Origin of the sequence: Curtobacterium sp. MCBA15_007, assembly GCF_001864905.1 — a bacterium.
In the GTDB taxonomy this organism is placed as follows: Bacteria; Actinomycetota; Actinomycetes; order Actinomycetales; family Microbacteriaceae; genus Curtobacterium; species Curtobacterium poinsettiae.
This window is the reverse complement of the sequence record NZ_MJGM01000045.1, coordinates 1-43701: the sequence shown is the minus strand read 5'-3', so window position 1 is coordinate 43701 and position 43701 is coordinate 1. Positions and strand designations below refer to the sequence as shown.

The following is a 43701-nucleotide window of genomic DNA, read 5'->3' as shown; positions in this document are numbered from 1 at the left end:
GATTCGTGACCACTCGGCGGAACTGAGCGGGGTGTCGTGGCCACCCGACGCAGCGGGCCGGGGCGAGTCGCACCCGGACCGGGCAAGGCCGGGCCAGACCGGGCAAGGCCGGCCCCCAGATCGAGACCGGGACCGGGACACAGACCGGCACCTTCCGTCCGGACGTGACCGCGCCCCGCCCGGAAGAACCGGACGGGGCACGAGGCAGGGCACGAGGCACGGGGCACGAATCACTCGGCGACGATCACCACAGGGTGTCGGCGCCCGACCGGATCAGGCGAACGCCTCGATCGGCGGGCAGGCGCACACCAGGTTGCGGTCGCCGTACGCCTGGTCGATGCGGCGCACCGGCGGCCAGTACTTCCGGCCGCTGATGCCCGGCAGCGGGTAGACGGCCTGCTCGCGGGTGTAGGCGTGCGCCCACTCCCCCGAGATCACCGACGAGGCGGTGTGCGGCGCGTGCACGAGCGGGTTGTCGTCCGCCGGCCACTCTCCGCGCTCGACCGCTGCGGCCTCGGCCCGGATCGCGAGCATGGCGTCGACGAAGCGGTCGAGCTCGGCGAGGTCCTCGCTCTCGGTCGGTTCGACCATGAGCGTGCCCGCGACCGGGAACGACATCGTCGGCGCGTGGAACCCGTAGTCGACCAGGCGCTTCGCGACGTCGTCGACCGTGATCCCCGTGGTGTCCCGCAGCGGCCGGAGGTCGAGGATGCACTCGTGTGCGACGAGCCCGTCGTCGCCCGTGTACAGCACCGGGAACGCCTCGCGCAGGCGGGACGCGATGTAGTTCGCCCCGAGCACGGCGGCCTCGGTCGCACGGGTGAGGCCCTCGAGCCCCATCATCCGGACGTAGGTCCACGTGATGGGCAGGATGCTCGGGCTGCCGTACGGCGCCGCGCTGACCGGCCCACCGGCGTGCGCCAGGCGGTCGTCGGCGTCGGCCGTCGTCGCACCGGAGCGCCGGTCGGCCTGCTGCGCGAACGGGTGCCCGGGCAGGAACGGCGCCAGGTGTGCCTTCGCGGCGACGGGACCCACGCCGGGGCCGCCACCGCCGTGCGGGATGCAGAAGGTCTTGTGCAGGTTGAGGTGCGACACGTCGCCGCCGAAGTCGCCGAAGCGGGCGTGCCCGAGCAGCGCGTTGAGGTTCGCGCCGTCGACGTAGACCTGGCCGCCGGCGTCGTGCACGGCGTCGCAGATCTCGCGGATGTCGTGCTCGTAGACGCCGTGGGTGGACGGGTACGTGATCATCAGCGCTGCGAGGGTGTCGGCGTTGGCGGCGACGCGGGCCCGGAGGTCCTCGAGGTCGACGTTGCCGTTCTCGTCGCAGGCCACCACGACGACCTTCATCCCGGCGAGCACCGCGGATGCGGCGTTCGTGCCGTGCGCGCTCGACGGGATCAGGCAGACCGTCCGGTCCTCGTCGCCACGAGCCTGGTGGTACCCGCGGATGGCCAGCAGCCCGGCGAGTTCGCCCTGGCTGCCGGCGTTCGGCTGCAGGGACACGGTGTCGTACCCGGTGACCTCGGCGAGCCACGACTCGAGGTCGCCGATCATGTCGAGGTACCCCTCGACGTCCGCACGCGGTGCGAACGGGTGCATGTTCGCGAACTCTGGCCAGGTCACGGCGGCCATCTCGGTCGCCGCGTTGAGCTTCATCGTGCAGCTGCCGAGCGGGATCATGCCGCGGTCGAGCGCGTAGTCCTTGTCGGACAGGTGCTTGAGGTACCGCATCATGCGGGTCTCGCTGCGGTGTGCGCTGAACACGGGGTGCGTCAGGTAGTCGCTCTCGCGCTGCAGGGCGGACGGGAGGCCCGTGGCCGCGTCGCGCACGGCTGCTTCGGTCGCGGGCACCGTCACGTCCACCGCGCCGAGCACGCCCGCCAGCGCCACGACGTCGTCGGGCGTGGTCGTCTCGTCGACGGAGAGCTGGAAGGTGTCGGCGTCCACCGTGTGCAGCAGGTAGCCGGCGTCCTGCGCTGCCGCGACGATCGTCTCGGCGCGACCGACGGCCCGCAGGGTGAGCGTGTCGAAGTACGCGTCGTGCACGATCTCGACCCCGGCGTCGCGTGCCACGGCGGCGAGCGCACCGGTGGTCCGTGCGACCCGACCGGCGATGAACCGCAGGCCTTCGGGCCCGTGGTAGACCGCGTACATCGACGCCATCACGGCGAGCAGGACCTGCGCGGTGCAGATGTTGCTCGTCGCCTTCTCGCGGCGGATGTGCTGCTCGCGGGTCTGCAGGCTGAGGCGGTAGGCCATCTGGCCGTCGGCGTCGAAGGACACCCCGACCAGGCGACCGGGCAGCTGGCGCTCCAGGCCGGCGCGCACGGCGAGGTAGCCGGCGTGCGGGCCGCCGAAGCCGAGCGGGACGCCGAAACGCTGGCTGGTGCCGACGGCGACGTCGGCCCCCAGGTCGCCGGGGCTGGCGAGCAGGGTCATCGCGAGCAGGTCGGCGGCGACGACGGCGATGCCACCGCCGGCGTGGACGCGCTCGATGACGGACGACGGGTCGACGATGCGGCCCGAGGCGCCCGGGTACTGCAGGATGACGCCGAACGCCCCGTCGAGCTGCTCGTCGCTGGGGCCGTCGACGGCGTCGAACGCGCGCAGCGTGATGCCCACGGCGTCGGCACGGTGGTCGAGCAACGCACGGGTCTGCGGCAGCAGGTCGGCGTCGACGAGGAACGCGTCGCCCTTGACCTTCGAGGCGCGGCGGGCGAGGAGCATGCCCTCGACCACGGCGGTGCCCTCGTCGAGCATCGAGGCACCGGCGGTGGCCATGCCGGTCAGGTCGGACACCATCGTCTGGAAGTTGATGAGCGCTTCGAGGCGGCCCTGCGAGATCTCGGGCTGGTAGGGCGTGTACGCCGTGTACCAGCTCGGGTTCTCGAGCACGTTCCGCTGGATCACCGCGGGGGTGTGGGTGCCGTGGTAGCCGAGACCGATCATGGCGCGTCGGACGGTGTTGCGACCGGCCTTCGCGCGGAGTTCGGCGAGCGCCTCGGTCTCGCCGACGGCGGCCGGGATCACCGAGTCGGCGACGGGCCCGACGTGGATGGACTCCGGGATCGCGGCACGGACCAGGGCGTCGAGCGACGGCTGCCCGACGACGTCGAGCATCTCCTGCTGGTCGGCTGGGGTGGTGCCGATGTGGCGGTCGGCGAAGGACGTCTGGAGGTTCTCGAACGCGGTCATGCGATGGAGGCCCGGTAGGCGTCGTGGTCCATCAGGTCCTCGGGGAACGAGGTGCCGTCGACCTTGATCTTCACGAGCCAGCCGGCACCGAAGGGGTCCTGGTTGACGGTGTCTGGGGTGTCGACGACGGCGTCGTTGACCTCGACGACCTCGCCCTCGATCGGGGCGAAGAGCTCGCCGACGCTCTTGGTCGACTCGATCTCGCCGATCTGGTCGCCGGCGGTGGTGGCGGTGCCGACGGCGGGGAGTTCGACGTAGACGACGTCACCGAGCTGCTCGGCGGCGTGGTCGGTGATGCCGACGGTGACGGTGTCGCCCTCGACGAGCAGCCACTCGTGGTCGGCCGTGTACTGGAGTGCGGTCTGGTCGGTCATGGGGTCAGCCTTTCGAGGCGCGGCGGTAGAAGGGGAACGCGGAGACCGTGCTGGGGACGGCAGTCCCGCGGACGTCGATGTGGAGGACCTGTGCCCCGTCCGACGCGGCGGCGAGCGCAGCCGGGTCGACGAAGGCCATCGCGACGGGGTGACCGAGCGTCGGCGAGAGCGCGCCCGAGGTCACGGTGCCGACGACCGCACCGTCGAGCACGACGTCGTAGCCGGCCCGGGGAGCACGACGGCCCTCGGTCACCAGGCCGACGAGCACGCGGGCGTCCGCGGACGGGGTGACGCCGGCAGCACCGACGAACTCGCCGTCCTTCGCGACGACGCGGCCCAGGCCTGCCTGGGCCGGACGGACGTCGGTGCCGAGCTCGTGCCCGTACAGGGGCATGCCCGCCTCGAGCCGCAGGGTGTCGCGTGCGGCGAGCCCGGCGGGGACGACCCCGCGGTCGGCACCGGCCTCGAGCAGCGTGTCCCAGAGCACCGGGGCGGTGTCCGGGTCGGTGTAGACCTCGAAGCCGTCCTCGCCGGTGTAGCCGGTGCGCGCGACGAGCACGTCGGCGCCGTCGAACAGCGCGTGCAGCACCCGGTAGTAGCCGAGCTCGTCGAGCGGGGTCTCGGGCTGCAGGCGGTCGGCGACGACGAGGGCGTCGAGCGTGCCGGCCGCCGCGGGGCCCTGGATGGCGACGAGGGCCGTGGTGTCGGAGTCGTCGGAGACCTCGACGTCGAAGCCGTCGGCCCGGGCGGTCAGCGCGGCGACGGCGACGTCACGGTTGGAGGCGTTCGCGACGACGAGGAAGACGTCGTCGTCGGTCCGGTACACGACCAGGTCGTCGAGGATCCCGCCGTTCTCGGCGAGCAGCAGCGAGTACTTGGCGCGACCGACCGGCATCTTCCCGAAGGACCCGGCGAGCGCGTGGTCGAGGAAGGCGACGGCGTCGGTGCCGGTCACCCCGATCTCGGCCATGTGGGACAGGTCGAAGACCCCGGCGGCCTGGCGCACGGCGTGGTGCTCGGCGAGGTCCGACGAGTAGCGCACGGGCATGCGGTACCCGGCGAAGTCGGTGAAGGTCGCACCGGCGGCCTCGTGCACGGCTTCGAGCGGCGACGAACGCTGCCCCGGAGTGGGCTGTGGGGACGGACTCATGGCGGAGTTCTCCTGGCATCGGCAGGGCCCGGCGACGATCGCCGGGTGGAACTCCCCCTCTGTCATGGGCCTGAGAGTTTCACCGCGGCCCGTGAGGTCCGGCGGCTTTCACCGTGGGCGAGACGACCGAGCGTCTGCTTTTCAGAGTGGCCTGTCCGCTGCGGTGTGGGACCTGAGAGATTGACGGGGGGATTGCTCCTTCGGTGCCGTGCGCGCGCCCGAGGGCACGATGTACCCAGAGGTACTGCACGGCGTCTCCCGCGACGGATGAACGGCCGGTGTGTTCAGTTGTCCGCGTCGAGCATATCGAGGCCGCGTTTCGGGCGTGTGTCGCGAGCGAACCTTCGACATCTCGTAGAATGCGGGGATGGCCGGACAACGATCGCGCCCCCGCGGGCAGCTGGAGCAGGCGGTGCTCGACGCGCTCCGCTCCGCCGACGCCGGGCTCACCGCACGCCAGGTCCTCGACGCGTTCCCCGAGCCCCGCCCCGCGCTGACGACCGTGCTCACCGTGCTCGACCGACTCGGCCGCAAGGGCCAGGTGGAACGGGAGCAGCACGACGACGCTCCCCTGACCTTCCGCGCCGTGCACAGTCGCGACGAGCAGACCGCCTCACTGATGTCGAGTGCGCTGGCCGCCTCGACCGACCGCGAGGCCGCACTGCTGCAGTTCACCGGGTCGCTCGCCTCGGACGACCTCGAGGCCCTGCGCCGCGCCCTCGACGCCCGCGCCCGCTCCTGACCGGCCGCACACCGTGGTCGTCGCCGGCATCGCGCTCATCGTCCTCGCACTCGCGGTGGTGGTGTTCGCGCCCCGGGTCCTGACCCGTTCCGCCTGGACGATCGACCTGCCCCGCACCGCGCTGGTCTGCTGGTCGATCGCGGTCCTGCTCGGCGTCGTCGGCTTCGTGGCCGGCATCGCCCTGGTCGTGCTCGCCGACCGTCCGGTCACCGAGCTCTTCGGCGGGGACGGCTCCCCCACGCACGGCTTCAACGTGGGCGTCGCGGTGCTCGCGGTCGTCGCGTTCGTCGTCGCGGTCCGGGTCCGCCCCGGCCCCGAACACGAGGCCGTCCGGCAGGCGATGCGTTCCGGGGTCGCCCCGCACCGCGAGATCGACGGCACCCCCGTCGCCGTCGTCGAGGCCGACCACGCACTGGCGTGCGCCGTGCCGGGTCGGAGCGGTGGGGTCCTGGTCAGCACCGGCCTGGCAGACCGGTTGCGCACCGACGAACTGGAGGCCGTGGTCGCCCACGAACGCGCCCACCTGACCCAGCACCACGCGGCTGCGGTCGCGGTCGCGGAATCGATCGAGCGTGCGGTCCCGTGGGTGCCCGGTGCGCGCGCCATGGCGCGGTCGACGCGCGTGCTCGTGGAGTTCGCCGCGGACGACGCGGCGGCCCGTCGCGTCGGACGCGACGCCCTGCGCCGGGCGGTGCTGGTGGCGGACGGGAGCAGCGCGCTCGGCGCGATCCGAGCCTCCAGGCTGTCGTAGCGCCCCTGTCGGAGGCGAGGAATAGGGTGTCAGCACCGTGAAGCCACTGACCGAAGCCGACATCCGATCGTCGTTCGTGAACGCCACAGCCGACGAACTCGCACAGCTGCCCATCCCCGGCCTGCACGAGACCCTCTGGGACGAGCGCGAGTTCCTGGGGTGGCGCGACCCACAGGCCGCCCGCCGCGGGTACATCGTGTCCTGGATCGACGAGCGCCCCGTGGGCATCGTCGTCCGGTCCGCCGGTGGATCGCTGCGCCCCGGCATCGCCGCGATGTGCTCGTTCTGCCACTCCCCGCAGCCCGCGACCCAGGTCCGGCTGTTCTCCGCCGCACGTGCTGGCGAGTCCGGCCGCAACGGCAACACCATCGGCACGTACATCTGCGAAGACCTCGGCTGCCCGATGCTCATCCGCACCGCACCGCCGCACCTGAACCCGCCGGCGACCATCGCGATGCGGGGTGCGTCCCTGCTCCAGCGCGTGCAGAACTTCACCGCGGACATCATGAAGACGGCGTGAGCCGGTTCGGCACCGCCCGCTGGGCCGTGGTCGAGGAACTCGGCGACGGACGGTGGCGACTCACCCTGCGGGACGAAGCCGACGATGAACTCGGCGCCTTCGGCCTGGGGGTCGAGGGCCCGTGGGACCCCGATGTCGAACCGCACGTCGGGTTCGTGCTCGTGCAGCTCGGCCTGACGCTGCGCGGGGCCCGGCCGTGGCGCATCGACGAGCTCGGTGACCACCGGGCGCCCGTCCTGTCGCTCGGCTGAACGAGGACGCCCGACCGGCTCACGTCCGTGCACCGAGGCCGCTCGGTCAGTCCGCGGCGACGAAGTTGCGCAGGATCTCGCGGTCGTCGTCAGCGCGCATCGCCCACGCGAGCTCGCTGCGGTGGTCGCTGTCCTCGAGCGGCAGGAGCGTCACCGTGTCGGGTGCGGCGAGCGCGGCGCTCTCCGGCACCACCGTCACGCCGAGGCCCACCCCGACCAGGTGCAGCACGGTCGCCCAGGTGGTGGCCTCCTGCACGACGACGGGTCGGCGCCCACCGGCGGTGACCGGTGCCAGGTTGCGCTCGGTCGCCAGCGCTCCGGCGACCGCCGGGAAGAACACGAACGGTTCGTCGACCAGCTCGGTGCCGCGGATGCGCTCGCGGCCTGCCAGTCGGTGCCCGCGCGGGACGGCGGCGACGAACGCCTCGGACCGGAACGGCAGCAGGCGTACGGCGGGGTCCGGGTCGGCATCGCGGACGACGGCGAGGTCGAGCTCGCCGCGGACGATCCGCGCCAGCAGCGTCGACGAGTACCCCTCGGTCAGTTCCACCCGGACCAGGGGGTAGCGCTCCCGGAACGCCTGCACCCGTTCGATCGGCCCGAGGGGCAGCGCGGAGACCACGAACCCGACGTCGAGCCGACCGACCTCGCCCCGACCGACCCGGACCGTCTCGTCGAGGTCGCGCCGCACCTGCCCGATCAACGACCGCGCACGGCCCTGCAGCACCCGGCCGGCGGCGGTCAGGGCGACGCTGCGGCTGGTCCGGACGAACAGGTCGACCCCGAGCGCGCGCTCGGTCCGCCGGATCTGCTGGGACAGTGCGGGCTGGGCCATCCGCAGCTGTCCGGCCGCTCGGCCGAAGTGCAACTCGTCGGCGACGGCCAGGAAGGCCCGCAGGTGACGGAGGTCGACGTCGGGTTCTCGATCCATGCACACAGCGTATCGATCAGCGCGAACGAGTATTGGACGCGACTGCATCGTCGATCGAGGATGGAGGCATGCCCGAAGCGACCTCGACCGTCACCATCGCCGACCTCGCCACCCCCGCCGACGCCGAGGCGTTCCGCACGCTCAACGAGGCCTGGATCACCCGGTACTTCACCCTCGAGGACGAGGACCGGGTGTTCCTCTCCGACCCCGTCGGCCGCGTCGTCGAGCAGGGCGGTGCCGTCCTGGTCGCCCGGCTCGACGACCAGGTCGTCGGGTGCATCGGGGTCGTGCCCACCACCCCCGGCGTGTTCGAACTCGTGAAGATGGCCGTCTCCCCCGACCACCAGGGGCACGGCACCGGGCGGAAGCTCATCACCGCGGCACTCGACCGGGCCCGCGAGCTCGGAGCACACCGCATCGACCTGGAGAGCAACGCGCAGCTCACCAGCGCCGTGCACCTGTACGAGGCGTTCGGGTTCCGGCACCTGCGCGAGGACGAGGTCGCCCCGAGCCCGTACGTGCGGGCCGACGTGCACATGACCCTCGACCTGCACTGACGTTCGACCTGCGCCGACGGCGGCCCCGTCCCGGTACGCTCACGGCATGGCGATGTACGAGGTGCAGGCGGTCCGCGAGGCCGGCACGTGGCAGGTGTTCATCGACGGCTTCATGGTGACCGAGGTCTCCCGGTGGCCGTCCGTCGGGTTCGTCGCCCGCGAGCTCCTCGCGATGGACCGCGACGACGACCTGCGCATCCGCGTCGTCGGCCGCAACCAGTACGTGGCCTGACCCCGGCGGGCTCGAGTGAGCAGAAGACATCGAGTGCGTGGCGCCGACCCGACGTCTCGTGTTCACTCGGTGCTGTGTAGCCGGCAACGACGCCGTTCCACCGCTCACGCGACGTGCCAGACCAGCCCCTCCTGTGCGCTCGACGGGTACGCCGACGCGATCCGGAACACGGCCTCGCGCAGGGTCTCCGGAGAACAGGCCAGGTTGAGCCGGACGAACCCCCGCCCTTCGGACCCGAACCCCAGCCCGGAGTTCAGCGCGACGTACGCGTTCTCGCGCAGCGGCACCGCGGGGTCGTCGCCGAGGCCGATGCCCCGGAAGTCGAGCCACGCCAGGTACCCGGCGCGCGGCCGCGTGTAGACCACACCGGGCAGGTGTTCGGCGAGGAGCTTGGCGAGCAGTCGGTCGTTCGCCACGATGCGCGCCACGACGTCGTCGAGCCAGTCCGTCGCCAGGGTGAACGCCGCCAGGTTCGCGTGCAGCCCGAGGATGCTTGTACGGCAGGCGACCTCCTCCCACAGGGTGTCGAGGAGCGCGGCGGTCCGGGGATCGCCGGCGACGATGACCGAACACTTCACGCCGGCGAGGTTCCAGCCCTTGCTCGCCGAGGTCACGCACACGCTCCGGGCTCCGACGGGCTCGGCGACGGCGGCGAACGGGGTGAACTGCACGCCGGGGTGGGTCAGGGGTGCGTGGATCTCGTCGCTGATGACGAGGACGTCGTACTTCGCGGCCAGTTCGGCGATCGCGACGAGGTCGGCCCGGTCGTGCACGAGCCCGACGGGGTTGTGCGGGTTGCAGAGCAGGAACACGCCGACCCCGTCGGCGAACGTCCGCTCGAGGCCCTCGAGGTCGAGCCGGTACTGCCCCCACTGCTCGAGCAGCGGGACCTCCTCGACCTGACATCGAGCTTCTTCGACGAGCTCGAAGAACGGCGGGTACACCGGCGGAGTGATCGCGACGCGGCCGCCGTCGGGCAGCGCGAGCCGGAGCGACTCGACGATCCCGACACTGACGTCGGTGGCCAGGTGGATCCGCGACGGGTCGATCTGCCAGCCCCAGCGGTCCAGCGCGAACTGCGCGAAGGCCGGTGCGAGCGGGCCGGGGCCGTCGAGGTACCCGAGGTCGGACTGCGAGACCCGTTCGATCAGGGCCTGGCGGATCGCCGGCGCGACGTCGTGGTCCATCTCGGCGACGAACAGGGGCAGCACGTCGGGCGCGTACCGCGTCCACTTGATGCTCGTCCGGACCCCACGGAGCGTGCCGACCGGGTCCTGCTCGTCGCTCGCCATGCGTCCCAGCATGCCCCTGCCGGGAGGCCCGGCGCGACTCCCGACGTCATCCCACGTCGTCTTCGGGTGGGGTCACGGCCGGGGGCCGCCCCGTCGGCCTACGCTCGGCGACATGAGCACGAGCACCGCCGACAAGGCCGTCACCCTCAAGCAGCTGCACGAAGCCCCCGATATCCTGCGCGTCGTGAACGTGTGGGACGCGATCACCGCGAAGGTCGTCAGCGACCTGCCCGGCACGAAGGCCATCGCGACCGCCGGGCACTCGATCGCCGCGTCGTACGGGTACGAGGACGGCGGCATGCCGCTCGACCTCGCCCTGTCGGGCGCCGCGATCGTGGCCGCCGCGACGGACCTGCCGGTCACCGCCGACCTGGACGACGGGTACCAGGACCCCGCCGAGACGATCCGCCGCGCCATCGGCTCGGGCATCGTGGGTGCCAACGTCGAGGACCGGCTGCGTCCCTTCGACGAGGCGGTCGCCCGCGTCGCCGCGATCACCGCAGCGGCGCAGGCCGAGGGTGTCGACTTCCAGCTGAACGCCCGCACCGACGCGATCGCCCGCGGCGGCGAGCGCCCGATCGACGAGAGCATCGAGGACGCGATCGCCCGAGGCAAGGCGTTCCTGGACAACGGTGCCGCCCTGGTCTTCGTGCCCGGCGCGATCGATCGTTCCGTGGTCGAGCGCCTCGTCGCCGGTCTCGGTCGCGGCAAGCTCTCGGTCATCGGCCTGCCCGGCGCCCTGCCCGCCGCCGAGTACGAGGCGCTCGGCGTCGCCCGCATCTCCTACGGCCCGCTCACGCAGCGGGTCGCGCTGCGCGCGCTCCGCGACCTGGCGACCGACCTGTACGCCGACGGCGTCGTGCCGGAGGACACCCCGACCCTGAACTGACGGAGCAGACGGACGGGAGGCCCGTGGCGGTGTCGCCACGGGCCTCCCGTCCGTCCCGTGGTCGCGTCACGCCCCCCCCCCCGCACCCATGCGCACGTCGTTGCGATCCGGGGCACGTGTGCCGATCCAGGGCATGCGAACCCGGGCTGGCGGGGCATTCTCCTGCCGCTACTGTCGTGCCATGCCGGTCGACGTCGAAGCTCTGCTCACCCCGCCCTCCCCCGTCGCTGCGCGCGCACTGGACGTCGTGCGGGCATGGTCCGAACCGGCTCTCGTCAACCACTGCCTGCGGTCGTGGGCATGGGCGGTCCTGCTCGCCCCGACGGTCGACCTCGAACCGGACCCCGAGCTGCTCTTCGTCGCGACGATGCTCCACGACCTCGGCATGACTCCGTTGTTCGACGCCCACCGGGTGCCCTTCGAGGACGCCGGCGGCGCGGTCGGATCGGTCTTCGCGCTCGGCGCCGGGTGGGACGCCGTGCGAGCCCGTCGGGTCAGGGAGATCATCGAGCGGCACATGTGGCGGTCCGTCGACCCGGAGCTCGACGCCGAGGGGCACCTGCTCGAGGTCGCGACCTCGCTCGACGTCTCCGGCGTGGGCTTCGACAGGTGGTCGTCGAACGACCTGCGGGACGTCACGGGCGCGCTGCCCCGTCTGGACTTCTCGGCGACGTTCGACGGGCTGATCCACGAGCAGGCTGCGCGCAAGCCCTCTTCGGCCGCAGCCCGCCTCGACGGGTCGGGCAACGTGGCCGCCGGCGGAGACCGCTGGACGGTGTTCCTGGCCTCCTGACGCTCGGTCCGGTCGCTTGCTGGACTTCTCGGCGGGGCGGGCGTATAGTCTCTGGTTGGTGCACTGCAGCGAACCCATCTGACTCGCGCACACCAACCTCTCGACACCGACTCACCCGAGTCGCATTCCACTCGAGACACCGCTCGATCCGAACGGACGAGCTGCACGTTGAAACGCGACGTGCGCGCCCCGCACTCGATGCGTCGCGCTGGACTGAGACGTCCGCCGACACCGAGTCGCCCTGGCGCCGAATGACCAGGAAGTACAGCACCATGACCAGTAACGAACGAATCACCGTGTTCGGGACCGCACTCGCGGCCCCGACGATCACCCCCGACCGCATCGCCGAGTTCCCGGTGCGCGACGACCGCTCGCAGCGCGAGTACCTCGTCCGCATCGCAGCCGACGACCTGGGGACCTTCGTCACCCGGGGCACCCGGCTCGACGCCGTCGGCGAGGCCGGCTGGACCGTCCCCGGCCGCTCCTGGGCGGGCGAGGCCAGCCGCACCCTGCTGCAGGCACAGTCCGTGCAGGCGGGCGAGATGGCCCTCGCGGCCTAGGTCCCACCAGCACCACCACGAAGCGCCGCCGAGTCTGCTCGGCGGCGCTTCGTCGTTCCCGGTGCTCGTCTAGAGCCGAGAGCTATGGGGGAGGTCGCCATGCGGATCGAACGGGCTGCGCAGTTGATCCGCGCTGCCCGCGAAGACCTCGGCCTCTCGCAGACCGGTCTCGCTGCCGCCGCCGGCATGCAGCAGCCCACCATCTCGGCGTACGAGAGCGGAAGGAAGCGGCCACGCGAGGACTCGCTCCGGCGGATCCTCGAAGCGGCGCACACCCGCCCGAGCATCCCGCTGGCCGTCTACGCCGACGCGATCCTCGACGAGGCGAAGCGCTTCCACCTCGACGACGTCCGCGTCTTCGGCTCCGCGGTGCGCGGGCAGGACACCGAACACAGTGACATCGACCTGCTGGTCCACCTGACCCCCGCGGCATCGCTGTTCGATCTCGGTGGGTTCGCGCACGAGGTCGAGCGCATCACCGGTTTCGAGGTCGACGTCCTCACCGACGACCTACCCGGTCGGATGCCGGGGCCGTCCGTCGGCTTCACTCGTACCCGTCGAAGCGGTAGCTGATCTGCGGGTCGTACAGCGGCAAGCCCAGGTCGACCACCGCAGAGATGACGACGTTCCACTGCTCCGAGTCCATGCCGTAACAGGTCGTGGTCACCATCTGCGGGCTGTAGCTCACATCGATCGCACCGCGGTTCCCCGGCCCGGCGAGCATCGTCTGGTCGGCACCGTCCGCGCGGGTCTTCTCGACGGCCCAGTGCGGAAAGGCGGCGATGAGGGCGGCCTCGACAGCCTCGTGGTCGAGGGCCTCGAGTCCGGAGACGTGCTCACCGTCCACCAGGCGCTCGTACACCTGCGCGGAATCGAGTCGCTCGCTCGTGCGCCAGAAGGCGAACTGTTGGCTCATGTGCCCCTCGGTCTAGTTGTTGAAGCGGAACTCCACCACGTCGCCGTCCTGCATGACGTAGTCCTTGCCCTCGATGCGGGCCTTGCCGGCAGCGCGGGCCTCGGCGATCGAGCCGGTCGCGACCAGGTCATCGAACGAGATGACCTCGGCCTTGATGAAGCCCTTCTCGAAGTCGGTGTGGATGACGCCGGCAGCCTGGGGAGCCTTCCACCCCTTGCCGATCGTCCACGCACGGGCTTCCTTCGGACCGGCCGTCAGGTAGGTCTGCAGCCCGAGGGTGTCGAACCCGATGCGGGCGAGCTGGTCGAGGCCCGACTCGGTCTGACCGGTCGACTCGAGCAGTTCGGCGGCGTCGGCAGGGTCGAGGTCGATGAGCTCCGACTCGACCTGGGCGTCGAGGAAGACAGCCTGGGCGGGGGCCACCAGCGCGGCCAGCGCGGCCTTGCGGGACTCGTCGGTCAGGATCGCCTCGTCGACGTTGAAGACGAAGATGAAGGGCTTGGCGCTGAGCAGCCCGAGCTCGGAGATCGTGGACAGGTCGATCTTCGTGGCGGAGAGCAGGGTGCCCTGCTCGAGCGCGGCACGGGCCTCGCGAGCGGTCTCGAGCACGACCGGCTCGGCCTGCTTGAGCTTGAGCATCTTCTCGTACCGCGGGAGCGCCTTGTCGATGGTCTCCATGTCGGCGAGGATCAGCTCGGTGTTGATGACCTCGAGGTCGTCCTTCGGGGAGACCTTGTTCGCGACGTGCACGACGTCGTCGTCGGTGAAGCCACGGACGACCTGCGCGATGGCGTCGGCCTCGCGGATGTTGGCGAGGAACTTGTTGCCCAGGCCTTCGCCCTCGCTCGCGCCCTTGACGATGCCCGCGATGTCGACGAACGACACCGGCGCCGGCACGGTCTTCTCCGAGTGGAAGAGCTCGGCGAGCTGGTCGAGCCGCGAGTCGGGCAGGTTCACCACCCCGACGTTCGGCTCGATCGTCGCGAACGGGTAGTTCGCGGCGAGGACCTGGTTCTTGGTCAGGGCGTTGAACAGGGTCGACTTGCCGACGTTCGGGAGACCGACGATTCCGATGGTGAGAGCCACGGGAGAACAGCCTACCGGCGGCGGCCTGTCGGAGCCGACCCGGGCCTCCAGTCCGTTCGTCAGGCCAGCAGACGTGACCCAGCCATACGGGGCCGCAGGGCCGTGATGCGGCGCTCGACGAGGTCGAAGACGTCGGCCTGCAGCCGCTGCGAGAGCCGCCAGTCGCCAGGCACCTGCAGCGAGTGGTCGGCACGGTCGACGGTCTGGAGGCGCGCAGCCGTCCCCGAGACACGGTCGGGCCGCCACATGGTGTCGGCTCCACCCCCGATCGCGTCGTGCGCGTCAGTCGCGGCGGCGAGCGCCGTGGCCACATCGTCGTGCGTGAGCACCGGGGTGAGCCAGACCCCGGGCACGTCGTTGCGGATCGCCCAGGGCAGGGCGAAGCAGCCGAACGACTTCGCGACGACGAGGTCGGGCAGCCGGTCCCCCAGCGCCGCGGCGACAGCGGCCTCGACGAAGCCGACCGGATCGGCTCCGGCGGCGTCGTCGACCTGCCATCGTGGCGCGATGACCTCGCACCCCGCAGCGAGCGCGATCTCGCTCGTCCACCAGAGCAGCGGCGCCTGCTGCCCGTAGCCGGTCCCGGCGAGCACCAGGACGAGCGGACGTCGGTCGGCGTCGTTCCCCATGCGCTGAGAGTAGCCACACGCAACGCCGAGGGGAACGGACGGCGATGTCGGAACCCCGTGCGACGATCGGGACCGTGCCGTTGAACTTCACCGCGATCGACTTCGAGACCGCCAACAGCTCGCCCGCCAGCGCCTGCTCCGTCGGGCTGGTGAAGGTCCGCGCCGGCCGGGTCGTCGATCGGGCGTCGTGGTTCATCCGCCCGCCGTTCGGGCACGACGCGTTCCTCGAGTGGAACACCCGCATCCACGGCATCGTCGCCGAGGACGTCGCGCGCGCCAAGACGTGGGAGCAGCAGTACCCCGACCTGGTGGCCTTCGCCGAGGGCGACGTCCTGGTGGCGCACAACGCCCGCTTCGACATGGGCGTCATCGCCGGTGGGTGCTCCGCGACGGGGATCGACCTGGCCGAGCACCACTCGCTGTGCTCCCTGGCGGTCGCCCGCAAGACCTACACGCTCGACTCCTACCGCCTGCCGGTCGCCGCGATGGCCGCCGGGTTCGAGGGGTTCCAGCACCACGACGCCGCTGCCGACGCCGAGGCCTGCGCTGCGATCGTGGTGCACGCCGCCGGGCACCACGGTGTCGAGACGGTCGAGGCACTCGGCGCGGTCACCCGGGTGACGATCGCCCCGGTCCGTGCTCGTGCCGAGAAGCCGAAGGCCGCGAACCAGCCGCGGCTGTCGAACCGACCGATGGTCTTCGCCGACTGACGGGGTTCGCCGACTGGCGCAACGCCCGTTGCGCTCGGCCGGGGTGCCACATCCCCGGTGGTATTGTCACGACAATGCCGTCGGCACCGTCGCCGGCATCTCCGCACGTGTGAAGGACCGCGATGACCAACGAAGGCCAGCTGCCGTCCGACCTGTTCATGGACCTGGACCGGTCGGGTCCCATGCCCCTCTACTTCCAGGTTGCCTCGCGCATCGAGGAGTCGATCCGCTCCGGCGCGATGCCGCCAGGGGCCCGGCTCGAGAACGAGATCGCCCTCGGTGAGCGTCTGGGCCTGTCGCGGCCGACGATCCGTCGTGCGATCCAGGACCTCGTCGACAAGGGTCTGCTGGTGCGCCGCCGCGGCATCGGGACCCAGGTCGTGCACGGCCCGGTCACGCGCAAGGTCGAGCTGACCAGCCTGTACGACGACCTGGCCCAGGGTGCGCAGGCTCCGGCGACGAAGCTGCTGCAGCGCGACGACGTCCCCGCTCCCGACGACGTGGCCGCAGCGCTGAGCGTCGAGCCGGGCACGATCGTCGCGCACATCCGACGGGTGCGGTTCGCCGAGGACGTCCCGATGGCGATCCTCGAGAACTACCTGCCGCCGGAGTTCCTCGACCTGACGGACGATGACCTGCAGGCGCACGGGCTGTACCAGCTGCTCCGCGGCCGGGGCGTCACGATGCGGGTGGCCAAGCAGCGGATCGGCGCCCGGGCGGTCACCGACGAAGAGGCCGGTCTGCTCGAGATCGAGGACGGCGACCCAGTGCTCACGATGAGCCGTACCGCGTACGACGCCTCGGGCCGGGCGGTCGAGTACGGCGTGCACTGCTACCGCCCCGACCGGTACTCGTTCGAGGTCACGCTCGTCGACAAGTAGGTCGCTCGTCGAGCGGTCACGACTCGCTGTCGGCAGTGCGCCGAGTGGTCACGAACTGTCGCCCGGACGCCCGGCAACCGACACTTCTTGACCACTCGACGGAACTGAGCGGGGTGTCGTGACCGCGCCGCCCCCGCCCCGCCCCCGCACGGCCTCAACCGAGCGCGGGCACCCCGAGCTCGCCCGTCACGTACTGGGCCCGTCCGAATCCGAACGACCAGTCCTGCGGCCCGTTCTCGACGTAGCCGATGAAGACGTCCTCGGACGCGACGCCGATCGCCGCGAGGGCGTCGTGGATCGCCCGGTACAGTGACGCCTTCGCCTCGTCGGTCCGTCCGTGCTGCGTGAACACCTGGATCATCACGACACCCTCGGTGCGCTCGAACCCCAGACCGGCGTCCTCGGCGATGATCTGCTGCGCCGGGTGCTCGGTGATCACCTGGAACCGGTCTCGCACCGGGATCCCGTACACGTCGACGATGGCCTGGTGGATGGCGTCGGCGATGCCACGGACGGCCTCGGGCGTGCGGCCGGTGGTGAGGTCGATTCGGACGAGCGGCATGGTGCCTCCTGGTTGCTCGGACTTTGTCCTTACATACTAACAAGGGAGCGGCACCGCGTGTCTAGATCCTGGGTGTCGGCGCCCCGTACGTCAGCGGCCCGTCGACCAGGGCGACATCGTGCCACGCACCGTCGACCAGCGAGGCCTCCGCCGCCTCGACGATCGACGCGGCAGCGAGCCCGTCCGCGACCGACGGCGCCAGCTGCTCCCCGCGCCGGACACTCGCGATGAACTGCGCCGCCTCGATCGCCTTCAGGTCGTCGTAGCCCATCGCGGTGCCGGCGCCGGGCTGGAAGCGACCGAATTCGCCGTCCCCGGGTGCGACGTAGTGGGTGGCGTACCCGTCGACCTCTTGTCCGTCGAGGTACACCTCGAGCTCGTTGAGGCGCTGGAAGTCCCACCGGACCGAACCGCGGGTGCCGTAGATCTCGAGCGTGTACTCGGCGTGCGGCCCACGCATGACCCGACTCGAGTCCATCGTGCCGACCGCACCGTCCTCGAACCGGAACAGCAGCGCGGCGTAGTCCTCGTTCTCGACGGCGCCCAGTTCACCGGTCGCCGCCGCACTGCGGTCGACGATGCCGGCAGCAGGCCGGGGCCGCGACTCGATGAACGTCTCCGCGAGCGCACTGACCGAAGCGATCCGACCGACCACGTACTGCGCCAGGTCGAGCCCGTGCGACAGCAGGTCGCCGAGCACGCCCGATCCTGCGCGCTCACGCTCGAAGCGCCAGGTCAGCGGGGCCGCCGGGTCGGACGAGTAGTCGGCGAGCAACGATCCGCGCACGTTCGTGATCCGGCCGAGCCGCCCGCTGCGGACGAGTTCACGGGCACGCTCGATCGCCGGGGCGTGCCGGTAGTTGAACCCGACGCTCGTGATGACGCCCGACTGTTGCACCGCCTGGTGGATGGCGCGGGAGTCGCTGGCGTACCGCCCCATCGGCTTCTCGATCCAGAACGGCTTGCCCGCCTCGGCCGCGGCGACGGCCATCTCGCGGTGCAAGAAGTTCGGCGAACAGATCGACACGACGTCGACGACCGGGTCGGCGAGGACCTCCTGGTAGTCGGCGACGGCACGTTCGTACCCGAGCCGCGTCACCGCCTGGTCGCGCGCCGCCTCGACCGGGTCGGCCGCGACGACGAGCCGCGGCTGGACGCCGAGCTCCGGGAAGTGGTCCGGCAACGCCCGGTAGGCGCGCGAGTGCAACCGCCCCATCCAGCCGACCGAGATCAGCCCGACGCCGATGCTGTCCATGGAGAACTCCTTCGTTCAGGTGACGCGCGTTGGAGCGCGACAATGACCCTAGCCGATGCTGCGGACTTTGTCAGCACATGCCGCAACCGCCTGGAGGCCCGGTGCCGGTCTCAGGGACCGGCACCGGGCCTCCAGGCTGGTACGGCAGCGCCCGGGGCGCGACCCCGCGGTTCCGACCGGGGATCGCGCTGCGCAGCTGGTCACGTCTCAGTTCGCGGGGACGATGATGTCGCGGACCAGGGCATCGAGCTTCGCATCGGCGTCCAGGAACTGCCGGAGCGTCGTCACGGTCGCACCGAAGCGGTCGAACTCGTCGATGGTCATGCCGTCCACGTCGTAGCCGCGGGCGAACTCCGGCGTCGCCGCCCGGAGCGCCTCGATGACGTGCACGGGGACCTCGTCGTCGATGGCGTGCGGGCGGAACGGGAACGCGTTGTCGTTGATGTCCTTCGTCCACTGGAACGGCGGCGAGACGACGAGGTCACCGCCCTGGAACTCGGACCACTGCAGCGCGTTGCGGAACGCGGCGACCAGCACGCGCGAGCGGAACCCCCGCTCCTGGAAGACGCGGTAGGCGTTCTTCACCGCCGCGACACCGGCCCACTCGAGGATGCCCGGGTCCACCATCACGTGGTCACGCTTGACGACGGTCTTCAGCCAGTCGTCGAAGCGGCCGGCCATCAGGGTGACGACGTGGCCGAACTCCTGCTCCGGCTTGCCCTCGGCAGCACGACGGTCGAGGGCACGCTCGATGGCCTCGCCCACGGCGACGACCTGCGGCACGGTGAAGGACACCGTGGCGTTGATCGAGACCCCGCGGTAGGCGGCTTCCTCGATCGCGGCGATGCCGACCTTCGTGGCGGGGATCTTCACGATGATGTTCGGCGCGAGCTGCGAGAACCGCACGGCCTGCTCGACGAGCGCGTCCTGGTCGCGGTGGAACCGGGGATCAGTCTGCATCGACAGTCGACCGTTGCGGCCGCCGGACGCCTCGAACGCGGGCAGCAGCTGCGCCGCGGCGGCGATGGAGAGCTCCTCGACGGCCTTCCAGCCGATCCAGGACTCCCCCGCCGTCGGGTGCTCGGCAGCGATCGCACGGATGCGGGGGACCCAGGTCTCCGGGTCCTGCTGGATGCAGGTGTACGCGATCACCGGGTTGCATGTCGCCCCGACGGCACCGTACTGGTGGATCGCGGTCGACAGCTCCCGCGGGTCGGCGGAGTCGTTCCACAGGGCGGTCGGGGTCTGTTCCGCGGCCTGCAGGGTGACGGGACGGGAGTCGGCGTCGGTGGACGCCTGCGTCTCGAGGGTGGTGGTCATCGGTGGAGTCCCTTCGTGATCGTGTCGAGCTGGAACCGCGACACCGCGTCGGCGTCCTCGTCCTCGGCGAAGACGCTCGAGACCGCGACGGTGTCCTCGCGCGCCGAGAAACCGACCCGGTCGAGCGCCGCCCAGAAGGCGTCGAAGTCGACGTCCGCCTGCCCGGCCGGCAGGTGCTGGTGCACGCGGACCGGGTTGCCGGGCGGGTTCGTGATGTAGCGCAGGCCGTGCGAACGACGGTGGTCGTACGCGTCGGCGACGTGGACCAGCTGCAGCGAGTCACCGGCGGCGTCGATGATCTCGTCCATGTTGCCGCCGTAGTGGAACGTGTGGCAGGCGACGTACACGAAGCCGACGTGCTTCGAGTTCAGGCCGCGGATCACCCGGAGCGCCTCGAGCCCGTCCTCGACGAAGTCGTCGGGGTGCGGGTCGATGAGCACCCGGATGCCGGCGTCCTCGATGATCGGCAGCAGTTCCTCCATCGACCGGTAGAACTGGTCCTCGGACTCCTCGGCGCGCTCGGGGCGGCCGGAGAACTCCGTGTTGATGGTGTCCACGCCGAGGCGCTTCGTGATCTCGATGACCCGCTTCCACTTCTGCACCGCAGCCTGTCGGGCGTCCTCGTCCGGGCCCGACCAGCGCAGCACCGGCAGCACGCTCGCCACCTGGACCCCGGCGTCACGGCAGGCCGCGGCGAACGCGTCGACCAGGTCGTCGTCGGCCTTGGGGTGTCGGTAGAAGGGGATGAAGTCCTTGTGCGGGGTGAGCTGCAGGTACTCGTACCCGAGCTCCGCGACCTTGCGCGGGAACTCGAGCAGCGACAGGTCGTGGTGGAACGGGGTGGGGTCGAGCGCGATCTTCGGCATCGATCAGGCCCCGGCGAGCGCGGCGGTGTCGCTCGTCGCGTCGCTGGTCTCGTCGTAGAACGCCGGCTTCGTGACCGCGTACTCCACCACTTCGTGCGCGCCGGACTGCTGGGCGCGGACGGCGACCTCGGCGACGACGGAGGCGGTGTAGCCGTCCCAGGCGCTCGGCCCGTCGATGCCGCCGGTCCGGGCCGCGTCGACCCAGCGCTGGACCTCTTCGTCGTAGGCGGCACCGAAGCGCTCCTTGAAGGACGGCGTGACGCCCTGCGAGGTCGCTCCGGCTGCGACGAGCGAGAGCGACGTGTCGCGGCCGATGTACGCGACACCGGACTCGAACACGGCGTCGGTGGTGACCTGGTAGCCGAACTGGGCGTTGACGTTGATCTCGACGATCGCCATCGTGCCGGACTCGGTGGTGAACAGGACGAACTGCGGCTCGGGCAGGTCGGCCGGCGCGAGGGAGTTCTTGCGCGGCTTCTTCACCTCGACGCTCGTGATGGCTTCGCCGGTCAGGAACGGGATGATGTCGATCTCGTGGATCACCGAGTCGTGGATGAGCATCGACTCGCTGAAGTTCGGCGGCGTCGTCGGGTTGCGGTGCGCGTGGTGCAGGGCGAGCAGGGCACCGTTCGCCCCCGACTCGCGCAGGGCCTTGAGCTCCTGGTACCCGGCGTCGAACCGGCGCATGAAGCCGACCTGGATGACGGGCCGGGCGGCGTGCTGCTGCTCGAGCTCGACGATGCGCAGCGAGTCCTCGGCGCTGGTCGTCAGCGGCTTCTCGCACAGGACGGTGAGGCCGCGCTCGAGCGCGGTCACCAGGATCGGCTCGTGCAGGAAACCCGGCGTCGCGATGATGACGGCGTCGATCTCGGTCTGCTCGAGCGCCTCGTCGAAGGACGCGGCGGTGATCGCACCGGGCGCCAGGGCGGCTGCCGCAGCGGCACGGGCCTGGTCGGGCTCGACGACGGCGACGACGTCGGCGTTCGAGATCTTGGCGGTGATGCGGCGGACGTGGTCGGCGCCCATCATGCCGGCGCCGACGACGGCGACGCGGAGGTTCTGCGTGGTGGTCATGGTGGTGTTCTCCTGGTGGTTGTTGACGCTGCGTGGACGGCGCGTCAGGAGGCGCGGGCGGCCGAGGTCGAGCCGAAGATGTGCTGGAAGGTGCGTTCGGCGATCGGGCCGGGGGCGTCGACGGAGCAGCCGTACATGTCCTGCTCGACGATGCCGAAGACGTCCGGGTTGATCGCGGCGACGGCCTCGATGATCGGGGCGAGCTCGGGGGTGCCGTGCGGCGGCTCGGTCATGATGCCCTGCGACACCGCGGTCGCGAACGGCACGTCGTTCTTGAGCACGTCGAACAGCAGGTCGGTGTCGACCTGCTTCAGGTGCAGGTAGCCGATGCGCTCCGGGTGGGCGGCGATGAGCTTGAGGTTGTCGCCGCCGTAGTAGGCGAAGTGGCCGGTGTCGAGGCAGAGGTTCGTGTACTCGGGGTTCGTGACCTCGAGGAACCGGACGGTCTCCTTGTAGGTGCCGACGTGGCTGTCCGCGTGGGTGTGGAACTGCTGGTGGACGCCGTACTCCTCGAGCAGCGCCTTGCCGAGCTGGTCGTGGCCCTTGCCGAGACGCTCCCACTGCTCGTCGGTGAGCGTGCGCGCCTCGAGCACCTCTTCGGTGGCGTCCGAGCGCCACAGGTCGGGGATCGTCACGAGGTGCTCGGCACCGAGCTTCGCGGCCAGGCCGGCGACGGCGACGGCCTGGTCCCACGCACGCTGGAACTGGTCCTCGCCCTTGTGGAACCCGGTGAAGACCGTGCCCGCCGACAGCTTGAGCCCGCGGGACTCGAGCTCGTCGGACAGCTGGGACGGGTCGGTCGGCAGGTACCCGTACGGGCCGAGCTCGATCCACTCGTACCCGGCAGCGGAGGCCTCGTCGAGGAAGCGCTGCCACGGCACCTGCTTCGGGTCGTCCGGGAACCAGACGCCCCACGAGTCAGGTGCGGTGCCGATGCGGATCGAGGCGGGCGCCGCGTCGGTCGCGGGGCTGCCGATGGGGGTGACGGTGTCGGTCATGACGTCGCTGTCGCTTTCTGTCTCGTGAACGGTTCAGCCGAGCAGCGGACGCTGCGTGGCGACCTGCTGCTCGTACTCGGCGCGGGCGGCCTGGGTGCTGGGGAGGGTGGAGGTCTGCGCGACCGGCACGTCCCACCAGCCGTCGCCCTCGGGGGCGTAGACCAGCGGGTCGGAGTTGATGTGCACCAGGGTGGTGTGGTCGTTCGCCTTCGCCTGACGCAGCGCGGCCTTCAGGTCCTCGATGCTGTCCGGACCGGGCTGCACCTCGATGACGTCGACGCCGTACGAGCGGGCGTTGGCGGCGAGGTCGACGGGCAGGGGCTCGCCGTTCTCGAACGACTCGGTCTCGTCGAGGTAGCGGTACTTCGTGCCGAAGCGCTCGGAGCCGACGGTCTCGGACAGGTGCCCGATCGACGCGTACCCGTGGTTCTGGATGAGCACGACGATGATCTTGATGCCCTCGGCCACGGCGGTGACGAGCTCGGTGTGCAGCATCAGGTAGCTGCCGTCGCCGACCATCACGATCGCATCGCGGTCCGGCGCCCCGCGCCGGACCCCGATGCCGCCGGCGATCTCGTAGCCCATGCACGAGAACGCGTACTCGACGTGGTACCCGAGTTCGTCGCGCACCCGCCAGAGCTTGTGCAGGTCGCCGGGCAGCGAGCCCGCGGCCTGGATCACGACGTCGCGCGGGTCGGAGACCGACTGCACGGCTCCGATGATCTCCGGCTGGCCGGGCAGGTCCGCGCCGGACGGCGCGAACGCGCCGTCGACGGCAGCGTCCCACGCCGCCTTCAGCGAGGCGATCTCGGACGCGTAGCCGGGCTCGACGACGTACGCCGTGTCCGACGTGAGCGACTCGGTCAGGGCGACCAGGGCCTCCCGGGCGTCCGCGATCAGCGGCAGCTGCGATCCGTGCTTGTAGGCGTCGAACGCGGCCACGTTGACGTTGACGAACGTGACGTCGGGGTTCTGGAACGCCGTGCGCGACGCCGTGGTGAAGTCGCTGTAGCGGGTGCCGATCCCGATGACGACGTCGGCCTGGGCGGCGATCGCGTTGGCGGCGGCGGTGCCGGTCGCGCCGATCCCGCCGAGGTACTGCGGGTGGTCCCAGACCAGGGATCCGCCGCCGGCCTGCGACGTGCCGACCGGGATCCCCGTGGCCTCGACGAAGGCACGGAGCTCGTCGGCGGCGTCGGAGTACAGGACCCCGCCGCCGGCCACGATGACCGGACGCCGGCCGGCACGGATCGCGGCCACGGCACGCTCGAGCGGGCCACGCTCGGGCAGCGGACGGCGGATGTGCCACTCACGCGGCTGCAGGAACGCGACGGGCACGTCGAACTCCTCGGCCTGGACGTCCTCGGGCAGGGCGATCGTCACCGCACCGGTCTCGGCCGGGTCGGTCAGGACCCGCATCGCGGCGAGCGCGATCGAGAACAGCTGCTCCGGACGCTCCACGCGGTCGAAGTAGCGCGACAGCGGACGGAAGGCGTCGGTGACCTGCAACGACGTGTCGTGCGGCAACTCGATCTGCTGGAGCACCGGGTCGGTGGTGCGCGTGGCGAAGGTGTCCGACGGCAGGAGCAGTGCCGGCAACCGGTTCGTCGTGGCGAGTGCTGCGGCGGTCAGCATGTTGGCGGCGCCCGGACCGACCGACGCGGTCGACGCGAACGTCGCACGGCGTCGGTGCATGCGGGCGAAGCCGACGGCCTCGTGCACCATCGCCTGCTCGTTGCGGGCCTGGTGGTAGGGCAACAGGCCGGGCTGCTCGACGTGGAGCTGCTTGATCGCCTGACCGACACCGGCGACGTTGCCGTGCCCGAAGATGCCGAAGATCCCCGGGATGGTGCGTTCGCGGACGTCACCGTCGACGGTCCACTGGTTGGCCAGGAACTCGACGAGTGCCTGTCCGACGGTCATCCGACGCGTCGCGCCGGCCTGGCGCGTGGTGGTGGTCACGCGTCCTCCTTCTGGTAGGGCAGGCGCGGGTCGAGCTGCTCGCTCTCCCACGCCCGGCGGACCCAGCCGTGGGCCGGGTCGTCGGTGATGTTCCAGACGCGCTCCGGGTCGGGCCCGGCCATCACGTTCAGGTAGTACATGTCGTAGCCGGGAGCGGCGACAGCGGGACCGTGCCAGCCGTGCGGCACCAGGGCGACGTCACCGGTGCGGACCTGCCGGAACTCGTCGATGGCGCGGTCGTCCGAGGCGTAGGTGCGGTGCAGGGCGAACGGGTCGGCGGCCTCGGGCGCGATCGACTCGAGCCCGCGGGACACCGCTGCCTCGTAGTAGTAGATCTCTTCCAGGTTGGACTCCGACCCGGGCACGTTCGTGTCGTGCTTGTGCGGCGGGTACGACGACCAGTTGCCGGCCGGCGTGATCACTTCACACACGATGAACTTGACGGCGTCGAGCGCGGCCGGGGTGCCGAAGTTGTGCACCTGGCGGCTCGACTGCCCGGCGCCGCGGAGCTCCACCGGCACGTCCGGCCGGGCCACGTACGTGGTCGGCTTGACGATGTCGGTGGGGGCTTCCGCGACGGCGAACCGACCGTCGCCGGTGATGGTGGCCGCGGAACCGGAGCCCAGGTACAGGACGTCGGTGGGACCGTCGAAGACGCTCCCCCGCCCCTGCAGGTCCTGCTCGCCGTCATCGGCGGCGCCCGAGTGGGTCACGTGGAACGACCCGGCGAGCGGCACGATGATGCGCTCCACGGCGTCGGCCGGGAGGCGCAGCTCGCCCCCGTCGGCCACCGCGCCGGTCCGGAGCCCGGTGTGCGCCCACCCCTCGATGCGTCCGTCGACGACGTCGGTCCAGCCCGCTTCGGGCCGGGAGCCCGCCGGGATGAACCACTGGTCGTGCTGGTGCTGTTCGTTCGCCATGCTGCGGCTCAGTCGTTCGACGGGAAGCCGAGGTTGATGCCGCCGTGCGACGGGTCGAGCCACCGGCTCGTGATCGCCTTCTGGCGGGTGAAGAAGCTCACGCCGTCGGCCCCGTACGCCTTGTGGTCACCGAACAGCGAGTTCTTCCAGCCACCGAACGAGTAGTAGGCGACGGGCACCGGGATCGGGACGTTGATGCCGATCATGCCGACCTGCACGTCGCGCTGGAACCGTCGGGCTGCTCCGCCGTCGTTCGTGAAGATGGCGGTGCCGTTGCCGTACGCGCCGGAGTTGATGAGCTCGAGGCCCTCTTCGTAGGTGGCGACGCGCACGACGCTCAGCACCGGACCGAAGATCTCCTCGGTGTAGACGCGGCTGGTGGTGGGCACCTGGTCGATCAGCGTCGGGCCCAGCCAGAAGCCGTTCTCGTCGCCGTCGGGTCGGACGGTGCGGCCGTCCACCACAACCACCGCACCGTCCTGCTCTGCGACCTCGATGAACGAGGCGACCTTGTCACGGTGCTGCTTCGTGACGAGCGGGCCCATGTCGCACCCGCGACGACCGTCGCCGATGCGCAGGGTGGCCGCGCGGTCCTTGATCTTCTGGATGAGCTCGTCGGCCACCGGCTCGACGGCGACGACGACCGAGATCGCCATGCAGCGTTCACCGGCCGAACCGAAGCCCGCGTTGATCGCGTTGTCGGCGACCAGGTCGAGGTCGGCGTCGGGCAGGACGAGCATGTGGTTCTTCGCGCCGCCGAGGGCCTGCACGCGCTTGCCGTGCTTCGTGCCGGTCTCGTAGACGTACTGCGCGATGGGCGTGGAGCCGACGAACGAGATCGACTCGACGTCGTCGCTGGTGAGCAGACCGTCGACGGACAGCTTGTCGCCGTTGAGCACGTTGAAGACGCCGTCGGGCAGCCCGGCCTCCTTGAACTTCTCGGCGAGCCAGATGGCGGCCGACGGGTCCTTCTCGCTCGGCTTCAGCACGACGGTGTTGCCAGCGGCGATCGCGATCGGCAGGAACCAGAGCGGCACCATCGCGGGGAAGTTGAAGGGGCTGATGATGCCCACGACGCCGAGCGGCTGGCGGATCGAGTAGACGTCGATGCCGGTCGAGACCTGGTCGGAGAACTCGCCCTTCATCAGGCTCGGGATGTTGGTGGCGAGCTCCACGACCTCTTGCCCACGGGCGATCTCCCCCATGGCGTCGTCGATGACCTTGCCGTGCTCGCTCGTGATGATCTCGGCCAGCTCGGCCTTGTCGCGGTTCAGGATCTCGCGGAACGAGAACAGGATCGCCTGGCGCTTGGCCAGCGACAGGTTGCTCCAGCCGGGGAACGCCGCCTTGGCGCTGCCGATGGCCGCCTGGATCTCGGACTCGTCGGCCAGCGCGACCTGCTTGGTCGCGACGCCCAGCGCCGGGTCGTACACCGGTGCCGTCCGCCCCGACGAGGACGGGACGCGAGCCCCGTCGATCCAGTGCCCGACGGTGGTGGTGGTCGTGTCGGTGAGCGTCATGCGTTGGTTCCTTCCGAGATGGACGAGTCCATGGTGGTGGCGCCCGCGAGCCGAGCGGCTGGGTCGTGGGCATCTGTGGAGAACCCGGCCCGGGCCTCCTGGCTGTGGACGAGACCGGCGGCGACGTCCACGGCGGCGGCGACGTCGCCGTCCGAGGGGTAGAGCAGGGTGCGTCCGACGACCAGGCCACGGACGCCGGGCAGGGCCAGGGCGTCAGCCCACTTGGCGTACGTCTCCAGCGGGCGCGAAGCCGGGTCGCCGCCGAGCAGCAGCGTCGGCAGCGTCGTCGCGGCCATCACGCGCTCCATGTCGTCGACGACGGGGATCTTGAGCCAGCTGTAGGCGCTGGACTCGCCGAGGCCGGCAGCGATCGCCATCGAGGTGATCACGGCATCGGCCGACAGGTCGTTGACGACCCGGCCGTCCCGCCACTCGGACATGAACGGCTCGAGCATGATCGGCAGCTGGAGTGCCGCGGCCTCGCTGACGGCGCGGGCCGTGGCCTCGAGCGTCGGAGCGGTGCCCGAGTCCTCCAGCGCGATGCGCACCAGGAGCTTGGCGAAGTCGAGCCCGGAGTCCTTGATCGCCTGCGCCGAGTACGCGGTGTACCGGTCGTCCATCTCGAACGTCGCGCCGCGGAGTCCGCCGCGGTTCATCGAGCCGACGACGACCTTGCCGTCGAGGGCGCCGAGCAGTGCGAGGTCCTCGAGGATGTCGGGGGTGCCGAGCACGCCGTCGACCCCAGGACGACCGAGGGCCGTGACGAGCCGCTCGAGCAGGTCGTAGCGGTCCGCCATCGCGGACTCGTCGTCGCGCACCGCCAGCGCACCGCGGGCGGGGTGGTCGGCGGCGACGATGAAGAGCTTGCCGTCGTCGGCGAGCAGGGAGCGCTTGCGGCGGGCATCGAGCGTGGCACGCACCAGGTCCGGCTGCCCGGCACGGATGTCGCGGAGGCGCTGGAAGTCAGCGGGGCTGAGCTCAGGCATGGGTCTTCTCCTCGGTGTGCGTCTCACCCGTGTGGTTCGTGCCCTCGGCCGGGTTGTCGGTCAGGAACTGCTCGATCTCGTCGCTCGTCGGCATCGCCGTCGAGCACTCGAACCGCGTCGCGACGATCGCGCCGGCTGCGTTGCAGAACGCCAGGATCCGTTCGAGGCTCCAGCCCTGCAGCAGGCCGTGGGTCAGCGCGCCGCCGAAACCGTCGCCCGAGCCGAGCCCGTTCACGACGTCGATGTGGTGCGGACGGAACTCGACGAACTCGTCGCGGGTCTTCGCGAGCACGCCCTTCGGTCCCTGCTTGACGATCGCGATCTCGACACCGCGGTCGAGCAGGGCGTCGGCGGCACGGACCGGGTCGGTCTCGCCGACCGCGACCTCGCACTCCTCGCGGTTGCCGACGGCGACGGTGGCGTGCTCGAGGGCGATCGCGACCTCGCGCGTCGCGGCCTCGGGGCTCGACCAGAACATCGACCGGTAGTCCAGGTCCAAGACGGTGTGGGTCTTCGTGCTGTTCTGCGCGGCGGACCGGGCTTCGTACGCCACGTGGTGCGCCTGTCGGCTCGGCTCCTCGCTGAGGCCGGTCACCGTGGTCCAGAAGATCTTCGCGCGCTCGATCTCGTGCAGCGGCAGGGACTTCGCCGTGATCATCAGGTCCGGCGCCTTCGGGGCCCGGTAGAAGTAGAGCGGGAAGTCGTCGGGCGGGAAGATCTCGCAGAAGGCGACGGGGGTGTTCAGCCCCTCCACCGTTTCGACGAAGGCGTTCGCGACGCCGAACTCGGGCAACGTGCGGGCGATGTACCGGCCGAAGGGGTCGTTGCCCGTCCGGGTGATGACCGCGGCGTCCGCGCCGTGGCGAGCAGCGGCGATGGCGACGTTCGTGGCGCTGCCGCCGACGGACTTCGAGAAGGTCGAGACGTCCTCGAGCGGGCCGGTCTGCTGCGGGTAGATGTCGACGCTGACGCGTCCCATCGTGATCACGTCGTAGGCGTGGGGAGCTTGGTTCGTCATGCGACGCGGTGGACCTTCCGTGCGGCTTCATCGGCGGACGATCCCGACTGTACACCCTCTTTGCCCTAATGTCATGACATGGATTCCGCGGTCCGCCGCGTTGGTCCGGTGGCGCCGGTCACGCCGGTTCTGCGGGGCGCGCCGGAGTGCCGGGAGGCGCGGTGTCGGTGGGTTCTGCCAGGGTCGCGACATGCAGATCCTCGCCCTGGTCATCGGTCTCGTGATCGGCATCGCCGTCGGTGCGGTCGTCGCCTGGTCGCTCGCCCGCTCGCGCGCGGGCATCGACGCCGCGTCGGCCCGCGCGACGGCCGAGGCGCTCCGCGGCCAGCTCGAGGCAGTGCGACACGACGCCGAGGAACGTCTCGACGCCCAGGACACGCAGTACCGCCGCCAGGTCGACTCGCTCGAACGTCGCTCCGCCGAGCTCGAGCACCTGGTGCAGCGCATGCACGGCGTCGACGCGGCGCGCAACCAGAACGAGTCCAAGGTGCTCTCCGCGCTCAGCCCCGTGGCGCAGACGCTCGACGTGATGCGCACGAAGATCGCCGAGCTCGAGCAGTCGCGGAGCGAGCAGTACGGCGCGCTGTCGGCGCAGCTCCGGTCGGCCGCCGAGTCGGAAGAGCGCCTGCGCGCCACCGCCGACACCCTGGCCAGCGCCCTGTCGTCGAACAGCACGCGCGGCGTCTGGGGCGAGACGCAGCTGCGCAACGTGGTCGAGGCCGCCGGGCTGCTCGAACGCGTCGACTTCGACGTGCAGTCCTCCGTCACCACCGCCGTCGGCTCCGCCCGCCCGGACATGGTCGTGCACCTGCCCGGCGGCAAGACCATCGCCGTCGACGCCAAGGTGCCGTTCAGCGCCTACCTGCAGGCCGCCGAGATCCCGGCGACCGCCACCGGTGCCGAGGCAGCCCGACGCGACCAGCTCATCGCCCAGCACGTCAAGGCGCTCCGAGCCCACGTCGACGCCCTTGCCGCACGGGAGTACTGGACCGGCTACGACGCCTCCCCCGAGCTCACCGTCGCCTTCATCCCGTCCGAGTCGCTCATCTCGAGCGCCCTCGCCGCCGACCCCGGCCTGCTCGACCACGCCTTCCGCAAGCGCATCGCGCTCGCTTCACCCGTGACCCTGTGGTCCGTGCTCAAGACCGTGGCGTTCTCGTGGCAGCAGGACGTCGTCTCGCAAGAGGCGCACGAGCTCTTCAAGGTCTCCCGCGAGCTCTACGGCCGGCTGTCCACGATGGCCGGGCACGTCGACAAGCTCGGCCGCTCGATCCGGGGCTCCGTCGTCGACTACAACCGGTTCGTCGGGTCCCTGGAGCGCCAGGTGCTGCCGAGCGCTCGTCGGCTGTCGTTGCTCGACGAGTCGAAGGTCATCGCGGACCCGTCCCCGATCGAGGACGAGCCGCGGCTGCTCACGGCGCCGGAGCTCGTCGGCGCCGGCGACGAGGACTGACGGCCGCCGCGGCGCTCCTTGCTGCGAACGACGGTGCGAGTGGTCAGAGGGCCGCGCGGACCGTCTCGAGATCCGGGAACCCACGGAGCCGGTAGCGCGTCGGCCGGACCTCGAGTTCCTCGATCAACCCGGACGCCAGCTCCCGCAGCCGACCGAACGGCACGGGCTGTGTCTGCCCGTCGAGGGTCACGAGCACGATCGTGTCGACCGCGGCGACGACGGTCTCGACGTCCTCGGTCCACGACGAGTACGAGAAGGCCGGGTCGTCCTCGGCGAGCCGGGCGACCGAGACCGAACCGACGTGGACGTCCTCGCCCCGCCGGTCGAACGACTCCTGCAGGACGTCCTGCTGCAGGTTCGCGGCGGTCGCCGTCCAGAGCGCGCGGATCGTCCGGAGCTCGCCGTCGAGCGACGGGTGCTCGAACCGGACCCACCCGTCACCGCGCAGCACCATGGGCGGTCCGCTCAGGACCTCGCCCTCGTCGTCGGCCAGGATCTGCTGGGCGACACCGGCCGCGACCTGGAGCCCGTCCTCGTCCTGGTCGCCGGTGACGATGAACGTCGTCGGCGCGACCGGGAAGACCACTGCGCTGCCGCGGAACTCGATGCCCTGGAACGCCTGCGGTGCGAGTACGAGCACCACGGCGAGGTCGGGGTCCTGGATGACGATCGTGCCCGGCTGGATCACCGCCACGTCGCCTCCGGCCTGCTCCTGCGCGGCGGCGACGGCTGCACGCAGGACGTCGTCGTCCGCCCAGCCCATCTCGGCGAGCGCCGGCGCGGTGAGGATCGCACCGTCCTCGTCCGCCAGGATCACGCCGAGGTCGGGCGCCACCGGCACGACGTGCGGCAGCCGGTCGGCCGTGCCGTCCGCCTGCGCGTGCAGCGTGCGGATGCCCGCGGTGTCCAGTCCGACGATCCGTGCCGTTGTCGCAGTCATGCGTCGAGCCTACGCAAGGGCTCGCACAACGGGGCGCCGCCGGAAGACCGGCGACGCCCCGAAGCGGCAGACGATCGTCCGGCCTAGAACCACTTCTCCGCACGGTGGTCCGCCTGGATGCGGCGGATCGTGTTCGAGCGCGAGCGGAGCACGAGCGAGTCGGTGTGGATGACGCCGCGCGAACGACGCACGCCGTCGACCAGGACGCCGTCGGTGACGCCGGTGGCGACGAAGAACGTGTTGTCCCCCGTGACCAGGTCGTCCTGGTCGAGGACCTTGTCCAGGTCGTGGCCGGCGGCGATGGCGCGCTCGCGCTCCTCGTCGTCCTTCGGCTGGAGCTTGCCGAGGATCACGCCGCCGAGCGCCTTGATCGCGCACGCCGTGATGATGCCCTCGGGGGTGCCGCCGACACCGACGCACATGTCGATCGTCGAGCCGGGCAGTGCGGCGGCGATGCCGCCGGCGACGTCACCGTCGAGCAGCAGTCGCGTGCCGGCACCGGTCGCACGGATGGCGCGGATCAGTTCGTCGTGGCGCGGGCGGTCGAGCACGGCGACGACCATGTCCTCGAGGTCCTTGCCCTTGGCCTTCGCCAGCGCGCGGATGTTGTCGCCGATCGGCTTCTCGAGGTCCAGGACACCGCGCCCCTCGGGGCCGGCGGCGATCTTGTCCATGTAGAAGACGGCGGAGGGGTCGTACATCGAGCCGCGGTCCGAGACGGCCATCACGGAGATGGCGTTCTGGCGACCGGCGGCGGTGAGCGAGGTGCCGTCGATCGGGTCGACAGCGATGTCGCAGGCCGGGCCGTGACCGTTGCCGACGTGCTCGCCGTTGTAGAGCATCGGGGCGTTGTCCTTCTCGCCCTCACCGATGACGACGACGCCGTCGAAGTTCACCGTGCCGAGGAACTTGCGCATCGCGTCGACCGCGGCACCGTCGGCGAGGTTCTTCTCGCCACGCCCCACCCACGGCTGCGCACGGATCGCGGCGGCCTCCGTCGCACGCACGAGCTCGAGCGCGAGGTTGCGGTCGGGCTGGAGGAACAGGGAGCCGGTCTCAGTCGTGGGAGTCACGAGCCGAGCCTACCGACCGGCGGCCGACCCACGGTCCGGACACCGGGTCCGTGCACGCATGTGCACGCCGGACGTGAGCCGACCGCGTAACCCGGACCGCGCCTCCAGTCCGGCTGACTACGATCGGCGGGGACATCACCGAAGTCGAAGGAGATCCACGTGCCCATCGCAACGCCGGAACAGTACGCCGAGATGATCGAACGCGCGAAGGCGGGCAAGTTCGCGTACCCCGCGGTCAACGTCTCCTCCTCGCAGACCATCAACGCGGTCCTCCAGGGCCTGCAGGAAGCCGGTTCCGACGGCATCCTCCAGGTCACGACGGGCGGTGCGGACTACTTCGCCGGCCACACCATCAAGAACCGCGCAGCGGGTGCCCTCGCGATGGCGAAGTTCGCCCACGAGGTCGCGAAGAACTACGACATCACGGTCGCGCTGCACACCGACCACTGCCCGAAGGACGCCCTCGACGGCTTCGTCCTGCCGCTCATCGCCGCGAGCGAGGAAGAGGTCCGGCAGGGACGCAACCCGATCTTCCAGTCGCACATGTGGGACGGTTCGGCCGTGCCGCTCGACGAGAACATCGAGATCGCGAAGACGATGATCGAGAAGACGCGGAACATCAACGCGATCCTCGAGGTCGAGATCGGGGTGGTCGGCGGCGAAGAGGACGGCGTCCAGCACGAGGGCACGAACGACGCGCTCTACACCACACCGAACGACGTCGAGAAGGTCGTCGACGCGCTCGGCCTCGGCGACAAGGGCCGCTGGATCGCGGCGCTCACCTTCGGCAACGTGCACGGCGTCTACAAGCCGGGCAACGTCAAGCTCCGTCCCGAGCTCCTCGGCGAGATCCAGGCGTCCGTCGCGGCGAAGCACGGCACCGGCGAGAACCCCCTCGACCTCGTCTTCCACGGCGGCTCCGGATCGACCGACGACGAGATCCACGAGGCCGTCCGCAACGGCGTCATCAAGATGAACATCGACACGGACACGCAGTACGCGTTCACCCGCTCGATCGCGGACTCGATGTTCCGCAACTACGAGGGTGTCCTGAAGATCGACGGCGAGGTCGGCAACAAGAAGCAGTACGACCCCCGCGCCTGGGGCAAGGTCGCCGAGACCGCCATGGCGGCTCGCGTCGTCGAGGCCGCGAAGGTCCTCGGCTCGGCCGGTCACGCCAAGGGCTGAGCAGGTCCGTCCCGTCCGACCCGTCGCGAGACGCCGTCGTGTCCGCGAAACACCGCGGATTCCGGCGGCGTCTCGCGTTTCCAGGGGCGTCTTGCGATGACGCCGGCGTCTCGACGGACGGCCTGGAGGCACGGCTCGCCTCCGCCACGCTCGTCACGTGCCACGATGGTCGGGTGACCGTCGACGCCATCGCCTCCGAGTTCGCCCAGTTCGTCACCGAGTCGCCGACCGCGTTCCACGCGGCAGCGGCGACCCGTGACCGTCTCGTCGCTGCCGGGTTCACCGAGCTGTCCGAGCTCGACGCCTGGCCGACCGAACCCGGTGCGTACGTGGTGGTCCGCGACGGTGCTGTCATCGCGTGGCGGCTGCCCGACGGGGCCGACCCGACGACGCCGTTCCGGATCCTCGGCGCCCACACCGACTCCCCCGGCTTCCGCGTGAAGCCGAACCCCGGCGTGCGCACCGGGGGCTGGGAGCAGCTGGGCGTCGAGGTCTACGGCGGGGCGCTCCTGTCCACCTGGTTCGACCGTGACCTGCGGATCGCCGGCCGGGTCGTCGACGCCGACGGCAGCGTGCGGCTCGTCAGCACCGATGCCGTCGCCCGGATCCCCAACCTGGCGATCCACCTGGACCGTGGGGTGAACGACGGCAAGGAGATCGACCGCCAGCGCCACACCCTGCCGATCGTCGGGGTCGACGGCGACGCCGGTGGGACCTCTGTCGTGGAGTGGCTGCTCGCCCGGCTCGGCGAGGGTGCCGTGTCGTGGGACCTGTTCCTCGCGGACACCCAGGCGCCGGCCCGGATCGGCATCGAGCGGGAGTTCCTGGCGTCCGGCCGGATGGACAACCTGACGAGCGTGCACGCCGGACTCCGGGGCATCGTCGACGCTCCCACCGACGGTGACCACATCCCGGTGTTCGCGGCGTTCGACCACGAGGAGATCGGCTCGTCGACGCCGTCCGGTGCCGGGGGTCCGTTCCTCGAGGACGTCCTCGGCCGTGTGCAGGAGGGCCTCGGCGCCACCCGATCCGAAGCAGCCCGGGCGTTCCGTGCGTCCTGGCTGCTGTCGAGCGACGCCGGGCACCTGGTGCACCCGAACCAGCCGGAGAAGCACGACCCGACGAACCGTCCGCGTCCCGGAGCCGGTCCGCTGCTGAAGATCAGCGCGAACCAGCGCTACATGACCGAGGCGAAGGGCGAGGCCGTCTGGGCCGCCGCCTGCGAGACCGCCGGTGTGCCGTGGCAGCCGTTCGTCAACGTGAACACGATCCCCGGCGGCTCGACGATCGGCCCGATCGCGGCGACCCGACTCGGGATCCCGACGATCGACATCGGCGTCGGGCTGCTGTCGATGCACTCGATCCGGGAGCTCGTGCACGTCGACGACCTGGCCGCCCTGCACGGCGCGGTCGCGGCCTTCCTGGCCGGCTGACCTCCGGGCGGCGTAGGCGGGCCGGGGTGGTCGCGACTCCCTGTGCGCGCAGGGCCGAGCGGTCACGAAGTGTCGGTCGCGCCGATGCCGGACGACACTTCCTGACCACTCGACGGCGGGACCGCGGCGTGTTGCGACCGCTCGACCGCAGGTGCTGGGTGTGTCGGTGAGGCTGACGACGATCGCCGGAAGGGCACCGGCACCGCGACTGGCCGACGGACCGCCTGCCGAGTGGTCACGACTCCCCACGCGCGCAAGGCCGAGTGGTCACGAAGTGTCGGTTGCGCTGATGCCGGACGACACTTCCTGACCACTCGACGGTGGGCCCGCGGCGTGTTGCGACCGGTTGACGGCGGGTGCTGCGCGTGTCCGCGAGGCTGACGACGATCGCCGGAAGGGCACCGGCACCGCGGCTGGCCGACTGGCCGACGGACCAGCCGCCGAGTGGTCACGACTCCCCGCGCGCGCAAGGCCGAGGGGTCATGAAGTGTCGGTCGCGCCGATGCCGGACGACACTTTGCGACCACTCGACGGCGGGAACGCGGCACGTTGCGACCACTCGACGGCCGAGGGCGGGCGCGGCGAGCAGCCCGGCGGTCAGGCGGTCATGCGGTCAGGCGGTCAGGCGGTCAGGCGGTCAGGCGCCGGACTGTCGCAGCATGAAGTCGACGAAGGCCTGGTCCTGCAGGACCACGACGACGAACGCGATCGTGCTGATGGCCGTGGCGACGACCGCGCCGACCAGCGGCACCCAGAACGTCCGCTTCCGTGCCCGGAGCCGGCGGATGGACCACCAGGCGACCAGGGCGAAGACGACCACGTTGGTGATCGCGGCGATGACGGCGGCCGTGCTCAGGGCACTCGGGTCGTTCAGCGCCGTGTACTGGGTCTCGAGGGTGCGCCGCACGGTGGAGGCGACGTCACCGACCGACAGGGACTGCACCACGGAGACGAGTCCGAATGCCAGGAGCCCGACGGTGAGCACGAAATCGGCCGGCGTGCGGCCGAACCGGCTCCGTGGCATCGTCCGCTGCACCCCGGCAGGGGCCGCACCGGAGCGAGCGTCCGGACGAGCGTGGTCGGTGCGGACGCTGTCGCGCGGAGCAGCGTCGCGCCCGCCGACGGCCTTGGCCTGGTCCTGTCGCTCGCGGTCCTGCCGCTCCTGCCGCTCCTGCTCGACGAGGACCGGGTTCACCCAGCCTTCGGGCGCGTACTCGCCGTAGCCCGGGGCGGGACGGCCCTGTGGCCGACCGTTCGCGGGACCGGCAGGCGACGTCGGGGACGCTCCCCGGGCCTCCTGGCCGGAACCGACACCGGCGTCGCCGTGGTTCGCCGGGTGGCGGCGCGGCACCGAGGACCAGCCGTCCGCGCCGCTCATGCCCGACGCCCGCCGAGCGCGCGCGTCGGGTTGCCCGATGCGTCGGTGCGGAGTTCCTTGGGGAGCGAGAACATCAGGTCTTCGTGTGCGGTGACGACTTCTTCGACGGCGGCGTAGCCGGCGTCGGCGAGCTGTTCGAGCACCTCGGCCACGAGTTCTTCCGGCACGGACGCACCGCTCGTCACGCCGACCGTCTCGACGCCGTCGAGCCACTCCTGCTGGATCTCTTCGGCGTAGTCGACGCGGTGCGCGGCGCGGGCACCGTGCTCGAGCGCGACCTCGACCAGGCGGACGCTGTTCGACGAGTTCGCCGAGCCGACCACGATCACCAGGTCGGCACCGGGCGCGACCTTCTTGATCGCGACCTGGCGGTTCTGCGTGGCGTAGCAGATGTCGTCCGACGGGGGGTCCTGGATGGCCGGGAACTTCTCGCGCAGCAGCCGCACGGTCTCCATCGTCTCGTCGACGCTGAGCGTGGTCTGCGACAGCCAGACGAGGTTGTCCGGGTCCGGCACCGAGAGCGCCGCGACGTCGGCGGGGCCGCTCACCAGGATCGTGCGGTCCGGGGCGTGTCCCATGGTGCCCTCGACCTCTTCGTGGCCGGCGTGCCCGATCAGGATGATGGTGCGCTCGGCCTTGGCGAACCGGGTGGCTTCGCGGTGGACCTTGGTGACCAGGGGGCAGGTGGCGTCGATGGCGTGCAGGTCGCGGTCTGCGGCACCCGCGACGACGGCCGGCGACACACCGTGCGCGCTGAAGACCACGTGCGAGCCGCGGGGGACCTCGGCGACGTCGTCGACGAAGACGGCGCCGCGCTGCTCGAGCGTCGAGACCACGTGCACGTTGTGGACGATCTGCTTGCGGACGTAGACGGGCTCGCCGTACTGCTCCAACGCCTTCTCGACGGCGACGACCGCGCGGTCGACCCCGGCGCAGTAGCCACGGGGCGCGGCGAGCAGCACCTTCTTGGGGCCGGCGACCGGCTCGTCACGCAGTCGGCCCCGTGCCGCGTGCACACGCGGTGGGGCGAGCGGGACCGTGTGGCCGTTGGTGATCGTCACGTCCCCGATGATAGGTGAGCGGCACGCACGCGACCTGGGCGCGCGGGGTGCCTGTGGACAACACGACGTCCGTCCCCTGTCACCGGTCTCGGGCACGATGGACGTCCCAGCAGGACGAGGAGCGACATGGCGATCGAACAGGGCCCGCCGACGGCCGACAACCCGTGGCCGGTGGCGCTCCTCGGCGCGAAGCTCCGCGACTGGATCGACCGGCTCGGCACCGCCTGGGTCGAGGGCGAGATCACGCAGTGGAACGTCGCCGGCGGCAACGTGTACGGCAAGCTCAAGGACGTCGAGGTCGACGCCACCGTGTCGTTCTCCATCTGGTCGAGTGTGCGCTCCCGGGTGCCGGCCGACATCAAGCAGGGCGACCGGGTCGTCGCGGCGCTCAAGCCGAACTACTGGGTCAAGGGCGGCTCGCTGACCATGCAGGTCGTCGAGATGAAGCACGTCGGGCTCGGTGACCTGCTCGAACGCCTCGAGCGCCTCCGTCGCACCCTCGCCGAGGAAGGCCTGTTCGACCCGTCCCGCAAGCAGCGTCTGCCGTTCCTGCCGCACCGCATCGGCCTGATCACCGGCAAGGACTCCGACGCCGAGAAGGACGTCAAGCGGAACGCGCAGCTGCGGTGGCCCCAGGTGGAGTTCCGCACCGTGCACACCGCGGTGCAGGGCGAACGGACCGTCGCCGAGGTCACCGCGGCGATCCTCGAGCTCGAAGCCGACCCCGAGGTCGACGTCATCATCATCGCCCGTGGCGGCGGCGACTTCCAGAACCTGCTCGGCTTCAGCGACGAAGGACTCGTCCGTGCGGCGGCGGCGGCGTCGACCCCGATCGTCTCGGCGATCGGGCACGAGGCCGACCGCCCGATCCTCGACGAGGTCGCCGACCTGCGCGCCTCCACCCCCACGGACGCCGCCAAGCGGGTCGTGCCCGACGTCGCCGAGGAGCTCGCCAACGTGCGGGCCGCCCGCGCCCGGCTCGGGCTGCGGCTCTCGCACACGCTGTCGGTCGAGGCCGACCGGCTCGCCGCGCTGCGGTCGCGGCCGGCCCTGGCGTCGACCGCGTGGCTCGTCGACACCCGTGCGGAAGAGGTCGCGCGCGACCTGTCCCGCGCCCGCGAGCTGCTCGACCGCCGGCTCGAGCGCGGACACTCCGAGGTCGGGCACCTGACCGCTCGCCTCCGGGCGCTCTCGCCGCGCGACACCCTGCGCCGCGGGTACGCCATCGTGCAGCGGGCCGACGGGGGTGTCGTCCGGGGCACCGACGACCTGTCCGGAGCGACGCCGGTGCACGTCACGCTCGGTGCCGGCACGGCCACGGGCACGCTCGAACCGGACGGCCCCGGCCCGGACGGCTCCTGAGCACGACGGGTGTTCTCCACAGCCTGGGTCCGGGCGGCGGATCGTCGGTGGACGCTCGGTAGGATCGTCCCGTGCCATCCCAGCAGGAACCCGAGCAGACCGACGTCCAGTCGCTGAGCTACGAAGCGGCCCGCGACGAACTCGTGCGCGTCGTGAGCGAGCTCGAACAGGGCTCCGCGACCCTCGAACGTTCACTGGCGCTGTGGGAGCGGGGCGAAGCCCTCGCCGCCAGGTGCGAAGAGTGGCTCGTCGGTGCCCGCGCGCGACTCGACGCGGCCCGTGCCGCCAGCGATGCCCAGGACGGCTCCGGCCGATGACCGACCCGAACGGCCGTCCGATCGTCGCCGAGCTCGGTCGCCCCGAGACGGCAGAGGAGACCTGGGCGCGCAAGGACGCCGCCCGGACCGCCCGCCGGCAGCACCAGACCGCGTTCAACCTGGTCATCGCGCTCATCGCCTCGCTCGGCATCGTGCTGTTCCTGGTCGCCGTCGTCGTCCGGCCCGACACCACCGTGGACCGCACCGTCGACTACCAGCAGATCGCGGCCAAGGCCCAGGTCGACGACGTCACCCTGGTGGCGCCCCCGCTGCCCGACGGCTACAGCGCCAACCGAGCGGACTTCGCGAACAAGACCACCGACGGTGTGGACGTCTGGACCGTCGGCTTCGTGACCCCGGACAAGCAGTACCTCGGTCTGCAGCAGGGCATCGACGCCAACGCCTCGTGGGTGTCGAACCAGCTCGACCAGCGTCCGTCCACCGGTGACCGCACCATCGGCGACACGGAGTGGACCGTCTACGACCGCCGCGCCGAGGGCACCGACGCCGGCAACCACTCGTACTCGCTCGTCTCGACGTTCGGCAAGGACACGATCGTGCTCTCCGGTACCGCCGACGACAAGGCCTTCCGGACCGTGGCCACCGCCGTCTCCCGACAACTGACCGAGTAGACGACGACCGGCACGACCGCCGCCCGTCACCACCGCACCCGCCCCGCTGCGTCCCATCCGAACCGAGGAGTCCCATGCCCGACCGCGCCGCCTCCACCCCGTCCGACGCCCTGCGCCTGCTCGTCGACGGCAACGCCCGCTTCGCCGCCGACAAGCGCCGGATGGGCCGCGTGGACCCGGACCGCCGCACCGAACTCGAAGGATCGCAGTCGCCGTTCGCGACCGTCCTCGGCTGCTCGGACTCGCGGGTGCCGTTCGAGCACGTCTTCGACGCCGGCATCGGTGACCTGTTCGCCATCCGCAACGCGGGCCAGATCGTCGACGACGTCGTCCTCGGCTCGATCGAGTTCGCGGTCGTCGCGCTGGGAACTCCCCTGGTCGTCGTGCTCCGGCACACCCGGTGCGGTGCCGTCGCGGCCGCGCGCTCCGGTGAGCCCGTCCCCGCCCCGCACCTGCAGGCCCTCGTCGACGCGATCGCCCCGAGCGTCGAGAAGGTCCGGCGCACCGACGCCGAGCTGCCGCAGGAAGCCGTCGGCGCCGCACACCTCGAAGCGACCCTCCGCCAGGTGATCGAGCGCTCCGGCGCGGTCTCCGACGCCGTGGCCGAGGGTAGATTGGCCGTCGTCGGGGCGACCTACGACCTCGCCACCGGAGAGGTCACCATCGACACCGTCGTCGGCCAGGTCTGACCGACGCCGACCCCGACACCGACCCCGACGACGACCGCCCCGGCGACCCCGGGGCGCAGGCACGGGCCGGCGCGACCGCGACCGGCGAGCACCCCAGGAAGGACCACGACGACGTGACCGACACCACCCCGACCGAGTTCCGCATCGAGCACGACACCATGGGCGGGGTACGGGTGCCGAAGTCGGCGCTCTACCGTGCTCAGACCCAGCGCGCCGTCGAGAACTTCCCCATCTCGGGCACCGGGCTCGAGTCGGCGCAGATCGTGGCGCTCGCGCGGATCAAGCGCGCCGCGGCCATCGTGAACGGTGAGCTCGGCATCGTCGAGCCCGCCGTCGCCGACGCCATCGCGGGTGCGGCCGACCTGATCATCGGTGGGCAGCACCACGACCAGTTCCCGGTCGACGTCTACCAGACCGGCAGCGGCACGTCGTCGAACATGAACATGAACGAGGTGCTCGCGACACTGGCGTCCGACATCGCGGGTTCCGCCGTGCACCCGAACGATCACGTCAACGCCTCGCAGTCGTCGAACGACGTCTTCCCCACCTCCGTGCACGTCGCCGTGACGGAAGCGCTCATCCGCACGCTCGTGCCCGCGCTCGAGCACCTCGCCGAGTCGCTCGAGGCGAAGGCCACCCTGTGGGCCGACGCCGTCAAGTCCGGCCGGACGCACCTGATGGACGCCACGCCCGTCACCCTCGGGCAGGAGTTCGGCGGCTACGCCCGCCAGATCCGCCTGGGCATCGAGCGGGTGCAGGCGACGCTCCCCCGCGTCGCCGAGGTCCCGCTCGGCGGCACCGCGGTCGGCACCGGCATCAACACCCCCAAGGGCTTCCCGCAGCGGGTCATCGCCCAGCTCGCGAGCGACACCGACCTGCCGATCACCGAGGCCGTCGACCACTTCGAGGCACAGGGCGCACGTGATGCCCTGGTCGAGGCGTCCGGTGCGCTCAAGGTGCTCGCCGTCAGCCTGACGAAGATCAACAACGACCTGCGCTGGATGGGCTCCGGTCCGAACACCGGGCTGGGCGAGCTGCACATCCCCGACCTGCAGCCCGGTTCCTCGATCATGCCCGGCAAAGTGAACCCGGTGATCCCCGAGGCCACCCTGATGGTCGGCGCCCGGGTCATCGGCAACGACGCCACCATCGCTTGGGCGGGCGCATCGGGTGCGTTCGAGCTGAACGTCGCCATCCCGGTGATGGGCACGGCGCTGCTCGAGTCGATCCGCCTGCTGGCGAACAGCTCGCGGGTGCTCGCGGACAAGACCATCGACGGGCTGCAGGCGAACCTCGAGCGTGCCCGCGCCTTCGCGGAGTCCTCGCCGTCGATCGTCACCCCGCTCAACCGGGTCATCGGCTACGAGGCGGCGGCGAAGGTCGCGAAGTACGCCGTCGCCGAGGGCATCACCGTGCGCGAGGCCGTCGTGGCCCTCGGCCACGTGGAGCGCGGCGAGGTCACCGAGGCGCAGCTCGACGAGGCGCTCGACGTCCTCAGCATGACCCACCCGAACTGACGCGACGCTCCTGACACATCCCCAGGACGGACGGGAGGCCCGGTGCCAGCTGGCACCGGGCCTCCCGTCCGTCACGTGGCGGCCGACGCGCGCTACACCAGATCGGGCGAGTCCAGCAGGTCCGTGACCAGGGCGGCGATCGCGGAGCGCTCGGACCGCGTCAGCGTCACGTGCGCGAAGAGCGGGTGCCCCTTGAGCCGCTCGATGACCGACGCGATCCCGTCGTGCCGGCCGACCCGCAGGTTGTCGCGTTGCGCGACGTCGTGGGTGAGCACCACCCGCGAGTTCTGGCCGATGCGCGAGAGCATCGTGAGGAGCACGTTCCGTTCGAGCGACTGGGCCTCGTCGACGATCACGAAGGCGTCGTGCAGGGAGCGGCCACGGATGTGCGTCAGGGGCAGCACCTCGATCAGGCCGCGCTCGATCACCTCGTCGAGCACGTTGTCCGAGACCACCGAACCGAGGGTGTCGTAGACGGCCTGCGCCCACGGGTTCATCTTCTCGCCGGCGTCACCCGGCAGGAAGCCGAGGTCCTGCCCGCCCACGGCGTACAGCGGCCGGAACACCATGATCTTCTTGTGCTGCTGCCGTTCGAGCACCGCTTCGAGTCCGGCGCACAGGGCGAGCGCCGACTTGCCGGTGCCGGCACTGCCGCCGAGCGAGACGATGCCGATCTCGGAGTCGAGCAGCGCGTCGATCGCGAGCCGCTGCTCGGCCGAGCGCCCGCGGAGGCCGAAGACCTCACGGTCGCCGCGCACCAGGGCGACTGCTCCGGCGACGTGCACGCGGCCGAGCGCCGATCCACGCTCGGAGTGGATGACGACCCCGGTGTTCACGGGGACGCCGTCGAGCTTCGCGGAGCGGATCTCCTCTTTCTCGTACAGGTCGGACATCTGCTCGCCGGACACCTGCAGGTCGGCGATGCCGGTGTAGCCAGAGTCGACCGCGAGTTCGGCGCGGTACTCCTCGGCCGCCATGCCGATCGACGACGCCTTGACCCGGAGCGGCAGGTCCTTCGACACGACGACGACGTCGAGCCCGTCGTTCTTCAGGTTCGACGCGACGGCGAGGATGCGGGAGTCGTTGTCGCCGAGCTGCAGGCCCGACGGCAGGACGGACTGGTTGGAGTGGTTCAGTTCGACGCGGAACGAGCCGCCGTCGCCGATCGCGATCGGGAAGTCGAGCCGCTCGTGTTCGATGCGCAGTTCGTCGAGCAGCCGGAGGGCCTGCCGGGCGAAGTACCCGATCTCCGGGTCGTTGCGCTTCGCTTCGAGTTCGCTGACGACCACCACGGGCAGGACCACGGCGTGCTCGGCGAAGCGGAACAAGGCCCGCGGATCACTGAGGAGCACCGATGTGTCGAGCACGTACGTGCGCTGGGCGACCGATGTGGACGAGTCCGCGGTGTGCTGTTCCTGTGTTCCGCGAGAGACGTTCTGAGAGGTCACGACCACTCCATCCCCGGGCCGCGACGGGCCCGGTCCTGTCCTCGAACGCGGCCACGGAGCGGGTCCCGAAGCACCGACTGTGGCCGCTTCGATCGGGCGCGGTGCCCGATGGGGACAACGTACGTCCGGCCCCCGACACCCCGCCAGCGACACGCGGTTTCTGGAGTTACGGTCGCGTGAACAACGCGACCGCAGCTCGTGACGCGGCTGGTCACGAGTTGTCTGTTGCGACCGCTCCAGCCGACAGGTGGTGACCACCCGGCGGACGTG

44 protein-coding genes and 1 riboswitch are annotated in these 43701 nt (G+C 71.0%); of the genes, 20 read left to right on the top strand and 24 right to left on the bottom strand.

Annotation, left to right across the window (positions count from 1 at the left end):
• Positions 1-273: 273 nt before the first annotated feature.
• From gcvP to gcvT, 3 genes are read right to left on the bottom strand one after another with little or no spacing between them, the layout of a single operon-like run.
• Complete coding sequence (gene gcvP, locus BIU95_RS13630) at positions 274-3195, bottom strand: aminomethyl-transferring glycine dehydrogenase (protein WP_071251918.1); 2922 nt, start codon at positions 3193-3195, stop codon at positions 274-276.
• A complete protein-coding gene (gene gcvH / locus BIU95_RS13625) occupies positions 3192-3569 on the bottom strand; it encodes a glycine cleavage system protein GcvH (RefSeq protein WP_017887079.1) in 378 nt (125 codons plus the stop codon). Before gcvH ends, gcvP begins: the two co-directional genes overlap by 4 nt.
• 4 nt (positions 3570-3573) lie before the next feature.
• Entirely contained in the window at positions 3574-4719 is a 1146-nt protein-coding gene (gcvT, locus tag BIU95_RS13620) for a glycine cleavage system aminomethyltransferase GcvT (RefSeq protein WP_031259689.1), read from the bottom strand.
• 151 nt (positions 4720-4870) lie between these two features.
• Positions 4871-4990: riboswitch (glycine riboswitch) on the bottom strand.
• Positions 4991-5086: 96 nt separating this feature from the next.
• On the opposite strand from gcvT, the gene BIU95_RS13615 reads away from it, so the two are divergent.
• Genes BIU95_RS13615 through BIU95_RS13600 form a run of 4 tightly spaced genes read left to right on the top strand, consistent with a single transcriptional unit; the run spans position 5087 to position 6983 of the window.
• Entirely contained in the window at positions 5087-5461 is a 375-nt protein-coding gene (locus BIU95_RS13615) for a BlaI/MecI/CopY family transcriptional regulator (protein ID WP_031259691.1), read from the top strand.
• Positions 5462-5474: 13 nt separating this feature from the next.
• A complete protein-coding gene (locus tag BIU95_RS18780) occupies positions 5475-6212 on the top strand; it encodes a M48 family metalloprotease (RefSeq protein WP_017887082.1) in 738 nt (245 codons plus the stop codon).
• A gap of 37 nt (positions 6213-6249) precedes the next feature.
• Entirely contained in the window at positions 6250-6732 is a 483-nt protein-coding gene (locus BIU95_RS13605) for an FBP domain-containing protein (RefSeq protein ID WP_017887083.1), read from the top strand.
• Complete coding sequence (locus BIU95_RS13600; protein ID WP_017887084.1) at positions 6729-6983, top strand: hypothetical protein; 255 nt, start codon at positions 6729-6731, stop codon at positions 6981-6983. The genes BIU95_RS13605 and BIU95_RS13600 overlap by 4 nt, the downstream gene beginning before the upstream one ends.
• A 46-nt stretch (positions 6984-7029) precedes the next feature.
• Here the strand turns inward: BIU95_RS13600 and BIU95_RS13595 are convergent, their stop codons facing one another.
• Positions 7030-7914: a LysR substrate-binding domain-containing protein gene (locus BIU95_RS13595; RefSeq protein WP_071251917.1), complete on the bottom strand. Its 885-nt coding sequence runs from the start codon at positions 7912-7914 to the stop codon at positions 7030-7032.
• A 68-nt stretch (positions 7915-7982) separates the two neighbouring features.
• Between BIU95_RS13595 and BIU95_RS13590 the strand changes: the two genes are divergently transcribed.
• Both BIU95_RS13590 and BIU95_RS13585 read left to right on the top strand, forming a co-directional pair.
• Positions 7983-8471, top strand: a complete 489-nt coding sequence (locus BIU95_RS13590) for a GNAT family N-acetyltransferase (protein WP_071251916.1) — start codon at positions 7983-7985, stop codon at positions 8469-8471.
• A gap of 46 nt (positions 8472-8517) precedes the next feature.
• Positions 8518-8703 (top strand): hypothetical protein, encoded by a 186-nt coding sequence (locus BIU95_RS13585; RefSeq protein ID WP_071251915.1) that lies wholly within the window; start codon positions 8518-8520, stop codon positions 8701-8703.
• Between the two features lie 104 nt (positions 8704-8807).
• Here the strand turns inward: BIU95_RS13585 and BIU95_RS13580 are convergent, their stop codons facing one another.
• The gene (locus BIU95_RS13580) at positions 8808-9995 is read right to left on the bottom strand and encodes a MalY/PatB family protein (RefSeq protein ID WP_071251932.1); all 1188 of its coding nucleotides are present in this window, start codon (positions 9993-9995) and stop codon (positions 8808-8810) included.
• A 112-nt stretch (positions 9996-10107) separates the two neighbouring features.
• Here BIU95_RS13580 and BIU95_RS13575 point away from each other — a divergent pair, with 112 nt between their 5' ends.
• The 4 genes from BIU95_RS13575 to BIU95_RS13560 all read left to right on the top strand — a co-directional run bounded on the left by BIU95_RS13575 (position 10108) and on the right by BIU95_RS13560 (position 12810).
• Positions 10108-10884: an isocitrate lyase/phosphoenolpyruvate mutase family protein gene (locus tag BIU95_RS13575; protein WP_071251914.1), complete on the top strand. Its 777-nt coding sequence runs from the start codon at positions 10108-10110 to the stop codon at positions 10882-10884.
• 181 nt (positions 10885-11065) lie between these two features.
• A complete protein-coding gene (locus BIU95_RS13570) occupies positions 11066-11677 on the top strand; it encodes an HD domain-containing protein (protein ID WP_071251913.1) in 612 nt (203 codons plus the stop codon).
• Between the two features lie 272 nt (positions 11678-11949).
• Positions 11950-12237, top strand: a complete 288-nt coding sequence (locus BIU95_RS13565) for a hypothetical protein (protein WP_017887091.1) — start codon at positions 11950-11952, stop codon at positions 12235-12237.
• 99 nt (positions 12238-12336) lie between these two features.
• Positions 12337-12810 (top strand): helix-turn-helix domain-containing protein, encoded by a 474-nt coding sequence (locus BIU95_RS13560; protein WP_071251931.1) that lies wholly within the window; start codon positions 12337-12339, stop codon positions 12808-12810.
• Here the strand turns inward: BIU95_RS13560 and BIU95_RS13555 are convergent.
• The 3 genes from BIU95_RS13555 to BIU95_RS13545 are packed head-to-tail and all read right to left on the bottom strand — an operon-like array spanning position 12782 to position 14868.
• Entirely contained in the window at positions 12782-13153 is a 372-nt protein-coding gene (locus BIU95_RS13555) for a hypothetical protein (protein ID WP_017887093.1), read from the bottom strand. The two genes, BIU95_RS13560 and BIU95_RS13555, sit on opposite strands and share 29 nt — an antisense overlap.
• 12 nt (positions 13154-13165) lie before the next feature.
• Entirely contained in the window at positions 13166-14239 is a 1074-nt protein-coding gene (ychF, locus tag BIU95_RS13550; protein ID WP_071251912.1) for a redox-regulated ATPase YchF, read from the bottom strand.
• A 59-nt stretch (positions 14240-14298) separates the two neighbouring features.
• Entirely contained in the window at positions 14299-14868 is a 570-nt protein-coding gene (locus BIU95_RS13545; RefSeq protein WP_071251911.1) for a hypothetical protein, read from the bottom strand.
• Positions 14869-14942: 74 nt separating this feature from the next.
• Here BIU95_RS13545 and BIU95_RS13540 point away from each other — a divergent pair, with 74 nt between their 5' ends.
• Entirely contained in the window at positions 14943-15578 is a 636-nt protein-coding gene (locus BIU95_RS13540) for an exonuclease domain-containing protein (protein ID WP_051067387.1), read from the top strand.
• A 122-nt stretch (positions 15579-15700) separates the two neighbouring features.
• Positions 15701-16459 carry a GntR family transcriptional regulator gene (locus BIU95_RS13535; protein WP_017887097.1) on the top strand — a complete coding sequence of 253 codons (759 nt, stop codon included), beginning with the start codon at positions 15701-15703 and terminating at the stop codon, positions 16457-16459.
• Positions 16460-16613: 154 nt separating this feature from the next.
• Here BIU95_RS13535 and BIU95_RS13530 read toward each other — a convergent pair whose 3' ends face one another.
• From BIU95_RS13530 to iolC, 11 genes are all read right to left on the bottom strand, one after another.
• Positions 16614-17021 (bottom strand): tautomerase family protein, encoded by a 408-nt coding sequence (locus tag BIU95_RS13530; RefSeq protein ID WP_071251910.1) that lies wholly within the window; start codon positions 17019-17021, stop codon positions 16614-16616.
• 61 nt (positions 17022-17082) lie between these two features.
• Positions 17083-18276 carry a Gfo/Idh/MocA family protein gene (locus BIU95_RS13525; RefSeq protein ID WP_042539391.1) on the bottom strand — a complete coding sequence of 398 codons (1194 nt, stop codon included), beginning with the start codon at positions 18274-18276 and terminating at the stop codon, positions 17083-17085.
• 207 nt (positions 18277-18483) lie between these two features.
• On the bottom strand, positions 18484-19596 hold the full coding sequence (locus BIU95_RS13520; RefSeq protein ID WP_071251909.1) for a transaldolase family protein: 1113 nt from the start codon (positions 19594-19596) through the stop codon (positions 18484-18486).
• The gene (locus BIU95_RS13515) at positions 19593-20462 is read right to left on the bottom strand and encodes a sugar phosphate isomerase/epimerase family protein (RefSeq protein WP_071251908.1); all 870 of its coding nucleotides are present in this window, start codon (positions 20460-20462) and stop codon (positions 19593-19595) included. Before BIU95_RS13515 ends, BIU95_RS13520 begins: the two co-directional genes overlap by 4 nt.
• Positions 20463-20465: 3 nt before the next feature.
• Positions 20466-21536: a Gfo/Idh/MocA family protein gene (locus BIU95_RS13510; protein ID WP_042539397.1), complete on the bottom strand. Its 1071-nt coding sequence runs from the start codon at positions 21534-21536 to the stop codon at positions 20466-20468.
• Between the two features lie 44 nt (positions 21537-21580).
• Positions 21581-22534, bottom strand: coding sequence for a sugar phosphate isomerase/epimerase (locus BIU95_RS13505; protein WP_071251907.1), 954 nt, complete (start codon positions 22532-22534; stop codon positions 21581-21583).
• A gap of 33 nt (positions 22535-22567) precedes the next feature.
• Positions 22568-24457, bottom strand: coding sequence for a 3D-(3,5/4)-trihydroxycyclohexane-1,2-dione acylhydrolase (decyclizing) (gene iolD, locus BIU95_RS13500; protein WP_071251930.1), 1890 nt, complete (start codon positions 24455-24457; stop codon positions 22568-22570).
• Positions 24458-24492: 35 nt separating this feature from the next.
• Positions 24493-25416, bottom strand: coding sequence for a 5-deoxy-glucuronate isomerase (gene iolB, locus BIU95_RS13495; protein WP_071251906.1), 924 nt, complete (start codon positions 25414-25416; stop codon positions 24493-24495).
• Positions 25417-25424: 8 nt separating this feature from the next.
• Positions 25425-26936 carry a CoA-acylating methylmalonate-semialdehyde dehydrogenase gene (locus BIU95_RS13490; protein ID WP_071251905.1) on the bottom strand — a complete coding sequence of 504 codons (1512 nt, stop codon included), beginning with the start codon at positions 26934-26936 and terminating at the stop codon, positions 25425-25427.
• Entirely contained in the window at positions 26933-27922 is a 990-nt protein-coding gene (locus BIU95_RS13485) for a class I fructose-bisphosphate aldolase (RefSeq protein WP_017887107.1), read from the bottom strand. Before BIU95_RS13485 ends, BIU95_RS13490 begins: the two co-directional genes overlap by 4 nt.
• On the bottom strand, positions 27915-28940 hold the full coding sequence (gene iolC, locus BIU95_RS13480; protein WP_017887108.1) for a 5-dehydro-2-deoxygluconokinase: 1026 nt from the start codon (positions 28938-28940) through the stop codon (positions 27915-27917). The genes BIU95_RS13485 and iolC overlap by 8 nt, the downstream gene beginning before the upstream one ends.
• 190 nt (positions 28941-29130) lie before the next feature.
• On the opposite strand from iolC, the gene BIU95_RS13475 reads away from it, so the two are divergent.
• Positions 29131-30393, top strand: a complete 1263-nt coding sequence (locus BIU95_RS13475) for a DNA recombination protein RmuC (protein WP_071251904.1) — start codon at positions 29131-29133, stop codon at positions 30391-30393.
• A 43-nt stretch (positions 30394-30436) separates the two neighbouring features.
• Here BIU95_RS13475 and BIU95_RS13470 read toward each other — a convergent pair whose 3' ends face one another.
• Together BIU95_RS13470 and glpX are read right to left on the bottom strand one after the other, a co-directional pair.
• Positions 30437-31333, bottom strand: a complete 897-nt coding sequence (locus tag BIU95_RS13470; RefSeq protein ID WP_071251903.1) for a hypothetical protein — start codon at positions 31331-31333, stop codon at positions 30437-30439.
• Positions 31334-31416: 83 nt separating this feature from the next.
• Positions 31417-32406: a class II fructose-bisphosphatase gene (gene glpX, locus BIU95_RS13465; protein WP_017886722.1), complete on the bottom strand. Its 990-nt coding sequence runs from the start codon at positions 32404-32406 to the stop codon at positions 31417-31419.
• Between the two features lie 159 nt (positions 32407-32565).
• Here glpX and fbaA point away from each other — a divergent pair, with 159 nt between their 5' ends.
• A complete protein-coding gene (gene fbaA / locus BIU95_RS13460; RefSeq protein ID WP_017886723.1) occupies positions 32566-33594 on the top strand; it encodes a class II fructose-bisphosphate aldolase in 1029 nt (342 codons plus the stop codon).
• A gap of 173 nt (positions 33595-33767) precedes the next feature.
• The gene (locus tag BIU95_RS13455) at positions 33768-35027 is read left to right on the top strand and encodes a M18 family aminopeptidase (protein WP_071251902.1); all 1260 of its coding nucleotides are present in this window, start codon (positions 33768-33770) and stop codon (positions 35025-35027) included.
• Positions 35028-35664: 637 nt separating this feature from the next.
• On the opposite strand, the gene BIU95_RS13450 is transcribed toward BIU95_RS13455, so the two are convergent.
• Together BIU95_RS13450 and BIU95_RS13445 are read right to left on the bottom strand one after the other, a co-directional pair.
• Positions 35665-36405, bottom strand: coding sequence for a DUF6264 family protein (locus BIU95_RS13450; protein WP_071251901.1), 741 nt, complete (start codon positions 36403-36405; stop codon positions 35665-35667).
• Positions 36402-37460, bottom strand: coding sequence for a 4-hydroxy-3-methylbut-2-enyl diphosphate reductase (locus BIU95_RS13445; RefSeq protein WP_236559595.1), 1059 nt, complete (start codon positions 37458-37460; stop codon positions 36402-36404). Before BIU95_RS13445 ends, BIU95_RS13450 begins: the two co-directional genes overlap by 4 nt.
• A gap of 132 nt (positions 37461-37592) precedes the next feature.
• On the opposite strand from BIU95_RS13445, the gene xseA reads away from it, so the two are divergent.
• The 5 genes from xseA (at position 37593) to BIU95_RS13420 (ending at position 41983) form a co-directional block, all read left to right on the top strand.
• The gene (gene xseA, locus BIU95_RS13440; RefSeq protein ID WP_071251899.1) at positions 37593-38828 is read left to right on the top strand and encodes an exodeoxyribonuclease VII large subunit; all 1236 of its coding nucleotides are present in this window, start codon (positions 37593-37595) and stop codon (positions 38826-38828) included.
• Between the two features lie 71 nt (positions 38829-38899).
• Positions 38900-39145 (top strand): exodeoxyribonuclease VII small subunit, encoded by a 246-nt coding sequence (locus tag BIU95_RS13435; RefSeq protein WP_017886728.1) that lies wholly within the window; start codon positions 38900-38902, stop codon positions 39143-39145.
• Positions 39142-39777 (top strand): DUF4245 domain-containing protein, encoded by a 636-nt coding sequence (locus BIU95_RS13430; RefSeq protein WP_042539417.1) that lies wholly within the window; start codon positions 39142-39144, stop codon positions 39775-39777. Before BIU95_RS13435 ends, BIU95_RS13430 begins: the two co-directional genes overlap by 4 nt.
• 74 nt (positions 39778-39851) lie before the next feature.
• On the top strand, positions 39852-40466 hold the full coding sequence (locus tag BIU95_RS13425; RefSeq protein WP_017886730.1) for a carbonic anhydrase: 615 nt from the start codon (positions 39852-39854) through the stop codon (positions 40464-40466).
• Positions 40467-40579: 113 nt separating this feature from the next.
• Entirely contained in the window at positions 40580-41983 is a 1404-nt protein-coding gene (locus BIU95_RS13420) for an aspartate ammonia-lyase (protein ID WP_083389380.1), read from the top strand.
• 92 nt (positions 41984-42075) lie between these two features.
• On the opposite strand, the gene BIU95_RS13415 is transcribed toward BIU95_RS13420, so the two are convergent.
• On the bottom strand, positions 42076-43437 hold the full coding sequence (locus BIU95_RS13415) for a PhoH family protein (RefSeq protein ID WP_175470777.1): 1362 nt from the start codon (positions 43435-43437) through the stop codon (positions 42076-42078).
• Positions 43438-43701 lie beyond the last annotated feature (264 nt).

What these genes read in the sequence shown, in the direction of transcription:
- gcvP (WP_071251918.1), bottom strand. Translation starts at nt 3,195, where the DNA reads ATGACCGCGTTCGAGAACCTCCAGACGTCCTTCGCCGACCGCCACATC.
- gcvH (WP_017887079.1), bottom strand. Translation starts at nt 3,569, where the DNA reads ATGACCGACCAGACCGCACTCCAGTACACGGCCGACCACGAGTGGCTG.
- gcvT (WP_031259689.1), bottom strand. Translation starts at nt 4,719, where the DNA reads ATGAGTCCGTCCCCACAGCCCACTCCGGGGCAGCGTTCGTCGCCGCTC.
- BIU95_RS13615 (WP_031259691.1), top strand. Translation starts at nt 5,087, where the DNA reads ATGGCCGGACAACGATCGCGCCCCCGCGGGCAGCTGGAGCAGGCGGTG.
- BIU95_RS13595 (WP_071251917.1), bottom strand. Translation starts at nt 7,914, where the DNA reads ATGGATCGAGAACCCGACGTCGACCTCCGTCACCTGCGGGCCTTCCTG.
- BIU95_RS13590 (WP_071251916.1), top strand. Translation starts at nt 7,983, where the DNA reads ATGCCCGAAGCGACCTCGACCGTCACCATCGCCGACCTCGCCACCCCC.
- BIU95_RS13585 (WP_071251915.1), top strand. Translation starts at nt 8,518, where the DNA reads ATGGCGATGTACGAGGTGCAGGCGGTCCGCGAGGCCGGCACGTGGCAG.
- BIU95_RS13580 (WP_071251932.1), bottom strand. Translation starts at nt 9,995, where the DNA reads ATGGCGAGCGACGAGCAGGACCCGGTCGGCACGCTCCGTGGGGTCCGG.
- BIU95_RS13575 (WP_071251914.1), top strand. Translation starts at nt 10,108, where the DNA reads ATGAGCACGAGCACCGCCGACAAGGCCGTCACCCTCAAGCAGCTGCAC.
- BIU95_RS13570 (WP_071251913.1), top strand. Translation starts at nt 11,066, where the DNA reads ATGCCGGTCGACGTCGAAGCTCTGCTCACCCCGCCCTCCCCCGTCGCT.
- BIU95_RS13565 (WP_017887091.1), top strand. Translation starts at nt 11,950, where the DNA reads ATGACCAGTAACGAACGAATCACCGTGTTCGGGACCGCACTCGCGGCC.
- BIU95_RS13560 (WP_071251931.1), top strand. Translation starts at nt 12,337, where the DNA reads ATGCGGATCGAACGGGCTGCGCAGTTGATCCGCGCTGCCCGCGAAGAC.
- BIU95_RS13555 (WP_017887093.1), bottom strand. Translation starts at nt 13,153, where the DNA reads ATGAGCCAACAGTTCGCCTTCTGGCGCACGAGCGAGCGACTCGATTCC.
- BIU95_RS13545 (WP_071251911.1), bottom strand. Translation starts at nt 14,868, where the DNA reads ATGGGGAACGACGCCGACCGACGTCCGCTCGTCCTGGTGCTCGCCGGG.
- BIU95_RS13535 (WP_017887097.1), top strand. Translation starts at nt 15,701, where the DNA reads ATGACCAACGAAGGCCAGCTGCCGTCCGACCTGTTCATGGACCTGGAC.
- BIU95_RS13530 (WP_071251910.1), bottom strand. Translation starts at nt 17,021, where the DNA reads ATGCCGCTCGTCCGAATCGACCTCACCACCGGCCGCACGCCCGAGGCC.
- BIU95_RS13525 (WP_042539391.1), bottom strand. Translation starts at nt 18,276, where the DNA reads ATGGACAGCATCGGCGTCGGGCTGATCTCGGTCGGCTGGATGGGGCGG.
- BIU95_RS13520 (WP_071251909.1), bottom strand. Translation starts at nt 19,596, where the DNA reads ATGACCACCACCCTCGAGACGCAGGCGTCCACCGACGCCGACTCCCGT.
- BIU95_RS13515 (WP_071251908.1), bottom strand. Translation starts at nt 20,462, where the DNA reads ATGCCGAAGATCGCGCTCGACCCCACCCCGTTCCACCACGACCTGTCG.
- BIU95_RS13510 (WP_042539397.1), bottom strand. Translation starts at nt 21,536, where the DNA reads ATGACCACCACGCAGAACCTCCGCGTCGCCGTCGTCGGCGCCGGCATG.
- BIU95_RS13505 (WP_071251907.1), bottom strand. Translation starts at nt 22,534, where the DNA reads ATGACCGACACCGTCACCCCCATCGGCAGCCCCGCGACCGACGCGGCG.
- iolD (WP_071251930.1), bottom strand. Translation starts at nt 24,457, where the DNA reads ATGACCGTCGGACAGGCACTCGTCGAGTTCCTGGCCAACCAGTGGACC.
- iolB (WP_071251906.1), bottom strand. Translation starts at nt 25,416, where the DNA reads ATGGCGAACGAACAGCACCAGCACGACCAGTGGTTCATCCCGGCGGGC.
- BIU95_RS13490 (WP_071251905.1), bottom strand. Translation starts at nt 26,936, where the DNA reads ATGACGCTCACCGACACGACCACCACCACCGTCGGGCACTGGATCGAC.
- BIU95_RS13485 (WP_017887107.1), bottom strand. Translation starts at nt 27,922, where the DNA reads ATGCCTGAGCTCAGCCCCGCTGACTTCCAGCGCCTCCGCGACATCCGT.
- iolC (WP_017887108.1), bottom strand. Translation starts at nt 28,940, where the DNA reads ATGACGAACCAAGCTCCCCACGCCTACGACGTGATCACGATGGGACGC.
- BIU95_RS13475 (WP_071251904.1), top strand. Translation starts at nt 29,131, where the DNA reads ATGCAGATCCTCGCCCTGGTCATCGGTCTCGTGATCGGCATCGCCGTC.
- BIU95_RS13470 (WP_071251903.1), bottom strand. Translation starts at nt 31,333, where the DNA reads ATGACTGCGACAACGGCACGGATCGTCGGACTGGACACCGCGGGCATC.
- BIU95_RS13450 (WP_071251901.1), bottom strand. Translation starts at nt 36,405, where the DNA reads ATGAGCGGCGCGGACGGCTGGTCCTCGGTGCCGCGCCGCCACCCGGCG.
- xseA (WP_071251899.1), top strand. Translation starts at nt 37,593, where the DNA reads ATGGCGATCGAACAGGGCCCGCCGACGGCCGACAACCCGTGGCCGGTG.
- BIU95_RS13430 (WP_042539417.1), top strand. Translation starts at nt 39,142, where the DNA reads ATGACCGACCCGAACGGCCGTCCGATCGTCGCCGAGCTCGGTCGCCCC.
- BIU95_RS13425 (WP_017886730.1), top strand. Translation starts at nt 39,852, where the DNA reads ATGCCCGACCGCGCCGCCTCCACCCCGTCCGACGCCCTGCGCCTGCTC.